This window comes from Halopenitus sp. POP-27, assembly GCF_029889855.1.
In the GTDB taxonomy this organism is placed as follows: domain Archaea; phylum Halobacteriota; class Halobacteria; order Halobacteriales; family Haloferacaceae; genus Halopenitus; species Halopenitus malekzadehii.
Genome location: NZ_JARANU010000001.1, coordinates 279492 through 332978 on the forward strand (window position 1 = coordinate 279492; position 53487 = coordinate 332978).

Annotated in this window: 47 protein-coding genes, 2 tRNA genes and 1 pseudogene (1 of these 50 cut by a window edge); 26 read left to right on the forward strand and 24 right to left on the reverse strand. The window is 60.8% G+C overall.

The features are described 5' to 3' along the window. A protein-coding gene (phoU, locus tag OQF70_RS01450; protein ID WP_280535439.1) for a phosphate signaling complex protein PhoU crosses the window boundary here: on the forward strand, positions 1–165 show its 3' end. The gene continues 510 nt to the left of window position 1, outside the view; the window shows 165 of its 675 coding nt (coding positions 511–675); its start codon lies beyond the left edge, outside the window; its stop codon occupies positions 163–165. Positions 166–170: 5 nt separating this feature from the next. Beyond that, entirely contained in the window at positions 171–1436 is a 1266-nt protein-coding gene (locus tag OQF70_RS01455; RefSeq protein ID WP_280535440.1) for an AbrB/MazE/SpoVT family DNA-binding domain-containing protein, read from the forward strand. Positions 1437–1450: 14 nt separating this feature from the next. On the opposite strand, the gene OQF70_RS13415 is transcribed toward OQF70_RS01455, so the two are convergent. Next, positions 1451–2647: a M24 family metallopeptidase gene (locus tag OQF70_RS13415; protein ID WP_280535441.1), complete on the reverse strand. Its 1197-nt coding sequence runs from the start codon at positions 2645–2647 to the stop codon at positions 1451–1453. 59 nt (positions 2648–2706) lie between these two features. Continuing rightward, complete coding sequence (locus OQF70_RS01465; protein ID WP_280535442.1) at positions 2707–4557, reverse strand: ATP-dependent helicase; 1851 nt, start codon at positions 4555–4557, stop codon at positions 2707–2709. Positions 4558–4762: 205 nt separating this feature from the next. On the opposite strand from OQF70_RS01465, the gene OQF70_RS01470 reads away from it, so the two are divergent. Beyond that, positions 4763–4835: transfer RNA gene (locus OQF70_RS01470), tRNA-Arg, on the forward strand. 323 nt (positions 4836–5158) lie between these two features. Here the strand turns inward: OQF70_RS01470 and OQF70_RS01475 are convergent. Together OQF70_RS01475 and OQF70_RS01480 are read right to left on the reverse strand one after the other, a co-directional pair. After that, positions 5159–5800: a hypothetical protein gene (locus OQF70_RS01475; RefSeq protein WP_280535443.1), complete on the reverse strand. Its 642-nt coding sequence runs from the start codon at positions 5798–5800 to the stop codon at positions 5159–5161. Between the two features lie 89 nt (positions 5801–5889). Then, positions 5890–6972: a sulfite exporter TauE/SafE family protein gene (locus tag OQF70_RS01480; RefSeq protein ID WP_280535444.1), complete on the reverse strand. Its 1083-nt coding sequence runs from the start codon at positions 6970–6972 to the stop codon at positions 5890–5892. Between the two features lie 343 nt (positions 6973–7315). Here OQF70_RS01480 and OQF70_RS01485 point away from each other — a divergent pair, with 343 nt between their 5' ends. Both OQF70_RS01485 and OQF70_RS01490 read left to right on the forward strand, forming a co-directional pair. Continuing rightward, positions 7316–7870: a hypothetical protein gene (locus OQF70_RS01485; protein WP_280535445.1), complete on the forward strand. Its 555-nt coding sequence runs from the start codon at positions 7316–7318 to the stop codon at positions 7868–7870. A 98-nt stretch (positions 7871–7968) separates the two neighbouring features. Next, a pseudogene (locus OQF70_RS01490) lies at positions 7969–8364 on the forward strand (DUF5790 family protein); the annotation flags it as partial. 197 nt (positions 8365–8561) lie between these two features. Here OQF70_RS01490 and OQF70_RS01495 read toward each other — a convergent pair. From OQF70_RS01495 to OQF70_RS01505, 3 genes are all read right to left on the reverse strand, one after another. Then, complete coding sequence (locus tag OQF70_RS01495) at positions 8562–9314, reverse strand: creatininase family protein (RefSeq protein WP_280535446.1); 753 nt, start codon at positions 9312–9314, stop codon at positions 8562–8564. A gap of 534 nt (positions 9315–9848) precedes the next feature. Further along, complete coding sequence (locus tag OQF70_RS01500) at positions 9849–11861, reverse strand: ABC transporter ATP-binding protein (RefSeq protein WP_280535447.1); 2013 nt, start codon at positions 11859–11861, stop codon at positions 9849–9851. A 93-nt stretch (positions 11862–11954) separates the two neighbouring features. Beyond that, positions 11955–12428 (reverse strand): DUF192 domain-containing protein, encoded by a 474-nt coding sequence (locus tag OQF70_RS01505; RefSeq protein WP_280535448.1) that lies wholly within the window; start codon positions 12426–12428, stop codon positions 11955–11957. A 61-nt stretch (positions 12429–12489) separates the two neighbouring features. Between OQF70_RS01505 and OQF70_RS01510 the strand changes: the two genes are divergently transcribed. From OQF70_RS01510 to OQF70_RS01525, 4 genes are all read left to right on the forward strand, one after another. Continuing rightward, positions 12490–12563: transfer RNA gene (locus OQF70_RS01510), tRNA-Val, on the forward strand. 206 nt (positions 12564–12769) lie between these two features. Beyond that, positions 12770–14236: a hypothetical protein gene (locus OQF70_RS01515; RefSeq protein ID WP_280535449.1), complete on the forward strand. Its 1467-nt coding sequence runs from the start codon at positions 12770–12772 to the stop codon at positions 14234–14236. A 123-nt stretch (positions 14237–14359) separates the two neighbouring features. Then, positions 14360–14980, forward strand: coding sequence for a type II toxin-antitoxin system antitoxin SocA domain-containing protein (locus tag OQF70_RS01520; protein ID WP_280535450.1), 621 nt, complete (start codon positions 14360–14362; stop codon positions 14978–14980). A gap of 62 nt (positions 14981–15042) precedes the next feature. Next, on the forward strand, positions 15043–15675 hold the full coding sequence (locus tag OQF70_RS01525; RefSeq protein WP_280535451.1) for an IS6 family transposase: 633 nt from the start codon (positions 15043–15045) through the stop codon (positions 15673–15675). Between the two features lies 1 nt (position 15676). Here OQF70_RS01525 and OQF70_RS01530 read toward each other — a convergent pair whose 3' ends face one another. Further along, positions 15677–16945 carry an AAA family ATPase gene (locus OQF70_RS01530; RefSeq protein ID WP_280535452.1) on the reverse strand — a complete coding sequence of 423 codons (1269 nt, stop codon included), beginning with the start codon at positions 16943–16945 and terminating at the stop codon, positions 15677–15679. Positions 16946–17290: 345 nt separating this feature from the next. Here OQF70_RS01530 and OQF70_RS01535 point away from each other — a divergent pair, with 345 nt between their 5' ends. The 3 genes from OQF70_RS01535 to OQF70_RS01545 all read left to right on the forward strand — a co-directional run bounded on the left by OQF70_RS01535 (position 17291) and on the right by OQF70_RS01545 (position 20537). Then, positions 17291–19825: a PAS domain S-box protein gene (locus tag OQF70_RS01535; RefSeq protein WP_280535453.1), complete on the forward strand. Its 2535-nt coding sequence runs from the start codon at positions 17291–17293 to the stop codon at positions 19823–19825. A 176-nt stretch (positions 19826–20001) separates the two neighbouring features. Continuing rightward, positions 20002–20277, forward strand: coding sequence for a type II toxin-antitoxin system HicB family antitoxin (locus OQF70_RS01540; protein ID WP_280535454.1), 276 nt, complete (start codon positions 20002–20004; stop codon positions 20275–20277). A 2-nt stretch (positions 20278–20279) separates the two neighbouring features. Beyond that, on the forward strand, positions 20280–20537 hold the full coding sequence (locus OQF70_RS01545) for a type II toxin-antitoxin system HicA family toxin (protein ID WP_280535455.1): 258 nt from the start codon (positions 20280–20282) through the stop codon (positions 20535–20537). Between the two features lie 200 nt (positions 20538–20737). On the opposite strand, the gene OQF70_RS01550 is transcribed toward OQF70_RS01545, so the two are convergent. The 3 genes from OQF70_RS01550 to OQF70_RS01560 form a co-directional block, all read right to left on the reverse strand. Further along, positions 20738–21184 carry a PIN domain-containing protein gene (locus OQF70_RS01550; RefSeq protein WP_280535456.1) on the reverse strand — a complete coding sequence of 149 codons (447 nt, stop codon included), beginning with the start codon at positions 21182–21184 and terminating at the stop codon, positions 20738–20740. Next, positions 21181–21456: a hypothetical protein gene (locus OQF70_RS01555; protein WP_280535457.1), complete on the reverse strand. Its 276-nt coding sequence runs from the start codon at positions 21454–21456 to the stop codon at positions 21181–21183. The genes OQF70_RS01550 and OQF70_RS01555 overlap by 4 nt, the downstream gene beginning before the upstream one ends. Positions 21457–22064: 608 nt before the next feature. Further along, a complete protein-coding gene (locus tag OQF70_RS01560; protein WP_280535458.1) occupies positions 22065–22268 on the reverse strand; it encodes a hypothetical protein in 204 nt (67 codons plus the stop codon). Positions 22269–22816: 548 nt separating this feature from the next. Here OQF70_RS01560 and OQF70_RS01565 point away from each other — a divergent pair. Together OQF70_RS01565 and OQF70_RS01570 are read left to right on the forward strand one after the other, a co-directional pair. Continuing rightward, entirely contained in the window at positions 22817–23905 is a 1089-nt protein-coding gene (locus OQF70_RS01565; RefSeq protein WP_280535459.1) for a site-specific integrase, read from the forward strand. A 167-nt stretch (positions 23906–24072) separates the two neighbouring features. Beyond that, positions 24073–25092 (forward strand): hypothetical protein, encoded by a 1020-nt coding sequence (locus tag OQF70_RS01570; RefSeq protein WP_280535460.1) that lies wholly within the window; start codon positions 24073–24075, stop codon positions 25090–25092. Between the two features lie 205 nt (positions 25093–25297). Here the strand turns inward: OQF70_RS01570 and OQF70_RS01575 are convergent, their stop codons facing one another. Continuing rightward, a complete protein-coding gene (locus OQF70_RS01575) occupies positions 25298–26389 on the reverse strand; it encodes a tyrosine-type recombinase/integrase (protein ID WP_280535461.1) in 1092 nt (363 codons plus the stop codon). Positions 26390–26925: 536 nt separating this feature from the next. Here OQF70_RS01575 and OQF70_RS01580 point away from each other — a divergent pair. Both OQF70_RS01580 and OQF70_RS01585 read left to right on the forward strand, forming a co-directional pair. After that, the gene (locus OQF70_RS01580; RefSeq protein ID WP_280535462.1) at positions 26926–27276 is read left to right on the forward strand and encodes a nuclear transport factor 2 family protein; all 351 of its coding nucleotides are present in this window, start codon (positions 26926–26928) and stop codon (positions 27274–27276) included. A gap of 265 nt (positions 27277–27541) precedes the next feature. Next, a complete protein-coding gene (locus tag OQF70_RS01585; RefSeq protein ID WP_280535463.1) occupies positions 27542–28039 on the forward strand; it encodes a hypothetical protein in 498 nt (165 codons plus the stop codon). Between the two features lie 82 nt (positions 28040–28121). On the opposite strand, the gene epsC is transcribed toward OQF70_RS01585, so the two are convergent. Continuing rightward, the gene (gene epsC / locus OQF70_RS01590) at positions 28122–28994 is read right to left on the reverse strand and encodes a serine O-acetyltransferase EpsC (RefSeq protein ID WP_280535464.1); all 873 of its coding nucleotides are present in this window, start codon (positions 28992–28994) and stop codon (positions 28122–28124) included. 823 nt (positions 28995–29817) lie between these two features. Continuing rightward, positions 29818–30585, reverse strand: coding sequence for an IclR family transcriptional regulator (locus OQF70_RS01595; RefSeq protein ID WP_280535465.1), 768 nt, complete (start codon positions 30583–30585; stop codon positions 29818–29820). 164 nt (positions 30586–30749) lie between these two features. Here OQF70_RS01595 and OQF70_RS01600 point away from each other — a divergent pair, with 164 nt between their 5' ends. From OQF70_RS01600 to OQF70_RS01625, 6 genes are all read left to right on the forward strand, one after another. Then, positions 30750–31469: a metallophosphoesterase family protein gene (locus tag OQF70_RS01600; RefSeq protein ID WP_280535466.1), complete on the forward strand. Its 720-nt coding sequence runs from the start codon at positions 30750–30752 to the stop codon at positions 31467–31469. A 101-nt stretch (positions 31470–31570) separates the two neighbouring features. Continuing rightward, positions 31571–32665, forward strand: a complete 1095-nt coding sequence (locus tag OQF70_RS01605) for an alcohol dehydrogenase catalytic domain-containing protein (RefSeq protein ID WP_280535467.1) — start codon at positions 31571–31573, stop codon at positions 32663–32665. A 99-nt stretch (positions 32666–32764) separates the two neighbouring features. Further along, complete coding sequence (locus OQF70_RS01610) at positions 32765–34192, forward strand: aldehyde dehydrogenase family protein (RefSeq protein ID WP_280535468.1); 1428 nt, start codon at positions 32765–32767, stop codon at positions 34190–34192. A gap of 174 nt (positions 34193–34366) precedes the next feature. Then, positions 34367–35908: a Rieske 2Fe-2S domain-containing protein gene (locus tag OQF70_RS01615; protein WP_280535469.1), complete on the forward strand. Its 1542-nt coding sequence runs from the start codon at positions 34367–34369 to the stop codon at positions 35906–35908. Position 35909: 1 nt separating this feature from the next. Then, positions 35910–36437: an aromatic-ring-hydroxylating dioxygenase subunit beta gene (locus OQF70_RS01620; RefSeq protein WP_280535470.1), complete on the forward strand. Its 528-nt coding sequence runs from the start codon at positions 35910–35912 to the stop codon at positions 36435–36437. After that, complete coding sequence (locus OQF70_RS01625) at positions 36434–36913, forward strand: hypothetical protein (protein ID WP_280535471.1); 480 nt, start codon at positions 36434–36436, stop codon at positions 36911–36913. Before OQF70_RS01620 ends, OQF70_RS01625 begins: the two co-directional genes overlap by 4 nt. Before the next feature lie 8 nt (positions 36914–36921). Here the strand turns inward: OQF70_RS01625 and OQF70_RS01630 are convergent, their stop codons facing one another. Next, complete coding sequence (locus OQF70_RS01630) at positions 36922–37353, reverse strand: NUDIX hydrolase (protein ID WP_280535472.1); 432 nt, start codon at positions 37351–37353, stop codon at positions 36922–36924. Between the two features lie 129 nt (positions 37354–37482). Here OQF70_RS01630 and OQF70_RS01635 point away from each other — a divergent pair, with 129 nt between their 5' ends. Continuing rightward, on the forward strand, positions 37483–39360 hold the full coding sequence (locus OQF70_RS01635; RefSeq protein WP_280535473.1) for a PEP-utilizing enzyme: 1878 nt from the start codon (positions 37483–37485) through the stop codon (positions 39358–39360). Positions 39361–39386: 26 nt separating this feature from the next. Further along, complete coding sequence (locus OQF70_RS01640) at positions 39387–40460, forward strand: PEP/pyruvate-binding domain-containing protein (protein WP_280535474.1); 1074 nt, start codon at positions 39387–39389, stop codon at positions 40458–40460. Between the two features lie 1054 nt (positions 40461–41514). Here OQF70_RS01640 and OQF70_RS01645 read toward each other — a convergent pair. Beyond that, a complete protein-coding gene (locus OQF70_RS01645) occupies positions 41515–42867 on the reverse strand; it encodes an APC family permease (protein WP_280535475.1) in 1353 nt (450 codons plus the stop codon). 247 nt (positions 42868–43114) lie between these two features. Here OQF70_RS01645 and OQF70_RS01650 point away from each other — a divergent pair, with 247 nt between their 5' ends. Then, a complete protein-coding gene (locus tag OQF70_RS01650) occupies positions 43115–44587 on the forward strand; it encodes an aldehyde dehydrogenase family protein (protein WP_280535476.1) in 1473 nt (490 codons plus the stop codon). A 40-nt stretch (positions 44588–44627) separates the two neighbouring features. Beyond that, positions 44628–45716 carry an alcohol dehydrogenase catalytic domain-containing protein gene (locus tag OQF70_RS01655; RefSeq protein WP_280535477.1) on the forward strand — a complete coding sequence of 363 codons (1089 nt, stop codon included), beginning with the start codon at positions 44628–44630 and terminating at the stop codon, positions 45714–45716. 25 nt (positions 45717–45741) lie between these two features. On the opposite strand, the gene OQF70_RS01660 is transcribed toward OQF70_RS01655, so the two are convergent. From OQF70_RS01660 to OQF70_RS01695, 8 genes are all read right to left on the reverse strand, one after another. Then, the gene (locus OQF70_RS01660; RefSeq protein ID WP_280535478.1) at positions 45742–46506 is read right to left on the reverse strand and encodes an IclR family transcriptional regulator; all 765 of its coding nucleotides are present in this window, start codon (positions 46504–46506) and stop codon (positions 45742–45744) included. 113 nt (positions 46507–46619) lie between these two features. Continuing rightward, the gene (locus tag OQF70_RS01665; protein ID WP_280535479.1) at positions 46620–47477 is read right to left on the reverse strand and encodes an MBL fold metallo-hydrolase; all 858 of its coding nucleotides are present in this window, start codon (positions 47475–47477) and stop codon (positions 46620–46622) included. A 107-nt stretch (positions 47478–47584) separates the two neighbouring features. Further along, on the reverse strand, positions 47585–48064 hold the full coding sequence (locus OQF70_RS01670) for a hypothetical protein (RefSeq protein WP_280535480.1): 480 nt from the start codon (positions 48062–48064) through the stop codon (positions 47585–47587). After that, on the reverse strand, positions 48061–48594 hold the full coding sequence (locus OQF70_RS01675; RefSeq protein WP_280535481.1) for an aromatic-ring-hydroxylating dioxygenase subunit beta: 534 nt from the start codon (positions 48592–48594) through the stop codon (positions 48061–48063). Before OQF70_RS01675 ends, OQF70_RS01670 begins: the two co-directional genes overlap by 4 nt. Next, positions 48591–49949 (reverse strand): Rieske 2Fe-2S domain-containing protein, encoded by a 1359-nt coding sequence (locus OQF70_RS01680; protein WP_280535482.1) that lies wholly within the window; start codon positions 49947–49949, stop codon positions 48591–48593. Before OQF70_RS01680 ends, OQF70_RS01675 begins: the two co-directional genes overlap by 4 nt. Positions 49950–50390: 441 nt before the next feature. Continuing rightward, complete coding sequence (locus OQF70_RS01685; protein WP_280535483.1) at positions 50391–51569, reverse strand: MFS transporter; 1179 nt, start codon at positions 51567–51569, stop codon at positions 50391–50393. Positions 51570–51620: 51 nt separating this feature from the next. Beyond that, positions 51621–52469, reverse strand: coding sequence for an MBL fold metallo-hydrolase (locus OQF70_RS01690; RefSeq protein WP_280535484.1), 849 nt, complete (start codon positions 52467–52469; stop codon positions 51621–51623). 715 nt (positions 52470–53184) lie between these two features. Further along, positions 53185–53487: SHOCT domain-containing protein (locus OQF70_RS01695; RefSeq protein ID WP_280535485.1), on the reverse strand; the 303-nt coding region annotated here is incomplete at its 5' end.

Consider the following 53487-nt stretch of genomic DNA (forward strand, 5'->3'; position numbering starts at 1 on the left):
GAACGACGCGTCGAGGGCGACCCGTGGGCGATCGAGCGGTTGCTCGATGACGTCTCGCGCGTCCTATTGACGATCCGCGATCTCGAACGGGCCGCCGATCACGCCGTGAACATCGCCGCACGAACGCTGTACATGGTCGACGGCGACCCCGAACTGATCTACTGAGAGACATGCACACCAACACGGTGGAAACGCGCAAGGTACAGACGGTCGGAAACGGAACGTACACGGTCTCCCTCCCGAAGGAGTGGGCCGAGGCGGAGGGCGTCGCGGCCGGCGATACGGTAACCCTCCATCGCCACACCGACGGCATCCTTGCGGTCCAGGCACGGAACCGAAACGGGGTCCACGGCCGGATCGGCGACCCCGACACGACCAACGCCGCCGACGCCGACGCGACCAAACCCGACGACACGAACGCCGACGACGCCGGCACGACCAAACCGAACGGCACGAACGCCGCTGGAACTGACACCCCCGACGTCGCCGGAACTAACACCCCCGACGCCGCCGGAACCGGCGGCCGGGTCGAGGCCGACACGCGAACCGGGGGAAACGCCCGAAACGGACCCAGCATTCGAACGCCGGCGCTCGATCCGCCGTCCCTCGAGGGCACGCTCCGGGCGGCCTATGCGGCCGGCATACGGACGGTGGAGGTGGACCACGAGGAGCCGCTCGACGCAGAGCAACGGCACGCCGTCGAGTCGGTGTGCAGGGGCCGGATCGGGACGTCGACGGCGACGACGGACGTCCCCGGGACCGCCGTGCGAATGCTGCTCGATCCCGGGGAGGTCTCGGTCACCCAGTCGGTCCGCCAGCTTGCGTTCGTCGTCGACGCGACACAGCAGGCGGCGATCGAGTCGGTCGCGACGGCAACCCAACGGGCGGCGGTCGCGGAGCGCGCGGAGCACGCCGAGCGGCTCTGGGCGATGATCGACCGAACGGTGGCACTCGGGATGGCCGACCTCGAGGCGGCCGACGCGATCGGCGTGTCGCGGGCGGCGCTGTTCGAGTCGTGGACGGCGATGCGCGAGCTGGAGCGCGTCCGCGAGGCCGCCGCCGACGTCGCCGAGGCCGGATCACGAATGGACGACCCGCCGGCCGAGTCGCGGATCGAGGAGCTCCGGGAGATCGCCGAGACGGTCCGCTCGGGCGTGTCCGACGGGGTCTCGGTCGTCGTCGGTGATACCGGCGCCGAGACGGCACGGCAAGCGCTCGAGGGGATGGATCAAGCCCGTGAGACCATCGACGCGTTCGATCATCGGCTGGCAACCGCCGAGGACCCACCGCCGGAGCTGCGGGCGGTGCTGTCTCGGCTCCGACGAACCGCCGAACGCGGCGGCGCCATCGCGGAGCTGGGTCTCCGACGCACGATCCGGCGGACGGACGAAGCGACGGGCTGTACGGCGGGGACGGCCGGATCTGCGTCGCGGTAACCCCGCCTTGCCCCTCAATACCGGTCCGGGGCAAGGGCCGTCGGGCACTCCAACAGGCGCTCGACGGCCGAGTCACGAACGACGACGAGGTCCCGCAGCCGGATCGCACCGTGGTCGGGATCGCGAACGCTCGCCTCGACCGCCAGCACGGTTCCTGGCCGAAGCGACGCGCTCGAGTCGGGGGCGGGCCGTTCCCGGCGGGCGAGCCCGACGCCGTAGCCCCCGGCGTGGGTCGTGCCGGTGGTCCGGTCCGTGAGGGTCGGATCGAACCCGTAGGCGCCGATCTCGGCGGCGACCTCCTCGCGCAGCAGCGACACCGGGTCGCCGGGATCGACGGTCTCGATCCCGGCCGCGATCGCGGACTCGACCGCGAGGTGGGCGCGTCGTTCCCAGCCGCCGTCCCCGTCGACGACGACCGTTCGCGTCAGGGTCCCGTGATAGCCTGCGGGGCCGCTCGGCGCGAGCGAAACGACGATCGGCTCGCCGGCTCGAAGGACGTCATCGTCGGCCGACGCGGCCGCGGCCGAACCGGCTGCGGTCGACGGCGACCGAACAGCCGTGTTCCCGGCAGGATCGACGCCGGCACGAGCCAGCGCCGCGTTCGCCTCCCGTCGGAGCCGGTCGGCCGACAGGGGATCACCCTGCCACCGAAGCGCTCGCGAGGCGTCGGCGACATCGCACGCGGCCAGGATGGCGAACACCGCACGCATCGCCGTCACGGCGGCGGACTGGGTCGCCTGCAGACGGTCGATCTCGGCGGGGGATTTGACCGTCCGCGCGTCCCGAACCGCGGCCGTCGATCGGACGTCGTGGCCGGCGCGCTCGAGGTAGACCGCCGCGTCGTGCGGAACGGCTCGGGGGACGACCACGTCCGCGTTCGAGCCGACGAGCGACGTAACCGCGGCGGCCGCGCGCTCGCCGACCGGGGCCCCGTCGTCGGCGTCGATCGGCCGCACGCCGCGATCGATGCCAGCGGCCTTCGAGGTCTCGTGAAATCGGGTTGTGGGCGCCGTGAACTGCTCCGGGCGGGGATCGGCCGGGGGACACACCACCGCCTCGGTCGCGGTCACGACGACCGCGGCCCGCGCCTCGAACGATCCGAGTCGGGCGAGATACTGCAGATCCGCGTCGAAGCGGTCGCCGACGACGACGAGCGCGTCCGCGTTCGCGGCCGCGAGCGCGTCGACGACACGGATAACGGACTGGCTCACGAGGTCCTCGCGGACCCCGGTGTCCGGTCGAGCCGTCGCGGCTGGATCCGACCCGCCGGTCACGGCTCCGGTTCGGGAGCGGCCAGTTCGGCCTGAACCTCCTCGACCAGCTCGGCGGGCGGCTCATCGCGTAGCTCGTTGAACAGCAGGACGCTCACGGGGAGCGTCGGCGCGCCGGTGATGAGGTTCTCGAGGATCACGAGCCGCTCGCGGGCCCGAGACATCCCGACGTAGAAGACGCGGCGCTCGTTGTCGGTGAGCACCGGCACCGGACTGGTGGATTTGGTGAACTCCTCGACGCCGTCGACGTCGGTCGGGTCCTCGACGGAGGCGGCGAGCTGTTCGACCACCTTCTCGGTGAGGTCGGTGGAGACGAAGACGTGGTCCGCCTCGCGGCCCTTCGCGGAGTGGATCGTGCCGATCCGGACGCGACTCGGGTCGACGTCCTGGTAGTCGCCGTCGAAGTAGGCCTCCACCGAGTTGCGCTGGAAGCTCGTCACCTTCCGGACCATATCGCTGGCGCTTGCCCGGTCGGGCATAAACGGCGCGTACTCGGCGATCGTGTCGGGATCGACCTCGATCTCGGTGATGTCGTCGGTCTCAGCCGACTCCTCGCGGTCGTCGAGATAGTCGTAGAAGTCGTCGCGCTCGTTCGTCCCGAACGTTGACTCCTGGAGCATATCCGCGAGCCGGCGGGCTTCGAGGCCGGTGACGGGCTCGCCGTCGTTGTACTTCTCGATCGCCCGGACGTAGTCGGTGAGCCGGTCGGTCCACATCCGGCCATCGGTGAGCAGCTTGAACGGGATGCCGTGGTCGATGAACTCGTCGATGAAGTCGAACATCTGGTAGCGCGCCCGGAACAGACACATCACGCTGCCGTCGTCGTCATCGATCGTGTACCGGACGTTGCGGACGAGCTCGAGCATCGAGGGGCTCTCGATGGCCTCGACGTCCCCGCCCTCCTTACGCGGCCGAAGGTCCTTCTCCTGGCGTTTGTCGATGTGGCGGATCTCCGCGTTGACGACGTTGAGGATCCGGGAGGGCAGCCGGTAGGAGTTGGGGAGCACGACGTCCTCGTCGACGTCGGTATCAAGCAGGAGGTCGGGATCGGCACCCTGCCAGGCGTAGACGACCTGGTCGTCGTCGCCGGCGATGAGCGCCTTCTGGACGTGGGGGAGCCACTCCTCGAAGACGTCGTACTGGAGGGTCGTGATGTCCTGGAACTCGTCGATCACGAGGTAGTCGACGTTCGGAACGAGAGAGCGTTGGGCGACGCGATCGAGCATATCCGCGAAGCCGACGAGCTCGTGCTCACCCTTGTAGGCCCGCCAGGCGCGGATCGTCTCGGGGACGTCGATCCGGTCGTCGTCCGCGGACCACGTCGGCGTGTACTTGTTCCCCTCCTGGGCGTTCGGATCGGTCTCGGGCGGCAGGCGAACCTCCTCGACGTCCCACTGGAAGGGCACGTCGTACCAGTCGGCGACGTCGCGTTTCGTCCGCTGGAGCCACTGGGAGGTCGCGATGATCTTGTTTCCGATCGTCGTCGATCGCGCGGTTCGGCGGTTGGCGCCGCCGTACTCGTCCTCGAACTCGATCCCGAACTCCTCACAGAAGTCGGATTTGTCGTCCTCGCCGACCACGTCGCCGCGCGAGAGGTTGAGCAGCTCGTAGGCCTTCGCGTGCATCGTGCAGACGTTCCCCTGCAGCGAGCGCGGGGAGATGTCGAGTCGCTCGGCGAGGCGATCGCGGACCTCCGCGGCGGCCGCACGGGTGTACGAGACCACGAGCACGTCGCGAACGTCGACGTCGTCGTCCTGGAGGAGGTCGTCGACGCGGTCGAGCAGCGCGGTCGTCTTCCCGCTGCCCGGACCGCCGAACAGGCGAGTCACGGTCGGGTCGGCTTCGGTCATTGTACCCCTACAGGCGTCCCGGCCGGATAAACGACGTGGGTTCGGTCTGGACGGCGGATCGCGGCGCTGGCGGCGCGGCCGGCGGTCGAGGCGGCGACGAGTCGACGCCGCTCGTGCCGCGACCCCGAGACGATCGTGTTCCCCGAACCCACACACGCCGACGGACCGTAACCATCTTAAGTATCTCCCGGTTACTGGAAGATGAGTCCTGGTAGGGTAGTGGACTATCCTCTTGGCTTGCGGAGCCAGGGACCGGAGTTCAAATCTCCGTCAGGACGTTCACTTCGTTCGTTTCACTCACTTCGTTCACGTCCTGACTAGCTCCACGCTCGCTTCGCTCGCGTGGAACTCCGTCAGGACGTTCACTTCTGACACGATGATCTTTGACCACGAGGTCACTGAAGAGGTGTGAAGTACCTCGGGGTCAAGTGGTTCGAGAGACGGAGTCTCTCGTCATCACGGAAAGCGAAGATTTCCGTCCGACCCCGAGGCACTCGCCTTGTTCATCTGTAGAATCAGCCATCACTTCTGGCGGATGGTCTGCGACCACGAGGCCACGGAGGAGTTGTGGAACCCCGGACGCTCACTTCTGACACGATGATCACGTGTCGCTGCGGACGGGCGTCGGTCCAGCAGTGTTCTCCGGATAGTACGGTTCCGTGATCGAGGCGATCTCCTCAACCGTGGGAACGGCGTCAGGATCGACTCGCTCCACTGCGAAGGGCTCGAGTTGATACACCTGTTCGCCGATGAGGCAGGCGTCGTCGTCGTAGGGCCAGAACATCGCCTGGCGGCAGGTTCGCTGATACATCGCGTCGGGATCGATTCCCGCGACATCGTTCCGATAATACGGCTTGTCGAGCCCATCGGCGATGAGATCGTCGCCGGACAGAAACTCGACGTACGTCGCCAAGTCGGCGATCCCCCACTCGTTGACGAACAGCTGGTGGCCGTCCTCGTCGGAGAGCAGGAAGACGTCCTCCTCGCCGGCCTCGTAGAACGCCTTCACCTCCTCCGTGCCGTCGAGCACGAGCGGTTCTTCGGTACCGAGACGCATCTCGTACTGCGGATCGTCGACGATCAGCTCGGGATCGAAGATGGCCTCCCAGTCGCCGCTCACTTCGAGGGCGGCGTGGTGGAGGTAGTTCCACAGCATCGCCCGTCGGTGCGGATCACGCTCCTCCTGTGCTGCCCGTTTGATATCGCTGATGTGGCCGAGGTGGCCGTCCGGGTAGTGCGTCATATGAGAACTATTGTCACTAAACGAAATAAATATGCTCGGGGGCTCCGGTGACGTCCGCACGGATTGTCGATCGAAGGACGCTCGCCGACCTAGAAGCCACCGGCCGCCATCACGAACAGCGCGACGGCGATGATCGCAAAGAGCACGCCGACGCCCTCCTTGATGAGACTCGTGTCCAGCGTCGCTGAAATGTACGGCGCGATCTGGCCGCCGGTGACCGTCGCCGGGACCGTCCAGACGACCATATTCCACGGAGTTGACGCGAGGCTCATACTGTGGCCGCCGGGGACGTACTGACCGCCGAAGACGTGGACCAGTGACGCCAGCACCGCGGTCAGCGCGACGACGATGTGGTTGGTGCCGATGGCGACTCTCACCGGTACCTCGGTCCGAAGCATCGAGATGATGCCCAGTTCGCCGATCCCGAAGCCAGCGAGTCCCTGAAACACGCCGCCGACGCTGTAGTTGCCGAAGCGTTCGAGATACCCCCCGTGGGAGTAGCTGTAGTCGTTGCCGTCGCGGTCAACCCGTGTGACGGTACCGTGCGTGTCCATCTCGACACCGGCCGGACCGAGTTTGTCAGCGTCGTTTGGCATCGAACCGCCGTCAGCCGAAAGCTCTGCTCCGGTGTCGGTCTCACCGGGCTCCTCATGGCCCAAATCAGCCTTAAACAGGAGATACGAGGCAGCTATCAGCGCCAGTCCGAGCATGAGGTGAAACACCGGCGCGGGGATGACAAAGGAGAGCAGCGCGCCGGCGACGACGAAGGGCACCCCACCCGCGACCAGTGTGAGCGCGAGACGTCGGTCAACCAATCCGTACTGAATGAACGCGAGCGCGGAACTGGAGAGGCCGAACGACTCGCTGATGAGCCCGACCTTCACGAGCGTCTCGGGCGTGAGTGTCTCACCGGCGATGAGCGGGAACAGGAAGATGAGGAACGGGACGAAGAGTGCGGATCCGCTGATACCGACCGTATTGACGATGGTAGCGCCGACGAGGAAGGCGAAGAAGAGCCACCAGTACTCCAGCCAGTAGCTCAGTCCCGACGCTTCCGTCGGAGCCACGAAATACACACTCACCACGAACAGCAGCGGGGCGAGGAACACAAACACGTGCTGATACTTGAGGAAGGTCTTCTGGACAGTATCTGACGGCGAGGACGTGCTCATTGCGAGTTAGCGCTACGGTCGGGAATTCTGACAGAAATACGTTTTCTTTCATAGTATGTGTCTCGATGATTCGTGTAAAATTCCAGGATACCGTGTGTCCCGGTGTAACAAACTCGGACCTGTATTCAGCATACACGTTGTGTCAATTTATAACACATTCAACGGAGCACACCATCGACTCGCGGCGACTGGAACGGCCGCTCAGCGAACTCGGGCACGGTGAGGGAGCCACGTTGGTCGAGTATCCGTCGTGCTGCGGTCCGGAGACGTCGTCGTGATTCGTCGGCGGAGAGCGTGCTCGGCGAGGACCGCATTTATAAGCAACCGAGCTAACCCGAGAGATATGCGGAGACGGACCTCACGCCGCGCCCTCCTCGGAGCCCTCGGCTCGATCGTGCTCGGCGGCTGTCTGTCCGGCGGCGACCGAGCGACGCCGACGCCCGCGCCGGATACGGACGGTGACGGCGTTCCGGATCACGGCGACGACTACCCGGCCGACAATCGACGAGCAGTCCGAACGTTCCGGTCCACGGGAGCGCCGACGCTGCAGCCGGGCGAGTTCACGGCGATCGCGATCACGAACGCGCCGACTGCACGCGGGGACGTTCTCCACTACGAGGTGACCGTCCAGGGGTCGACGCCGGTCGACTGTCTCGTCCTCGAGCGGGACGCCTACGACGCGTACGTCGACGGCGCCCGTGACGTGCCGATCGCGTCGGCGTACAGCCGGACCGGGGTCCGGGAAACCGAGGTGACCGTCGAGCTCGACCGCGGCGAGTATCTGTTCGTCCTCGATCACACCACGCTTGCGACCGACCCGGGATCGGATCCCGTCACCGTGGATCACGTCGTCGAGGTGGCCGAGCCAGCGCCCACGACGAAAGCGAAGCCGAAGTGATCGGCATCGATCGATGTGGCCGTACCCTCCGTCCCGTCGCGCGTTTCACTTCCGCTTTCGGGGTCGCCTTTAAAGGGTGACGGGGTGAATCGGTACGTATGAGCCAGTCGACGTTCGACGACGACGACCTGTTCGGCGAAGCAGCCGCCGAAACGCGCGCGGAGGTCGAGAGCCACCTGGAGGCGGCACGCGCCGAACTTCCCGACCTCGACTCGATCTGGGAGACGGAGGCTGAGAACGTGCTGGGCGTACTCAACGGCCTCAAATCGGCCCTTGACGCCGGCGAGGCAACCGACCATCTCCGGCAGGCGAAGAAGGCCTACGTGCTCGGCGAGCGCGCGGACGCCTTCGAGGACGCCGAGGATCTCGAGGCGGCGATCGACGACCTGGCCGACCTGATCACCGACCTCGAGGACGCCGCCGAGGACGTCGGCGACCTCACCGGCACGGTCCCCGCCATCCGCGACGCGCTCCAGGACGCGGCAGCGAACGAAGCCTCGGTGGCCGACGCGGACGCGGACACGGACGCGAACGCCGACGCCGAGGAGGCGGACGCGGACACGGACGCGAACGCCGACGCCGAGGAGGCGGACGCGGCCGAGGCCGAAGAAGCCGAGGAGTAGCGCTCCACGGTCGCTCGGACGGCACGTCGGACGAGCGTCGATCAGGAACGCCGGTCAGGCGATATCGATCAGTCGACGTCGAGGTCGCGGTCGACGACCGCCGCCGCGAGCTCCACGAGCGACTCGCTCGCGAGGTCGAGCAGGCGCTCGCCGCGCTCGCGGTCGCCCTCCCGCGGATCGCCGACGACGCCGTTGGCGGTGAACGCGTCGGAATCGTGCTCCAGGTTGACGCCGGCGACCCACTTGCCCCAGCGGTCGGCCGCGTCGGCCGCCGCGGCCGCGATCCGGTCCTCACGAACGAGGTCCGGGTGGGTCGCCCGGAGGAGCGCCGTCTCGAGGGGACCGCCGTGGCCCATATCGCCGGTGTGCTCACCGACCGCCTCGAACCAGGTGAACGCGACCGCGTAGCCGCCGTGGTCCGGATCGCGGGAGAACCGGCGGGCAACCTCCGCGAGGGCGTCGACGTTGCCACCGTGACCGTTCACGAACACGACGCGGTCGATCCCGTGATGGACCAGCGAGGCGGCCGTCTCGCGGACGTACGCGCGGAAGGTGTCCGGTGACACCCACAGCGTCCCGTCGAAGCCACGGTGCTCCTCGGCGATCCCGACCGGGATCGTCGGCGCCACGAGGAGGTCGCCGGAGCGAGACTCCGCCGTGGCGTATCGATCCGCCGTCTTGGTCGCGACGGCGGCGGCCGTGAGCGCATCGGTTCCAAGCGGCGCGTGCGGGCCGTGCTGTTCGGTGCTACCGACCGGAACGAGCGCCGCGTCGATCGTCGCGTCGCGGACGTCGGTCCAGGTCGAATCCGAGAGGTGCATATCGGGATCCAGGGGGGCCGGGGTCTTTATTCAACACATTTCCGAGAATACGAACACCAAACGGGGCGGTATAGAACAGTTAGTCCTTGGGAGCCGCTCAAGACAGCGTATGTGAGTACCAACCGAAGATACTTGGTCGACCTTGAGTTATCCCGAAAAGTGGAACAAAACCTGTTCACGTATCTGAAAGGGGTCGGGTTGGTTCTTGCTCTGTTTTTTGCCCTCTATCCAGCCATTCTTATCGTTCAATTACTAACGAACACAGTTACGGAATCCAGTGTCCAAATAACGGTTCTGTTAGTCCTGTCCGTTATCGCGTGGGTCTGGATAATTCGTCTCTATCGGGCGTATCGCTCCGTTGGATTGACGATGAAAGCCTCCGATTGACATCCTCCTCCGCCTGAAGGCAGAGGAATCCCGAACGGTGGGTGTGTCAGGTTTGCAACCACGGACGCCGCCACTTTGCGGGAATTCGCCGCAGGTGGTCTCCTCGAGTCTCTATAGCGAGGAGTCACAGACTGCATCCCGGAACCGTCAGTCGTCGTTGCCGGCCTCCGCATCGGTCTCGGTCGCGGACGTCCCGTCGGCCGCGGCCGCCTCGTCGGCGTCGATCGCCGCGGTTCGCTCGGTGGCGCGTTCGATGAACTCCTGCGGGAGGTCGTCGATCTCGCCGGCCTGGACGCCCCAGAGGTTCGCGTAGAGCCCGTCGGTCTCGAGCAGCTCCTCGTGGGTTCCGCGCTCGACGATCTCACCGCCCTCCAACACGAGGATCGTGTCGGCGTCCTTGATCGTCGAGAGCCGGTGGGCGATCGCGAAGGTGGTGCGGTCGGTCGTCAGCCGGTCCAGCGAGCGCTGGATCAGCATCTCCGTCTCGGTGTCGACGTCGGAGGTGGCCTCGTCGAGGACGAGGATCTCCGGGTCCGCGAGGACGGCGCGGGCGATCGTGAGCCGCTGGCGCTGGCCGCCCGAGAGCTTCACGCCGCGCTCGCCGACCATCGTGTCGTAGCCGTCCGGCAGGTTCTCGATGAATGAGTGCGCCTCGGCGGCCTTCGCGGCCTCGACGACCGCCTCGTCGCTGGCGTCGAAGGTGCCGTAGGTGATGTTCTCGCGAACCGTCCCGTAAAAGAGATACGAGGACTGGCCGACGTAGCCGATCGACCGCCGGAGCGACGGGAGCGTGACGTCCCGAACGTCCTGGCCGTCGATCCGGATGGCGCCCTCGTCGACGTCGTACATCCGGAGCAGGAGCTTGAGTACGGTCGACTTCCCGGCGCCGGTCGGGCCCACGAGCGCGAGCGTCTCGCCGCCCGCAACTGTGAAGTCGACGTCCGAGACGGTCGGCTCCGCGTCGTACCCGAAGGTGACGTCGTCGTACTCGACGCGGCCCTCCTCGACGACGAGCTCGTCGGCGTCGGGGTTCTCGCCGAGCCGGGAGGGCTCGTCCATCAGCCCGAAGACGCGGGCGGCGGAGGCGCGGGCGCGCTGGTACATGTTGATGATCTGTCCGAATTGCGCCATCGGCCAGATGAACCGCTGCGTATAGAGGATGAAGACGACGAACATCCCCGGCGAAAGGTCACCCGAGAAGGGCCCCGGCGGCCCCTGAAAGACCCACAGGCCGCCGACGATGAAGGTGATCACGAAGCCGATCCCGGCGATCAGTCGGAGCGCCGGGAAGAAGGTGATCCGCGTCTCGATGGCGTCCCAGTTGGCGTCGAAGTACTCGCCGGAGACGTCGTCGACGCGGTCGGACTCGTAGCCCTCGGTCGTCGCGGACTTGATCACCTGGATGCCGCCGAGGTTGTTCTCGAGCCGGGAGTTCAGCTTGCCGACCGTCGACCGCACGGCAGCGTATTTCGGCTGGATCGTCCGCACGAACAGATAGGTGAAGCCGGCGATGATCGGGACCGGCGCGAGCGCGACGACCGCCAGCTGCGGGTTGATCCACAGGAGGATCCCGCCGATCCCGAGCACCATCACCGCCAGCCGGAACAGCGAGTTCATTCCGTCGTTGAGGAAGCGCTCGAGGCGATTGACGTCGTTCGAGAGCACCGACAGCATCTCGCCGGTCTGCTTGTCGGCGAAGAAGGTCATGTTCAACCGCTGCATCCGATCGTAGGTGTCGGTCCGGACGTCGTGTTGCACGTGCTGGGCGAAGGCGTTGAACCCCCGATTGCGGAGCCAGTGGAACCCGGCTCCGAAGAGGAACGCGCCGGCCACGACCGCGACGATGAACCGGAACTGTGCGAACTGCACGGTCGGCAGCCACGCCTCAGGCAGGAGGACGAGCGGGATCTGCTCGGCGAAGGCCGGCACCTCGCCCGCCTCGCGCTGGGCGGGCGTGACGAAGATGACGTCGACGGCGATCCCGAGCATCAACGGGGGCAGGAGGTCCGCGAGCCGCGCGACCACGCTCGCGAGGATCCCCACGATCGCGTGCCGGCGATAAGTCCAGCCGTACTCGCGAAACAGCCGCTTCATCGGGTTCTCGACCGCCTCCCGCTGGTCCTCGAAGGGATCGTCGTCCTCCCACTCCGGGGCGCTCATTCGGATCACCCTACCGGCGTCCCGGCAAAGAGGCTTCGCTTCGGAGGGGTATACCGAGTCGCGCCGGGCGATCATAGCGGTCGGCGGAGGCGATCACAGCGAGTCGTCGATCACGACACGATCGCCGACCTCGATCCCGTGCTCCTCGAGGTAACCGTACCGGACCTCCAGGACGTACTGGCCGTGACCGTCGTACCCCGTGTAGGGTTCCGCCTCGGGCTCGGCCGAGTAGGCCGTCGTGATGGTCCCGTCGGCGTCGATGAAGACGATGTCGATGGCGAAGGACATGTTCCGCATCACGTAGGTCCGGTTGCCGGGGTCGTCGTAGGTGAACAGCATCCCCTCGTTCGGATCGAGCGACTCGGTCTCGGAGAGCCCGGTGTAGCGTTTGTCGAACGTGTCGGCGATCCGGGCGTCGACGGTCGCCAGGCGATCGCCGGTCTCCGCGTCCTCGATCTCGACCGTGGTTCGGTCGTAGTCGTCGTCGGGCTGCCAGAGATCGACGACGAGCAGTCCGAGAGCGGCGGCGACGAGGACCAGGACGATGGCGATGAGACGGCGGTTCACGGGCGGGGTTCGTGGCGCGGAAAGAAACCGTTTTCCGCTCCGGGAGCGATCGAAACAGTACGGGCTTGTGGTCTAGCTGGTTATGACGCGGCCTTTACAAGGCTGAGGTCGGCGGTTCGAACCCGCCCAAGCCCATGTCTGCGGCGAACTGAACGGTGAGCCGCAGGACTGGCGGGGCGGGTTCGAAGCAGGTAGCGGGAGCGGCTGAGGTTCGAATCTGGAAGTTCGGAGGACGTACTATGGGTATGTGATCAATCAGATTGGTATGGATCAACTCAGTAAGGTGCATAAGCCTACCGACGTCGTGGGTTTGAAATAGAATGTCTTCTGTGACATAAATAATGAATTCCCCACTCTCAAATCTTTTCGATGCCTACGATTTCTTCGGGAAAGCGATACCGGGATTTGTATTATTTGTTGGGATTATTGGATTGTTTCCAGCTAACAGCTCACTTGTGTTTTCTTCTGACGGTCTATCCGTCCGAAATTTCGCAGTGTTAGCAATTACTAGTCTCGCAGTAGGTGTGATTTTTGGAGAAGCAGTACACAGTTTAGCGATACAGATTGAACGATTTGTTGCTTTTTTCGAAGAATTCATAATCGGAACCAAAGATCGGTTTGTACAATTTATCGAAGATCTCAAAGGGATGTATAATTATGTCGCATCTCCGGAATCACATACATCAGAAAGACAAGAAAAAGACCAAGATGATTCAGTAATTACTGAGGGCCAAATTAATAGTGACAATATATCTAGCTCAGACAGCTACAATACTAGAAAAAAGCAGCTGATACAATCTACTAGCTATGTTTTAATATACTGGAGCCGATTAATGAATTACTTTGAGTTAGAATCTGGGGACCTTGATGTATCAAAGAATCTGAGTCCTTCAGGACTAACCTCTGGAATTTATTCTTGGATAATCCGGAGAATTAACGTAGTGGAACTTGGATTAGTTCCGCACCGAGATCTGTTTGCTAGAAAACTCCGAGGGAATATTAAACCAGAATATGAACCCTATGGAGATCCTAATTTTCACTATCGACGTTTTGCTGAAGCTGTTGAAGATAACTATGATATGAACGTTCGTAGTAAAGAGACTATTAACGACTACAAATCAATTTACACAGTAATTACAACTCGACTTCAGATAGACAACTCTACTCGAGCGAACAGTTTCCAAGCTCGTTATTCATTTTGTAGAAGTATGTGGGTAGTGTTGGGAATCCTCTCTGTTTTTTATGGAGCTGTATTCATATACAATAACAATAGGGAGATAACCAATGATACTACCCACTGGATAGCACAAATCCAGCAATCACCAGTAGCTCATACCGTGATCGCAGCACTTCTAATGTTATTATTTTCAGTAATTCTACAGAAGATCGGAGCTAAACTGACACAACAAAGCCTCTGGGATCGGATCCCTAGTGTTCGAATATACAACTTTCTATGGGTATTAATATATGTATGTATGATTTTTTCAGTTTCAGAGTCAGAAACACCATCAATGGTATGGAAAGAAATTGCTGAACTAGTTGAATTTACGATATTGAACGCAATTACTATTGTATACACTATAGTTGATATGTATCGACCAGGTTTCTACGTTAATTCTGGCTCAAAATTAACACAAACATCCAATTTAGAATTAGTTGCATTCCAACAACTTGGTGATGTCTCGGGAACAGCTGTTCTTTTATTAATAATTTCAACAGTGCTCTACTTTTTAGCTGCAAAGTCATATAAACAGAATTATATAGAGTATCTCATTGCCGAATTTAATGAGGTTGTCGACCGCGAATAATCCACTACGAATATTAATACGAGTTAACTATTAGGAGCCAGATTTATCACTAGAGCGGACTGAATTTCAAGTAGAGAGACGTTAGTATAACATAGAGTAATCGGCTAATCCCGGAACATCAATATGCCCATCGAATACAATCTGTCTGAGGAAGACGTTCATGAACTTAAGGAAGTTATCAGAGAATTCCTCAGCAAGTATAAGTATCTCTTCGAGATCCGCATTCAAAAGCTGGTCTACTATACTGAACTGTACTCAATAGAAAACTATGGGGTTCGAATTACCAAAGCAAATTTCAAACCCTACTTCTATGGGAGTTTTTCGGATACGGTTCGACGGATACTCGAAGAGATGAATTTGCCAGTTAAAACTGTCCGAAGACATGGGAACAAAACGAAGCGATATATGAATTATGGCGTTTCAAGTGACGATATATCTATCGAAAAGAGACAGATAATCGCAAAAGTTCATCAAATAACCAAAAATAGAGAAACAGATGATCTTGCTCAGTTAAGCAAAGACACCTGGCTCTTCAAAAAGCTGGATGAAGGTAATACAATGAGCTTTGCTGAGTACCGCAAATTTCTTGCCGAGAAGTTTGATATCCAAGAGGATCAGTCTTGGAGAAACCAGCTCGAAAATTCACCGAACGATTTGTCGCAACTAACTTTCTTCGATGAGAATGCACCTCTACCAGGAGACGAAAACAGATTAGTTACTGATGGCGGATTCTACAAGATATAGTTCCGCTTTGTTGAATCCGTCGTGTTAAGTTAAGGATGAGGCGGTCAGAGTTTCAGATTCCTATGGCCGAAACCGACCGCCTCAGCGAGTCTACCGAGTGGATCGACTTGGGTTTTGTGGAGCGAGAGCGGACACCCCGCGAGATCATTGAAACGGGTATTCGCCACCACCTTGCAGGACTCTCACTTTCGAATACAGTTATTCTTCTTGAGGATTTGGGTGTCGATCGGAGCCGAACGGCGGTTCATAACTGGGTTCACAAGGCTGATCTACAGCCAGCTGACGGTGAAAGTCCGGATCGCGTTGCTGTCGATCAGAAAGCGATCCGGATCAATTCCGAACAGTACTGGCTGTACGCTGCTGTCGATCCGGAAACCAACAGAATACTCCATTCTCGACTGTTTCCAACGTATACGATTCCGATCGGTCGAGAATTTCTGATCGAAGTAGCTGAGAAACACGACGTTGAAGATGCGCTGTTTCTCGTCGATGACGCCGACAATCTCAAAGGAGCGCTTCGACGTGAAAATCTCAGCTTCCGCGTCGAAATCCACGGCTTCAGAAACGCAGTTGAACGTGTCTTTCGTGAAATACAACGGAGAAATTCTTCGTTTTCAAACTATTTCAGCCACGTCGACCCACCGACCGCGGAAACGTGGTTACAAGCCCACGCGGTCTGGTGGAATTATGCTTAAGTTAACACCGCGACACCGCGCCCTGTTCCCGGAGAACCGTCGCCACGTCCCCGAGGCGTTCGGATTCCGTCGGGAGGTTTTCGAGTGCCGTCTCGAGATCGACGGCGAGCGAGTACCGGTTCTCGTCGCCACGACCTCTCCCCTGCCGCTTGGTGAGCACGTTCGTGTCGGCGAGATCGTTGAGTCGATCGCGGAATCGCCGATTCGAGAGGGCGTTCACGTCCTCGTACTCGCAGAACGTCTTGTACTGACTGTAGATCGACGTCGTCGCCACGGGCGTGTCGCCGTGTATCCCGTGATACGTGACCGCCATCAGCGCGAGCATTCGCTGGTTCGGGAGCGTCTGAATGCCGGATTCGATGGCCTTCGTCTCGAGGAAATCCCGCGCCGCGCGGACGTGCTCCTCGGTGACGGTCGTTTCCCCTCTGTCGTCGGCAAACCGGGTCGCCCGGAACAGCAGTCGGATCGCCTCGCGAGCATCGCCCGTGTCCTGTGCACCCAACGCCGCGGCAAGCGGGATCGTGTCGTCGCTAAGGACCCCGCTTTGGAGGTGCTGGTGGTCCTCGATCCCGTCCGCAAAGGACGTGTCGCGGAGGGCACCGACGGCACGCCGTGCGAGGATGTCGCGGAGCTGATTCGCGTCGTACGGTTCGAACCGAACCTCGTCCTCGCCGAGGCTTGACCGGACGTCGGCGTCGAGGTTCTCCCGGAACTGGAGGTCGTTCGTGATGCCGATCAGCGAGAGTCGAACCCCGTCCGGGTTCGACCGCGGAAGCTCGTAGAGGATGTAGTCGTCGTCGCCGATGGCGTCGATCTCGTCGAGGACGACGATCACCGTCCCGCCGATCTCCTCCAGGTTCTCGAGCACCATATTGAGAAGGGTCTTCCGCTGATGCCCGCTCGGGAGTTCCTCGCCGGGACCGAAGCGCTTCTCCCGAAGTCGTTTGACGAGGTGCGTCAGGACGTGGTAGGACCCATCCATCCCCTTGCAGCGAACGTGGACGACGGTGAGATCCATATCCGAGTCGTCGGCGTATTCCTGGAGCTGGTCGGTCTTGAGTCGGATACCCACGGTTTTCCCCTGACCGGATTGCCCGTACACGATCAGGTTGAGCGGGGTCGATCCCATCGTCGCCGGTCGAAGTGCAGAGTGGATCTGGTCGAGTTCGACCTCGCGCTCCGGCAGCGACTCCGGCTGGTACGTCTGCTCGTTGGGATTGAGGACGTCCATATCCTCGAATATGGTCTCCTCGTCGCCGAACGCCTTCATACGCTCCCGTTCACAGACCGTATTGATAAAACCCCCGCGTCCGAGATGTCTTTCTGTCTTGGTAACGGGGGATCGTCCAGAAAGAGTTTGGAGACTTGGACCCGGAGTGATCTCGAGAGTACGTTACCCGGGGAGGGGGGTGCGTCCAGCAAGACACTGCATAACGTAGCTTCCTCTACTCGGAGGAGTTCGCAGAAGTCCTCATACTCGAAAGTGACCGATTACGGACGTTTGAAATAACCGTGCAGGATGTAGGGCGCGTATCTTGCAGACTCGTTTTTATCGATATCTATTTGTATGTTATTACCTAACATACTTAACCGCTGTGAGCGTTAGAACCGAAGTATGGGGAAGACGTTGAGTCGGACAACTGATAGAATTCGCGTCCTTCATGTAGATGACGAGCCAGAGTTCGCAGGCTTGGCTGCGACATTCCTTGAACGGGAGGATAGTCAACTCACCGTCGAAACCGTAACGAGTGCCAGCGACGGGCTGGATCGATTTACCGAGACTGCGTTCGATTGTATCATCTCCGATCACGATATGCCAGGCCAGAACGGCATCGAATTCCTCAAAGCAATCCGCAACGAGTCTCCCGATCTCCCATTTATTCTCTTCACTGGGAAAGGTTCTGAGGAAATCGCCAGTGAGGCCATCTCCGCGGGGGTTACTGATTATCTTCAGAAAGGGAGTGGGACAGACCAGTACACCGTTCTGGCGAACCGTGTCAGAAATGCTGTCGAGCAATTCCGTTCCAAACAGGCCCTCACCGAGCGCAATCGAGAATTGCGGCGTTACAAGCAGATGATTAACTCGATGCATGAAGCCGCCTGTATCTACAATTCTGAGGGCCGATTCGAACTCGTTAATGAGTATCTGGCTGAGTGGTACAACGCCACTCCAGAGGATCTTGAGGGCAAGCAAAGTACACTCATCCCACAGATTCGTGAGCACGCAGATGGCGATCCATATCACGAACTACTGGTTGGTGAGAGACGTGAAATCCGGGGTGAACTCGACGGTGACTTCCCCGGTCACGGCTACGCAGTATTGGAATATCGATTGACGCCATTACGGGTGGACGGCACCATAGAGGGTGTCGTGAGTATCGCCCGTGACATCACCGACCGCAGGGAACGACAAGCCGAACTCGAACGCAAAGACCGAGCGATGGACGCTGCGCCCGTCGGCATCACCATCAGTGACCCCTCTCAAGACGACAACCCACTCAGCTACGTCAACGACCGCTTCACGGAGATAACGGGATACACTGAAGAAGACGCACTCGGCTCCAACTGTCGCTTCCTTCAGGGTGAACACACAAGCCCTGAGCCGGTTGTCCGGATGAGGGAGGCGATTGATAACGAAGAGCCCGTAACCGTCGAACTCCGGAACTATCGGCAAGATGGCACCGAGTTCTGGAATCGCGTTTCGATTGCACCAGTGTACGGTGACGATAGCGAGGTCACTCACTACGTCGGATTCCAGCAGGACGTGACCGTGGAGAAAGAGCGTGAACAGGAGTATGAACGGACGGTCGATCTTCTCAATCAGACCGAACAGATTGCTGATGTCGGTGGCTGGGAAATCGATCCCGAGACGGAAGCCGTGTTTTGGACCGACCACCTGTTCGAGATGCTTGGCGTGGAATACGGCGAGGAACCCCCGCTGGACGAGGCACTGGACGTGTACCTCGAAGCGGATCGACCACGTGTTGAGAACGCCGTAAATGAGGCCATTGCGGCTGGAGAGCCCTTTGATGTGGAAGCACGATTTCAGCGACCGGATGGTGAGATCCGCGAGTTCCGAATTCTCGGCGAACCAACCATCGAAAATGGCGATGTCGTGACACTCCGTGGCGCGGTTCACGATATTACCGCCTCCAAGGAGCGTGAAAAAGAGCTGACGCAAGCCCGAGAGGAGTATGAGGCCTTGTTCAACGGTATGAACGACGCGGCCTGGGTCATCAATACCGACACTGAGTTTCTCGCGGTTAATGACGTAGCTGTGAGGCGAACCGGCTATACGAGAGAGGAACTCTTGTCGATGCGACCTCACGATATTGATGGTGGTCTTGATAACGACGACATTACAGCCCTCATCGAGGGTATGCCGGAAGATGAAATTCAGGTGTTCGAGACGAAACGGGTGACAAAAGACGGCGAGCAGATCCCGGTCGAAATCAGTTCAAGTCTGGTTACCTACAAGGGAGAAACGGCAATTCTGAGTATCGGTCGGGATATTTCGGACCGCAAGCAACGCGAGAAACAATTGGAGCAATTTGCGTCGATAGTCAGCCACGATCTCCGAAATCCGTTGAATGTCGCCGAAGGACGACTGGAGTTAGCCCGCGAGGAGTGCGACAGCGAGCATCTTGACGATATTGCCCGTGCACACGAACGCATGGACGCCTTGATCGATGATCTCCTGACACTGGCACGGGAAGGTGAAACAGTCGGTGACACTGAACGGATCGATCTCGCACGCCTCACCGAGATCTGCTGGGCGAACGTTGCCACCGCTGAAGCGACACTTGTGATGGATATTGACCGGCGCATTCAGGCAGATCGGAGTCGTCTCCAGCAACTCCTTGAAAATCTTATGCGGAACGCAGTCGAACACGGCGGCGAGAACCTAACCGTCACCCTCGGAACAGTAGCCGATGGATTTTATGTGGAAGACAACGGTCCCGGGATTCCCGAAGACGAGCGTGACGACGTGTTCAAGGCGGGGTACTCTACCACAGAGGACGGGACTGGGTTCGGACTGAGTATCGTCAAACAGGTGGCGCAAGCTCACGGTTGGGATATTGGCGTGACTGACGGCCCCGACGGCGGCGCACGGTTCGAGATTACCGGTCTGAAGTGGACTGATACTTGAGATCTGCGTAGAATAGTCCGTGCACTCCTTCATTACGCCGTTTGTCGGACGCACCCCCCTCCCCCCGGGAGAGTCGTAGTCGACGTCAACTCTCCCATCGGAACCAGATTCGAATAGTCCGTTCGGGATGGTGAATCTCCCGAAGCGTTTTGCGTTTCGGTGAAGTACCAGCACATATGGCACGAGCTGACCCCGGCGATTCGGACCTCCCTGACCGAGAGATCCGTTTGTTGAAGAATCCGGACGGCCAGTGGACAGCTCGTGATCTCCGTGTCGGAGTGACTGCACAGGGCGAGAGCCGGGACGTAGCACTCGACAATCTTGACGCCGTCGTAGAGGCGGTGGAAGACAACGGTGGGCGGCCTCCAACCGACGACGAGATACGTGATCTCGGCGTCGATCCCGACGTCGCTCGGTCTCAGAGCGATGAACTCCCCGATGTCTTGCAGTAGCGATGGTAACGCGGGTTTTCTCCGGTGAAGACGTGTACAAGGTGCTCGTCAACGTTGGTGGCTTTCGGCACGTCCGCACCACGGGGGACCATCTGATTCTCCGATGGGACCCGCCGGAAAGCCACGAGAATACCGCACCTCGTACCGTGACTGTCCCGGCTCACGATTCGATCAGCATCGGAACGCTCCATGATATTGCCGACGACGCCGGTGCGGAGAACTTCGAGGCATTCTGCGAATGGATCGACGAAAACGCGTAGGTATGAAAAGAGTGTCAGAGAGCTCTTCTTACGGGGTTGTTTCAGGGAAAGACACGAATCACCGGCCTTCGAGACCTGCTTCTTGAGCATCCGCGAGCGAACGTTATGAGCGAGGATTCACCGACGGAGCCGTCGAAGACGACGGAGTCGGCTTTTTCCTCCAGATTTTTCGAGGAGCGGGTCCCGAAAGAGCAATGGTACTACTCGGATGTCCGGATCGACGCGGGAGCTACTCGATCGACGAGACCGTCGAAGTCGTCGTCAAAACTGAGTACGGCATCAATACCGTGGTGCTCGACAACGGCAACGGTCATCACATCCGTGAAGCTGAGACCGTGTTCGGCGTACTGCTCGAATAGCTCGACTGCTTCGCTGAAGATCGACTGTGATACATAAAGGAGGTCGATGCCAGCCGGATAGGGATCAACACCACGAATACGCCGACCGAGCTCGATCGCGTCATTCATTCGACCAGTACGGCGGTACGTGAGCGTCACGGATTCGTCGTAGATATAATCACTCGTCATAACGTGGCCGTACTCGGCGGATCGGAGGACTTCCGTGAGTGCGTTCGTAGCGACATCGTGCCGGCTCGCGTCGACGTCGTGGTGGGCATAGAACACACCCGTATCCACGAAGACACTCATCCGTAGAGGATCTCGTCGATGTCGTCTTCGTCAGTTTCGACACCCGAGGAGATCATCCCTGCATTGAACCGGTCGATTTCGTCCGCGGACAGCGCGTTCGTGCCGTCACGAAAGCTATCGATGAATTCCGCGCGCGACTGAATGGCCGAGTCGACGAGACGTTCCAGGATCTCCTGCTGGGTGACCTTCTCTCCCGTCTTGAGCTTGATCTCCGCCTGTAACTCCTCGATCTTGGACTTCGTTTCCTCGTCCATCTTGACTGCGGTTGCCATAGTTGTGAGTTGAGTATGCAACTGGGTTACTGTTTCGATTGGATGGGTACCGGTGCGGGAGCAGTCGGTACGGTCCACGCGACGGTCGTCTCCCCGAGTGGATTTGCTGATCTTCGCAGTCGGGCCGGTGACGAATAACGGCGTCTCGTGACGGACGGGGATCGAGGTCGAGTGGTATATTCGAAATACCCCTCTCCTTTCATCGTCCCAACAGTGACTTGCTCACCAGTAGCGCTCCATCTGCTGGCGCTTGGCAGTGGATTGGGGGATGGCGATCATCAAGCAGGGGATCGACGCCCACGGGTGGGACATCACCGTGACTGAGAGCGAGTCCGGCGGTGCTAAATTCGAGAGTGCTGGTGTCGTGGTCGCTGCTCCATAGAGTCTCCGTATGCAACGCTCGTTTTCGTTCCCTCCGTCATTGCTGCCTCTTGTCGGACGCACCCCCCTCCCCCCGGGGAAGAGTATCCGGTAGTGAGCCGGAGAACTCTCCAGATATCTCCGTTGTACGTGGGCTGTACCGACGATAGCTACGATGACGATAGCTACGATGACGATCCGATACCCAGATCAGTCGGGGGGTGACGCTGCTATCGAGATGGGGGGAGTTACGCCCTGTTGAGGTACTCGTCGGCGACGATCCCCTCTTCGGCCAAAAGCATCCGCGCATCCCGACGCACGGTTCGGTTCTGGGGGCGTTCCGCCTGGTCTCGAATGTGCTCTTTGATCGTCGCAGCGATTCGATCGACGAATTCGGGTCCCGAACAGTCGGCCACGCTTTCGAGGGTCTTGCGATAGCCGTCCTCCGCCATCGGGAGCCCTTGCCTCGTATCGAGTACCTCGTCGTTAACGGACCGTATTTCGTATAGATGACCCTTGATTCGCAACTCGAGATCCCGATCCATACCTGAGACCGCTGTCGAACGTCCAAATAACCCCTGATTGCTACCGTGGGCAATCCCGGGATTGCCAATTCGTGAATCGCGGGAGCGCCGATCGACCAGTCGTGGAAGTCGGCCAATCGTCGAAGTCCTGAGAGTAGTAACGATGGACGTCGGGGTAGCGATAACACCGCCATATTCGCGGGGTTCCATCAATGGCAATACGGGGGAGACCCCCCTCAACACTACCGCGACGGAGTTCCCGGAATGATGGAGGTTCGGTTCGGTGAAGTACGTTAATGTCTGAATCGCGAGCGCGCGAGAGACGTGGCTAGCGCGACATCGAGGGAATACGACGGGAAACGGAACCGAACACTCGTCTCATCACCAATTAGTGCGACTTCGAGCGACCAATCCAGCCGATCCCCAATCCCAATTAATTGGACCGTATTTATACTCGGGCCGAATCGGAACGCGTGATGGCCAGGAGAGAACTGAAACCCCTCACGCCGCAGGACGCCCTTGAGTGGTATCTCGAACACCGAGTTGACGACCTGCGAACCGCGACTCGACGGAAGCACGCATCGGCACTCGGAACGTTCGTCGACTGGACGGACGACGCCGATATCGACAATATGAACGACGTCAGCGGTCGAACCCTGATGAAGTTCAAGACGTGGCGGAAGACCAAGACCGGGCTCAATACGCTCAGTCTCAACGGGAACCTCGCCATCCTCCGGGTGTTCCTCCAATTCTGCGAGGACATCGACGCGGTCCAGGCCGACCTTTCGGAGCGTGTGCCGCTACCGAACGTCCCGCCGGACGAGGAAGTCAACGAGTTCGTTCCCGAGAACGATGCAGTAGCGGGGATCCGATCCTATTGGCGCCAGTTCGAGTACGCGTCGAGACAGCACGTCGAGTTCGAGCTGATCGCCGAGATCGGTCTTCGTATGGGTGCCGTACGTGCCATCGATCTGGACGATTTCGATCCGGACGATCGGACGATTCACCTTCGTCACCGTCCGGAAGGTCGTGAAGAGTACGGAACGCCGCTCAAGAACGGATCCGATGGGGAACGCATCATCAACATCTCGGAGAAACTACGGGGATCGCTTGAGGACTATATCGAGTACTCACGACACGAGGTCGTCGATAAATATGGTCGCCAGCCGCTCTTCACGACGTCGGCTGGACGACCGTCGACGACGACTATTCGCCGCGATTTCTACAAGATGACGAGACCGTGTAGCTACTCGAACGAATGCCCGCACGATCGAACACCGGCGGACTGTGAGGCGGCGCCAAACTCGAACGCGGCCGCGTGTCCCTCGAGTTTCAGTACGCACCCGATGCGGAAGTGGTCGATCATGAATCAGTTGGATGAGGGTGTACCGAAGGAGCTGTTGAGCGATCGTGTCGACGTGTCGGTGCCGGTTCTCGACAAGCACTACGACCAGCGAACGGAGGAGCGGAAATCCCGCCGTCGACGTGAGGCTCTCGAAGCCAACCTTACTCAATATGCGATGACGGATGGAGGGCAGCCTCTGGACGAGGATACGAGCGAATAACGTTTCTCGTCCTCTCAAATCCCAATTAATTCGATACTTTCGGCCCTGAATCAGCCGTAAGATGGATATGCGTATTGAACAGGCGACAATGTTATGATCACTCTCACTGGTTCCGGTTTACAAACCAAAGCAGAACCAACATATATGACGATTATTACTGTTGGCGTATGGTAAACCTCTACACATATGCACCATCAAACGAGAAAACAGGCTATTTTCTTCGTGGACACTCACAGAGTAGCAGCTATTTCAACCTCCAAACAATTCCGGCTGCGAATCAACTGTTTGATAAGCTTGATTATGAACCTGGTCGGCTTCCACACACAGAGGGAGACCGTATTCCCGGAGAGCTTTCATGGCGGATGTACCAAGCAGGATTACTTGAAACAGAGAATAACTCCTCCAAGCTTGAGAGCCTCTCAAACGACCAGCTAAAAGAGACTTTTAGCGACTCAAGCGTAGAATCAACTATATCTGAATCAGATATAGAAGCTCTTCGGTCATTTATTGATTCCTACTCCGGACAAGCAGAAGAACAGGTTGAGGAACTACTGAGCCTCTTGAAACTAAACGAACAAACGCTGTCTCTCGATAACTCCAATTCGGATGTTGAACTTTCAAATGAGTCAGTAGAACAACTCACAAAATGGGGATTCACACCCGGAGACGTTCTCAGTAGACGAACAGATGTCGTTGACACTCCAGATAGATATCCTGATGAAACTGGTGTATGTCTAGAGTCACTAATATCACGAGCAGGTCAGTGTCATCATACCCCCGAGGATATTACATTGACCCAATCCGGAATGCCAATAATTGAGTATAAATTAGATCTACAACAATCCCGGTCTATATTTATAGACCACATTTGGGTCTGGGCTGAAGACTACTGGGCGCAATCGTCTGGCCGGTACAGCAACGTAGACGCTTGTTTCGAATGCGAAGTCGCGCTTGAGTGGCAAGATCAGAGAGAACAGTACCATATTGATGCATTTGTGACGAACGGGTCGTTCATCCAGTTTACACCAACCCCTTCTATTGGTGATGTGCTTGGTAATGAAGCAAACACAGAAACAGTCTCAAAGGAGGGTTTGTATCCACGTACCATTAGGAACGCAAGAAATGCACTTAGTGAGCTACTAGACATATTCAGCATAGAAAATGCACAATCTCTATTTGACGAGTAGTCAGTGATCTGATTTTGTTGAAATCCTTAATGGCTAATAGATTCTGACGTGGCTCAATAAGTACAGAGGCTGTGTGTACTGAGCGATTTCTGAGGTAACAATCCAGATATAAAACCGTTCTATGACGCACAGTAATGGTAGAACGAAAAGATACTAGGGAACAGTTCTATGACACCCTCACCTTGGACAAGAAGGAGAGGCTCGACTAGATGTTATCGAGGTATCGCCTCCGTTGCTCCAGTTTCACGTCTTCGGAACGCCGGTCGTAGTGTTTATCGAGCACGTCACGGCTCACGTTCATACGGTCACCAACGACCTCGGCCGGAATGTCCTTCGTGAGGAAGTGGGTGATACTGCCTCGACGTATCGGGTGGGGACTGACCGCCTCGGGGCATTTCTTTCCAGGTGCATCCTTGCACCCGGGACAAGGCTCGTTTCGAAAGCACGGTGACGTAACCTTATACGCGACTCTCCGGATCTGATTCCGCGACATTCTCCCGTACGTCGACGTAAACAGCGGCTCTCGATCGTACTCGTCCGTGACGTCCTTCCGTTTGTTTTCGATGTACTCCTGTAAGGTCTCGGCGAGTCCCTCCGTAACCGCAACCGGTCGTTCACCGGCACCCCCGTTCTTTAATTCCGTCCCCGTATCCGGACGATGAACGAGTTCGAGCCGCTCGTTTGCGGCGTCGAAGTCGTCGACATCGAGAGAGCAGGCACCGCCCAGCCGCATACCGGTCTCCCACAGGAGCACAAACACGGCGTGTTCGATCGACGCGTAGTGATACCGCAGTAGATGCTCACGGATGGCCTCCGCAGTTTCAGCCTCCAGCATCTCGTCGGATCGCTCCTCCTCCGGGCTGACTCTCGGAATCATCACCTTCTCGTGGAGATCCGCCGGAACCGCTTCCATCGACCCGCACCACTTGATGAAGACGCGGATGGTGCTCATCTGTTGGTTCAGCGTGATCTTCTTCAAGTCGGCGTCATCCTGACGCCAGATCCGATACTCCTGGAGGGAACGGCCGGTTAACTCGTTCAGATTCTCGATGTCGTTCTCCTCACACCATCGAACGAACGCGTTCAGCCGGTATCTGTGCGACTGGACCGTCTTCTTGGACGCTTCCGTTTCCTTTTGCTTCAGGTACAGCTCTTGCGCGCGGTTCGGCTCAAGCGGCTCGAGTTCGTCGTGTTTCGTCTTCATTGGTCTCACAAAACCCCGTGAGAAGGCCGGAAACGCCCGGAATCGGCAGGGAAGGGGACGCGCGCGGATCGCGCTAGTCCCGCCCGAGCCCACTCGGAATCCGTACGGTTCCTACGGGTCCGATTTTCGCCGGGGTGAGGCATTCTCGTCCGATTTTTCGGGGTTTCGATGGCGGATGTCGGGATGTTTCAAGCGGTGATACCCCCCGGGTGCGTCCGGAACGTCCGAGTAACGGGGCGGTGTCCGGAAAGGTGCGTCCGGGACGTGGGCGTGAAGCGATCCGGAAGGTGCGTCACCCCGGGAGGGGGGTGCGTCCAGCAAGACGCGACGTCGGGACCCCCCGCCCGAAGGGGGTCGTGGTGGGCCCAGAACCTCGACGACGATCGAATACGGACGTGACGAGATCGGCGCGCAAGACCTCGGACGCGACGGACCACGAGCCTGTCGATCGTCGTGGGGTCGCCGAGGACGTAGTGTGGTGGACGTAGTGTGGTGGACGTAGTGTGGTGGACGTAGTGTGGTGGACGTAGTGTGGTGGACGTAGTGTGGTCGACGGGGTGTGGTGAATGGGCCGTGTGGATCGTCAACATTTATATCGATCGCGTGAGATACGGTACCGTAGACCACGTATGAGTGACACCGAAGCCGTCCTCGATCACCACTTGGAGGCGTTCGCCACCCAGGATCTGGAGGCGGTGATGGCCGACTACACGGCGGGATCGACCGTCGTCACGAACCTCGGCGTCTTCCGCGGGCTGGACGAGATCGAGGGCCTGTTCGCGGATCTGTTCGACGAGTTCGGGCAGGAGGGGTCGACGATCGACGTCGACGACACCATCGTCGAGGACGAGTTTGCCTACCTCCTCTGGCACGGTGAGACGCCGGACAACGTCTATGGGTTCTGCACGGACACCTTCCACATCCCCGCCGAGACGATCGAGTTCCAGACGTTTGCGGGCAACATCGAGCCGAAGCACTGACGGGTTGCTCGGTGGGGCCGGGGCGTCGATCGGCCACCCCCGGTCGAAACCGTCGTTGCTTCCCGTGAAACGGTGCGGCCCCCGTCCAGTCCCGGTTCTTGTCGGACACACCCCCTCCCTCCCCCGAAAGCGAGTCGAGATCGACGCCGACGAGCGCATCGGATCCTTCACCACTCGATCGTGGTGTGTGATCGGTAACCGAATTACCAACAGGTTCGCTGACAGTTATTTCGGTTGCCGTGGATGGGTACGTGAGGTAACCACAATGGCAACCGACACGACGACGGCGTCCGCGACCGCGGGCGTCGCCTCAAAACGATGGATAGCAGGCGCAGTCGGCGGGTTCATCGGGAGCATCCCGTTCGGACTGATGATGATGTACGTGATGCCGCCACCGATGCTCGAGGTCGTGGTCCCGGCGCTGTACGGGCTGGACGGGCTGGTTGCGGGCTGGGCGGTCCACCAGTTCCACGGCGTCGTCCTCGGCGTAGTGTACGTCGGACTGGTTCAGCTGCCGCCGCTCAAACGACCGGCCAGCGAACCGTCGAGCGCGTTCGTGCTCGCGATCGGATACGGGATCCTCACCACGATCGTGTTCGCCGTCCTCGTGATGCCGATCTGGCTCACCACGATCGGATTCCCGAACGCACCCCCGTTCCCGAACGTCGCGATCCCGGGAACGATCGTTTCGACGATCGGTCACATCGTGTACGCGATCCCGCTCGCGCTGCTGTACGCGATGACTGGCACGACCGAGGAGTGACGACGGAGAAGCAGGAAGCGGCCGGCACGAGCGAGGCGTCCGGTCGATGCCCGGAGGAGCCGTCTCGATCGTCGGTAACCGATCACCTGTTCGATTTTCGTTCCTGCTCGGGATGATCAGCGATGAACACGCTCGTGTCGTCCGGGACGTCGTCGGTCACCCACGAGTTCGCGCCGATGCTCACGTGGTCGCCGATATCTATCGCACCGAGCACGTTGCTTCCGGCGCCGATGACGACGTGATCGCCGATGTTTGGATGGCGCTTGTAGTCCTTCGCCAGCATTTGGTCCTCGCCTTCCTCCTCCTCGAAGTGGAGCGCGCCCAGCGTGACGTTCTGGTAGATGCGGACCCAGTCGCCGACCGTCGCGGTCTCGCCGATGACGACCCCGGTCCCGTGATCGACGAAAAAGTACTCGCCGATGTCCGCGCCGGGGTGGATGTCGATGCCGGTCTCGACTTTGGAGTACTCGGCGAGTTCGCGGGCGTACTCGACGCTGCCCTCCCCATAGAGGACGTGTGCCACTCGGTGGATCAGGATGGCGTGAAACCCGGGATACGACCGGATGATCTCACAGTAGCTCTTCGCCGCGGGATCACCCTTGTACGCGGCCTCGACGTCCTTCTTGAGCGCGCGTCGAATCGCCGGCAACCCGTCAAGCAACCCATCGACGATCCCGGTCGGATCGTCCACATCGCGATCCGAATACGCGGTGACCCCTTTGTGCAGACTGCTGCCGAGTTTGGTCAGCCGGTCACGAGTTTCCTCGGGATCGCCGATCAACTCCGTCGCGTTCCAGCATCTGGGAAACAGGAGCTGTTTGAGGAGCAGCGGTTCCTCACGCAGTGAATCGTGTCGCGGATAGACCCGTGTATCATCGGTCGGGAAGGGCGATTCATCCGCGTGATAGGACTCGACGAGCGCGTCGTGGGCGTCGCCGGTGTACTCGTATCTCATTTGCAGAGATGTTGGTGCCATCGAGTGAAAGTGGTTCGTTTTCGTGCCGTACGCAACGACTCCCGTCGTGCTCCCGCAGCAGACGGCGATAACGTTCGCGGATCTCCGTCAAAGCGACGAACGAGGGGACGAGACCGATCGACGCGACGTCGGCGTCGATCGCGACGTCGGCGGCGGTGGGGGCAGATGGAACCTGGTCCCACCGTACCACGGTGCATCCTGGACGACCCACCTCGATCGCCGCAAACCGATCGCCGCAAACCGATCGCCGGGTCCCGGGATGTCGAGACTGAAGAATCGGCGTGTCGAGCCATACTACCAGATATGTATATATTATAGAAAAGAAATATATAAAGGACTATGATGAGCGGCGTCAAGAATCAGAACGTACAGAAGCAGTCAAATAATCCGTATATCGCCCGTTGATGGCTATCTTGAGTAGATGACCTCGAAAGGAGACAGATACAGGAGAATTTATTAAATATATCCAAATATACCCGATTTATATTTGTATAAATGTGGTTTACTCGGGTTTAGACACAGTATATGTTTAAATAGGACAGTCTATCAAATATTCATCAAACAGCACTCACGCTTGCTAGAATATATTTATAAGAGTATATAAATTCCGTATAGCAACTAAATTATGATTTGTGCATAGCGAGATACCGTCCCGACCACCGACCGACGCTCCCGACACGGGTTGAGACGACGATCCCGGTCTCACAGGCCTGGATGCATCACTCGGGAGGATCGCCGCCGTTCGACAGGCCGTTACAAAACTACATCTGTTATTTCCAAACGCCGCCGACGGCTCGCCGACCTACGAGTAGCGGTGGTTGATCCGGATCTCGTTCACGACGCTCATCACTTGATTCGGCAGTTCGGTCTCGAAGCGGTCACCACGGAGTCGGTGGGCGGGGCCGCCGACGCTGATCGCCCCGAGAACCTCGTCGTCGACGACGATCGCGGCGCTGACCGCGCGCGTCTCCGCCAACTGCTCGCTGTGGTTTTGTGCGTAATTCCGGTCGCGGATCCGCTCCAGCTCCTCGAAGAGGGCCTCGCGTGAGGTGATCGTGTGTTCCGTTATTTCCGGAAGGCCGTGCATATCGATGATCTCCTCGACGCGCTCGTCGGGAAGCTGTGCGAGGATCGCCTTCCCACCCGCGTGACAATGGAGATAGGACCGACCGCCGATGGTGTGTTCGGTCTTGATGGCCTGATCGCCCTCCGCGTGTCCGAGATACACCGCTCGCCCACACTCCTCGACGAGGAACCAGACCGTTTCACCGGTCGCATCCGCCAATCGCTCCAGATACGGCGTGATCGTGTCCGAAAGCTGAACCGTCTCCGTGGCGCTCGTTCCAAGCCGGGTGAACGTCAACCCGAGCTGATACTCGCCATCGGTCTTGACGAGGTACTCGAGGTCACACAGGGTCGTGAGATAGTCGTGAACGGTGCTTCTGGCGAGTCCCATCTCGTCGGCGACGTCGGTGAGGGTCGCGGACTCCAGTTCCTCGATGGTTTCGATGATCCGGAAACCCTTCTCCAGGGTTCCGATCGTGGCTGAGCCGCCGGGTTCGTCCGTCATACACGGATATTCGTCCCGACTCATTTATAACCCCTTGCTTCGGTAATTCCGTAGGATTCGAGAAATCATCCGCCACCTCCGGAAAGCGACGGCAGTCGGACGGGACGACGGACCGGATCCGCGGGGGCTCGAAGGTTTATATAGCTCTGCGTGAAAGCCGGAGTATGCAACTCGGTCTGATAAGCGACGTACACGGGAACCAGCCGGCACTCGAGGCGGTCCTCGAGGACATGCCGGCCGTCGACCGGATCTACCACTGCGGGGACGCGGTGGGATACAATCCGTTTCCGGAGCAGGTGTTGAACACCCTCACCACAGAGGGGATCGACAGCATCCAGGGAAACCACGATCACAAGATCAGCACGGACATCGACGCGATGGGAACCGCAACCGATCCCGACATCGACGGCGACGCCGACCTCCGACCGGGAGAACTCGCGCGGCTGGCGGGCGTCTGGACGCACGAGCGGCTCGACGCCGACGAGATGGAGTATCTCGCCACCCTCCCGCAGGAGGCGACCATCGAGGACGGAGCCGTCAAGCTGGTTCACGGAAAGCCGGGCGATCAGGATGGTCGGCTCTACCCGGAGGAGTACGGGCCCCACCTGTTCGGCGACGAGTCGATCCTCGTACACGGGCATACACACGTGCAACACGCGGAACGGTTCGACGGCCGGCTGCTGGTGAACCCCGGCAGCGTCGGCCAGCCACGGGACGGGGACCCACGTGCCGCCTACGCCGTCGTCGACGTCGACGCGAGACGGGCCGACCTCCACCGCGTGGCGTACCCGATCGACGAGGTCGTCGACGAGATCCGACGGACGTCGCTCCCGGATCTGCTCACGCTGTGGCTGGAGAACGGCGAAATCGTGATGAACGCGTAAGCGGCACGGCATCCAGGAGACGATCGAGGATGGGCGCGACGACGGGCGCTCATCCCCATAGTTTAATCACCTAGGTGACCGAGGACATCGTTAGAGGACAGATGACACGGATCACTGCAGCAGTGCTCGAGGAGCCACGGGAACTATCGATCGAGTCGCTCGAGTTGGCCGACCCGAAGCCGGGGGAAGTCCGGGTCGACGTGCGGGCAACCGGCGTCTGTCACACCGACCACCACCGGTACGTCGGCGCCTCGGAGACGCCGTATCCCGTGGTCCTCGGGCACGAGGGAGCGGGCGTCGTCGACGCGGTCGGCGAGGACGTGACCTCGGTGTCGGTCGGCGACCGCGTGGTGCTTTGGGTCCTCCCGTTCTGTCGGGAGTGCGAGTTCTGTGAGCGAGGCGATCCGCACCTCTGTGCGCGCCGATCGGCGGTCAAAGGGGGCACGCTCATGGACGGGACCCGGCGACTCTCCCGCGACGGCGAGGCAGTGAACCACTTCTACGGGCAGTCGTCGTTCGCCAGCCACTGTGTCGTCGCCGAGCAGACCGCGGTCAGGATCCCCGACGGCATCCCGTTTCCCGAGGCCTCGCTGCTCGGCTGCGGCGCCACGACCGGGTTGGGCGCGGTGACGAACACCGCGGACGTCTCACCCGGGGATCCCGTCGTCGTGTTCGGCTGTGGCGGCGTCGGAGCGAGTGCAGTGCTGGGTGCCGAGCTGGCGGGGGCCGACCCGCTCATCGCGGTCGACGTCGTCGACGAGAAGCTCTCGTTCATCGAGACGCTCGGGGCGACACACACCGTCAACTCCGGCGAGACCGATCCCGTGGCGGCGATCCGGGAGATCACCGGCGGCGGGGTCGCGTACGCGTTCGAGTGCACGAGCCATCCGGCGGTCGTGAGACAGGCGGTCGAGGCCGTACGCCCCGGCGGAACGGTCGTCTCGACCGCGACGAGCTCCGCCGACGACTTCGAGATCCCACCGGGTGCCTTCACCAGCGGCAAGCGGATCGTCGGGAACGTCGGCGGCTCGCTCCACCCCTCGGTCGACGTTCCGCGGTTCGCGCGGCTCGCGAAGTCCGGCCGGCTCCCCCTCGAGAAACTCGTCAGCGAGACGTACTCGCTCGACCAGCTGGGGGCGGCCTTCGAGGCGATGGACGACGGGACGGGCATTCGGGGCGTCATCACGCAGGAGTGAGTCGTCACCCCGGCAAAGCGACGCGAGGCAACGAAGTCGCCGTAGGATCCTGCGTGGGAAGAAGTTTTATACAGGCAGCCATCGAACACCGATCGACCGATGAACGAGTACGCGTTACGTATCGGCGGGGAGACGCCGGCACCGTCGGAGACGATGACGGTCACCGATCCCTCGTCGAACGAACCGGTATCCAGCATCGCACTCGCGGACGAATCGGACGTAGAGGCGGCGGTAGCGGCGGCCGAGTCCGCCTTCCAGGAGTGGCGAACGGTCGACGCCGTCACCCGCGGCGACTACCTACGGGACATCGCCGCGGCGCTTCGGGACCGCAAGACGGAGATCGCGACCCGACACACCGAGGAGACCGGGCGATCGCTTGCGGACTCCGAGCGGAGCGTCGAGTACGCCGCGGAGTACTTCGAGTACTACGCGGGCTTGACCCACCGCATCACCGGCGAGACCATCCCGCTGTCGGGCGAGGAGTTCGACTACACGCGGCGGGAGCCGCTGGGCGTGACCGGGCACATCATTCCGTGGAACTCGCCGCTGCTGTTGGGCTCACGAAGCATCGCGCCGGCGCTGGCGTGCGGGAACACCGTCGTGGCGAAACCCGCGACGCTGGCGCCGACGTCGATCCTCGAGTTGGGACGCGCCGCCGCCGATGCGGGGCTGCCCGACGGCGTTCTGAACGTCGTTTCGGGGCGGGGGTCCACGGCCGGCGAGGCGCTGGTCACGAACGACGACGTACAGGAGCTGACGTTTACCGGGTCCAAGGCGGTCGGCCTCCACATTCGGGAGACGGTGTCCGACCGGTTGATCCCGCTGAACCTCGAGCTCGGGGGCAAGAGTCCGAACATCGTCTTCGCGGACGCGGACCAGGAGGCGGCCGCGGACGGAGCGGTGAAGCTGTTCAGCAACGCCGGGCAGAGCTGTTACGCCGGCACCCGGCTGTTCGTCGCGGACGAGATCTACGACGAGTTCATCGACCGCGTGGTCGCACGGATCGAGGCGATGACGGTGGATCCGGACCCGAACGAGACGGACGTGTCGGCGCTCATCTCGCCGTCGGCACAGTCGGAGGCCGATGCATACGTCGAATCGGCCCGGGAGGCGGGTGGAACCGTCCGCACGGGTGGCCGGGTCCCGTTCGAGGAGGGGAACTTCTACGAACCGACGCTCATCGAGGACGTGCCCGACGACGCGGCAGTCTCCTGTGAGGAGGTGTTCGGTCCCGTCCTGACCGCCTACCGTTTCGACTCCGAGCGGGAAGTCGTCGAACGAGCCAACGACACGGAGTACGGCCTGTACGCGGGCGTCTGGACGACCGACCTCGATCGGGCGAACCGGATCACACGACACATCGAGGCCGGGACGGTTACCGTGAACAACTACGCGTCGCCGACGCCACAGGTACCGTTCCCCGCGTACAAACAGAGCGGTATGGGGTCCGAATACGCGACCGCCGCGTTGCGCCACTACACCAGGGTCAAGAACGTCCGAATGACGGTCGACGGAACGCTCCGGTGAGGGAACGATCGGGGCGATTCCGTCGGTCGTCGACCCCCCTCCGGCGACCTCCTCCGGCGGCGTAGTTCGTTGGCGTGGTTCGCCGGCACCGCTCGTCGACCCTCCTCGTCGGCGCGGTTCGCGGCGTCGTGCGTCACCACAATAGTTAAGTGATAGACAACGGTATGGGAACGTATGCCACCGACCGAGAGCAAAGCTACTGCTCAGCAGCCGGACGAGCACGCCGATCTCCTCGCGGAGATCGAGGCGTCGCTCGGCGAGGGCAAGCTTCCGCTACAGACGTTCAACGACGAGACGGTCCACCAGCTGGAACTCGATCGACTGTTCGGTCGCGAGTGGATCTTCGTGGGCCACGAATCGGAGATCCCCGAGGAGGGGGACTACGCGAGACGGTACATCGCCGGCGACCCGTTCATCTTCGTCCGGGATATGAACGGCGACGTGCAGGTGCTCTTCGACAGTTGCCGGCACCGCGGCGCGAAGCTGTGTCGCGCCGAGCAGGGCAACACCTCCCACTTCCGGTGCCCCTACCACGGCTGGACCTACAAGAACACCGGCGACCTCGTGGGAGTGCCACAGAAGGAGATCGCGTTCAAGAACCTGGACCAGTCGGAACACGGCCTACACAGCGCCCCGCGGGTCGACAGCTACGCCGGGCTGGTCTTCGCCTCGCTGTCGGACTCCGGCGAGAGCCTCGAGGAGCACCTGGGGGAGTTCACGTGGTACCTCGACATCCAGTTCAAGCTCCCCGACGGGGGGATGGAGGTCATCGGCGAGCCCCACCGCTGGGTGGTAGAGACGAACTGGAAGACGGGCGCGGACAACTTCGCCGGCGACAGTTATCACACCGGCTTCGCCCATCACTCGATCAAACAGCTCGGGCTCGGCGGCGACGACACGGTCGGCATCGCCGGCGCGGGGGAGACGAAGGACCGGCACGTCCACTGTGACGGCCACACCACCAGCACGCGAATGGTCGAGGGCGAGGAGGTGTTCATGACGTATCCCGATGAGATCGTGGACCTGTTCAACCCGGACAACGTGACACCCGACCAGTACGAGGCCGCAAAGGAGGCGCTTTCGTTCACGGGGAGCGTGTTCCCGAACCTGGCGTTCCTGAACTTCGGGGACATCACCGACGACCCGAACAAGGACGTCACCGGCTTCCTCGGGGTGCGAAAGTGGCGGCCGCTCGGGCCGAACAAAACCGAGATCTGGAGCTGGGCGTTCGCGCCGAAGCGGGCCTCCGAGGAGACCAAAGAGCGCATCTACAAGGTGTACATGTCCAACTTCGGCCCCTCGGGGAACTTCGAACAGGACGACGTCTCCATCTGGAACGGCATCACCGACGTCGCCGACTCGACGTTCGCCAGACACCACGAGGTCGATCTGAACTACCAGATGGGGACCGAGGAGATGAGCGAGGTCGCCTACGACGAGGAGTGGCCCGGCCCGGGCACCGTCTACGCGATCAACCTGGAGGAGGTCGGGATGCAGAAGTTCCACGACCAGTGGTTCGACCACCTCTCGACGCCCCGTGACGGGGACACAATGTCCCGAGACTGCGGAGGCGGCTGCGGATCGGCGAAAGCGGACGGCTGCGGATCGACCCGGGCTGACGGCTGCGGGTCGACGCGGACTGACGATTGCGGGTCGGCACACGCGGACGACCACGACCCGGCGAACGGATCCGAGCCGGCGGGGGGCGGTGAGTAGGATGGCCGCGAACACGGATCGGGAGTCGGAGCTCGATCGATTCCTCCTGAAACAACGGGTCGAACGGTTCCTCTATGAGGAGGCGTCCCTGCTGGACCGGCGCGAACAGACGGAGTGGCTCGCACTGCTTGATGAGGACATCGAGTACAAGGCGCCGCTCCGGGTCACGCGTGAGCACGTGAACGACAGCTTCAGTCGCTCGGCGTACTACTTCGACGAGGACTACGGCTCCCTGGAGGCCCGGATCCAACGGTTCGAGTCGGAGTACGCATGGTCCGAGCGGCCGCCCTCCCGGACGCGTCGTTTCGTCACGAACGTGCGCGCCACCGAGCGAGACGACGGCGCCGTCGACGCCGAGAGTTACCTCCTGCTGTACTACGGACAGGGGGACGACTCGTCGTACACGTTCCTCGCGGGGCGCCGGGAGGACGTGCTTCGCCCGAACGGCGAGACGTTCACCATCGCGAAGCGCCACGTGTTCCTCGACCACGCCGTTCCGGAGATCGACAAGATCTCCGTCTTCCTATGACCCGACGAACCACCGTCACGGCCGAGTTCGACATCGGCGACGGCGACGACGGCGACGACGACGCCGCAACCGTTCGGAAGCTGTTGACGCCCCGGGGACAGCTCGTCGAGATCGAATCGGCCGATCGGACCGATGCGGACGGATCGAACACGATCCGGGTCGACGCACTCGGTCTCGAGAGCCTCTCGTGGCAGACCGAATCGGAATTGGCCGACCGGCTCGGTCGGCAGCCGCCGGCCGACTGGAACGCCGCCGACGCCACCGAGGTCGAGGGACCGTTCGCCGTCAGCAACGAGTACGCCGACGTCGAGATCGCGAAGGCGACGACGACGGACGGCGACGCGCTCGTGGTTCGCGCGCCGGTAAAACGGACCGAGATCCGGTTGCCCCCCGCGATGGTGGGCGCCCTCGCAGCACGTGACACCAGCCTCTTCTCGGAGTTTCTGGAGACACCACACGGGCCGCACGATCACTGAACGGCGTGTCACTCGACGAATGACCGAACGATCTCCATCGGGACGGTTCGCTCGTCGGCGTCGTGGATCGCACGCGAGACGTACGGCGATCGGAGCTCCAGTTCGTCCAGCCGCTCCCGATCGACCCATCGGACGTCGGCGACGCTGTCGGTCGCGACCACCCGTGGGTCCGCGGAGACGGAGCCCAGATACGTTATCGAGAGGAACGGCCCGTCGACGAAGGCGTCGTGTCCGAGATAGACGCCGACGAGGCCGGTCAGGTCCACGTCCACGCCGACCTCCTCCGAGAACTCCCGAACGGCCGTTTCGGCCGGTTCTTCGTCGGCTTCCACGCGTCCGCCGGGCAGGTTCCACGTCCCGCTGACCGGGGCTTTCCCCTCCTCAACCAGGAGGACGTCGTCATCGGTCCGCACGACGGTTGCGGCAACGAGCGTGTGCATACCGATGGTTGCCGACCGGATGCCAAAAGACCGGCGCCGATCGATGGCTCGCCGCCAGTGGCCCGCCACTATCCAAAAGATATAATAATCAATAGGGACTGTTCGTAGTAGAGAGTGCCAGTGGAACCCATGACAGATGAAGCCAATCAAGAGCCGGACGACCGGTTCCCGTGGCCGGATGAGGTCGAGATCCCCGACGACTGTGCAGGTTGGGAAGAGATGTATCCGCGGTACTTCCGGTTCGGCCAGGGGGCCGAGCGATCGGAACTGGAGCGGGACCGGTTCTGGTTCTGGGACCAAAAGGACAGCCCGAAACCGCTCCGTCCGTGGGACATCACCCTCTGTGTCGAGTCGATCACGATGCAGTTGTCACAAGCACAGAGCCGCGTGTTCGCGGTCCCGCCGGCGATGGGCATCGATCTGCGGATCATCGCGGGGTACTCGTACGCCTCACCGGTTCCCTGTACGGATCCGGAGCTGCTCGAGGAGCGCAAAGCCGTCTTCAGCGAGCGCAGCGAGTACGTCTACGAGAACTTCGAGGAGCTCTACGAGGACGAGTGGCTGCCCGCGGTCAAGGACATCGGCCAGGAGATCCGCGATCTCGACGTCCCGGAGCAACTTCCCGAATACGCCCCGGAGGACGTGGTCTACGACGCACAGGGGCTGTATCCCGGAGCGGTCGACATCCAGAGCGAGTACAACCGGTTACAGGAGCTGACGCTTCGAGGATGGCAACGTCACTTCGAGTACCTCAACCTGGTGTACCTGGCGTATCTCTCGTTCAAAGAGACGTGTGATGACCTGTTCCCCGACATCAGCGACGACGCCATCGGAAAGATGGTTACGGGACTGGAGACGGACCTGTTCCTCGCGGACGCGGTCCTCAACGATCTCGCACGGCAGGCGATGGAGTTGGGTGGGGACGTGCCGGAGATCCTCACGTCGGCGGGGACGCCCGACGAAAAGATGGCCCGGCTCGAGGAAACCGAGGCCGGCCGCGAGTTCCTCAAGGCCTTCGAGGACGTGAAGGACCCGTGGTTCCATATCACCGTCAGCAGGGGATACCACAGCGCGGACGGGTCGTGGCTCGATACGCTCGAGCAGCCGTTCGACCACCTCGAGGAGAAAGTGACCGCGCTCCAGGAGGGAACTGACATCGGGCGAGACATCGAGGCGCTGCAGGACGAACGCGAGGAGATCGTCGCCGAATACCGGAGCTATCTGAACGAGAGCGAGCGGGCCCGGTTCGATCAGGCCCACGAACTCGTGTTGACGGTCTACAACCACGCCGAGGACCACCAGTTCTGGATAGAGAACTGGCTCCACACGATCATCTTCCAGAAGCTCGATGAGTTCGGCCAACTGCTCGTGAACCACGGCTTCCTCGAGGAGCCCAGGGACATCACGTTGTTCGGTCGTACCGAAGTTCCGGAGTTGCTCGCGGACCTCGCCCGCGTCTGGTCGCAGGGGCACGGCGCACAGACCCCGGCCTACTGGAAGGAGGATGCCGCCGATCGAAAGCGCATCCTCGAGGCGGCCGAGGAGTGGTCGCCGCCCCCGGCGATCGGCGAACCGCCCGAGGAGGTCACCGATCCGATGGTGATCATGCTCTGGGGCATTACGACCGAAACCGTCCAGAACTGGCTCGGCACCGCGGGGGACGAGGACGGCTCGGAGATGAACGGCTTCGCGTCCTCCTCCGGGACGGTCGAAGGACCGGCGCGGGTCATCACCTCGGGAAGCGAACTGACGGCGGTCGAGCGCGACGAGATCCTCGTCGCACCGCTCACGAACCCCGATTGGACGCCGGTGCTGTCGAAGATCGCGGGGGCCGTCACGGACAACGGCGGCGCGACGAGCCACACCGCGATCGTCTGTCGCGAGTACGGCGTCCCGGCCGTCACCGGGGTTGGAACGGCGACGACACAGCTCGAGACCGGCGATCGGATCCGCGTCAACGGGACCGAGGGAACGGTCGAGGTCCTCGAAAAGGCGGAGCAACATTGATAGCGAACGAACCGAATGAGTACACAATGACCGACCCACAATACATCGTGGACTTCGCGTCCGAACGCTGCACCAAAGAGCACATCGACCTCGTCGGCGGGAAGAACGCCTCACTCGGCGAACTGATGGAGGCGGGCGAGAACGTGCAAGTACCGCCGGGGTTCGCGGTGACGACGGCGTTCTACGACGCGTTCCTCGAGGCACGATCGCTGGACGAGTACATCGCCGATCGGATCGCCGAGGTGGACATCGACGACGACGAGGCGGTGGCAGCCGCGAGCCGCGAGATCCGCGATCGGATCACGAACGCGTCGCTGCCCTCGTTCCTCGCCGAGGAACTGCAGTCGTCGTGGGAGCGACTGCAGGAGCGAACGCGGACGGCGGAGCTACAGGTGGCCGTCCGGTCGTCGGCGACGGCCGAGGACCTTCCCGACGCGAGTTTCGCGGGCCAGCAGGACACCTACCTCAACGTGACCGATCTCGAGACGGTCACGCAGCGAACCAAGGAGTGCATGGCGAGCCTGTTCACCGAACGGGCGATCACCTACCGGGAGAAGCACGGGTTCGACCGCGACGAGGTGCGCATCAGCGTCGGGATACAGAAGATGGTCGAGGCCCGGTCGTCGGGGGTGATGTTCACCGTCAACCCCGCGAACGGGGACCGGTCGAAGGTCCGGATCGAATCCAACTGGGGGCTGGGGGAAGCCGTCGTGAGCGGGATCGTCACGCCGGACAGCTTCCTCGTGGACAAGCCGGTGTACAAGATCGTCGACCGAAACGTCCCGGAAAAGGACGTGATGACCGTCCCGACAGATGCCGGTACCGAGGAGGTCGACATCGACGACGACAAGCGCGACGTACCGTCGGTGACGGCCGACGAGCTGATCGGCTTGACCGATTTGGCAACGACGATCGAGGACCACTACGACGAACCACAGGACATCGAGTGGGCCATCGAGGGAGAGGGCGAGGACAAACGGTACTTCATCCTGCAAAGCCGCCCGGAGACGGCCTGGGAGGAGGCGGGTGACGACGGCGAGGCAACCGACGACGGAAGCGAGCCGGACAGCGCGGCCGACCAGATCCTCGACCATTTATAAACAGTCGGGGAAGCCGCTTCGAAACGACGAAACGTGGGGTGTGAGACGGGACGGGGCCCCCGTCGGAGGGTGGAGCTAACGAGGGCATACGGGAACCGGTAGTCGATGCTGAAGCGGGTAAGTGAACGATCGACGATCGACGATCGGCGTCCCATCGACGTCGATCCACCGCGCTCGGCCGTCGGTAACTGTACCGCCAAGAGAAATACTCGCTGGCTGGACGGTATCGAGACATATTACAATAAATAGGTACGGGAATATGTTCGGAGAGGCGGTAGATGGTGCGGTGGATCAACGAGATCAACGCCTCAGATTGCGACATTACAGGAGGAAAATCCGGGTGAATTCGATGTTCACGGGGTTTTCCGGTGAAATATCACATCGATGGGTGAGAGATGCTCCGATGAAGTATCGTATATATAAACAGTCAGTTAACTGGACAGGATCTGGATGGGACATCGGAGACAATCGATCCGTTCGACGCGTTTTCGATCCGGTATCGCACAGGTGTGGGTCGGGGCGGACGAGCTACCAGCACGGATACGAGGTTCCTGCCGCTCTCCAGGAATACCGACGACGTGGTCATCGACCGGATTCCGAGTTCCGAGATACCAGGAAAACGGTTCTAAACCGAAGGAAAGATCACGATTATAACTGAATGATCGAGATAGAATTACATACATATGATAGTCATATTAAGGACTGTACTCCCGCGATATTTCCGAGATAAGTGGAATTCAGTGAGGGACGGAAGTGATCACTGAGGAAGGAACTACGGCAGGAGGATCGAGGTCGGTCTCCACGTACCGATCGGCACAAAACCACATCGACGCCTGCCACCGGTGGCAACGAACCGGTTGCAGCGCATCACCACCGTACAGCCGCGTGGTGCACTATCGAGGCAAGTCGAATCACGATCCCTTCGCCACGTTTTCCGAGGGGAAGCCGATCGGATCCCGAAACGGCGGGACATCGCGTATGGTATGAAAGCAACGAGAGAATACCGCGCGCGAGACGGTCTCGTATGCCGAACTCGTCTGAAATCGATGAGCGATCAGTCGGCACTCAGGTCGACGACGCGATTCGGAAGAACGTCGGCCTGATATCGCCGTGCCGCATAGATCGCGACGCCCGTGGCGACGAGTCCGAGGTAGATGAAGAACGCCGTCGGCGTCGCAAGCGATACGTACACGAACGACAGAGCGTTGATCGCGACCGCAGCGATGGACGCCCGCCGGACGAGGGTCGGCGTGAGAAGCCGCGTCGACCGGAGCTCCTCACGCTCGAACACTTCGGGGAACTGTGAGGAAAGCCGGACGCCGATCAGCGGGCCGATGCTAAACGTCGAGAGGAGCGCAAGCGTCAGGGCGGTCGCAAGGACGCTGAGCGGAAGGCTCAGGAACGTCGTCGACGCCGCCACGAGGAACAACAGGGCCAGGAAATACTTCGGTTCGCCGTACCGGTTCGTTTCCGCGAGTATATCCGGGAGGAGTCCATCGGCGGAGGTCGCCTCGACGTACCGGTTCAACACCATAATGAGCATGATGCCGGAGGTGATACCAGCCAGAGCCGCACCGAATCCGACGATCATGATGAGCTCGGTCGGCAGGTACTGTAGGGAAACGAACGCGAGCGTTTGGTCAGCGAGGTCGGTGTACGAGATGATCCCAACGCTGACGAAGCCGACGAGCGTTGCCGCGGAGATGTTCGTGACCGAGGCGATCGCTATCGACTTCGTGACCTTGTCCTTCGCGTCCTTCACCCCGCCGGAGAAGTCGATCGTATAGAACGACGCCGCCGCGACGCTGTACAGCAACGCGAAGGCGGCAGCCATCCCGCCGATCGACGGAGTCGTCTCGGGAGCCAAGTTGGCCGGGTCGATGCTCTGGAGACCGGGACCGACGATGACCACGATGGATAGCAAAAGCAGCGTCGACAACACGATCTCGACGGCGCCGGCGATCCGAAGCCCGAACCAGACGACGATGAACGAGAACGCCATCATCGACAGGATCAACTGCTGTGTACTCAACGGCGTGAACGAGCTGGTGATCTGCGCGCCGGGGATGTACATATACTGAATGATCGAGACGGCGCTCAAGCTCGTCATCAACCAGACGGACAACCAGCCGGCGAGTTGGCTGAGCGATTTGCTCTCCGGAAACAACAGTCGCGAGGGGTAGAAGTAGTGGCCGCCGGACCGCGGCCACGCCTTGATCAGCGTGAAGTACGCCGGGAACGCGAGGAATATCGGCACGGCAACCAGAAGCCCCAGGGCCAATACCGCCGGTCCGGCCATCGAACCGGCGACGACGGGCGTCACCCAGAGTCCGCCTCCGACGCTGATGCCGACCGCGGCAGCGATGCTTGCGACGAATCCGATCTTGGTTTCTTCGATTTGGCTCATTGTTGGATGCTGATCCCGATTCGGTCGACCGGGATCCGGTTATGATGCCATGTATCCGCTTGGCACGGCATTGTAACTGTATACCAACGAACAGAGATTTATATATCTTTTGGTCCTCTCGCCGGATACGGAGCGGCGGATCAGTTCGCCACAGCCGTGCCAGCCGATCGAACGGCGTGTAAATGTCCCGTCCGAGGGAACCCGCAGGATGGCAATCTATTTTAGAGAGGGTTCTGTTCGAACGGATATGGCCGTCGAGTTGCCACAGCTGACCAGCGAGTGTACGGGGTTATTCATCGACGGAGAGTGGACTCCGTCGGATTCGACCGATCGGATATCGGTATCGACGCCGATCGACGGATCCGAATTGACGAGCGTGCCGGCGGGTTGCAACGCCGACGTCGACGCCGCCTACGAGGCGGCTGCAGCGGCCCAGTCGGAGTGGGCGTCGATCACGCCAGACGAACGGGCTGCAGTGCTTGCGCGGTTCGCCGAGCGGGTCGACGAACACGAGGATGCGCTCGTCTCCACGCTGGCGGCGGAGTCCGGAAGCGTGACGCTGAAGGGATCGGCAGAGCTCGATATCGCTCGCGGATTCATCGACTTCGCGGCGGCGCTCCCGCACGAACTCCACGGAACCACCGGTCCGGCGTCTGTTCCGAACAAGGAGAATCGTATCGAGCGCGAGCCCGCGGGCGTCGTCGGCGTGATCTCGCCGTGGAACTTTCCGTTCTCGTTGACGATCCGTGCGGTCGCCCCGGCGATCGCGCTCGGCAACACGGTCGTGATCAAGCCGTCCTCCGAGACTCCGATCACGAGCGGGCTCTGCATCGCCAAACTCTTCGAGTTGGCGGGGGCCCCGGCCGGCGTCGTCAACGTCGTCACCGGTCGTGGGTCGGACATCGGCGACCGAATGGCCTCACACCCGACCGCGGACGTGATCGCCTTCACCGGATCGACCGGCGTCGGACGACGTGTCTCGAAACTCGCCGCCGAACAGTTGACGCCGCAGGCGATGGAGCTCGGCGGAAACAACCCGCACGTGGTCCTTGAGGACGCCGACGTCGATATGGCGGTCGACGCCGGAGTGTTCGGGACGTACCTGCATCAGGGGCAGGTCTGTATCTCGCTGAACCGCCACCTCGTTCACGAATCGATCTACGACGAGTACGTTCGAAAGCTCACGGAACGAACCGAGACGCTGCCGATCGGCGATCCACGCGATGCGGAGACCGTCATCGGTCCGATCATCAACGAGACGGAACGGGACGAACTGCTCGAGTACGTCTCACGAACCGAAGACGCCGGCGCCCGTGTGGAGACCGGCGGCGACGCCGAGGGGCTGTACCTCGAACCGACGGTCCTCTCGGGAGTCCACAACGATATGGCCGCAGCCTGTAACGAGCATTTCGGACCGATCGCGCCGGTGATCCCCTTCGGTTCGGACGAGGAAGCGATCGAGATCGCAAACGACACCGAATACGGGTTGGCAGCCTCGGTCCATAGCGGCGACCGCCGCCGCGCCGAATCGGTGAGTCGGCGGATCGAGGCGGGTATGGTCCATATCAACGATCAGCCGATCAACAGTAATCCGCGGATCCCGTTCGGCGGCAGGAAGGACTCCGGGATCGGACAGTTCAACGGCGAGGCGATCGTCAAGAAATTCACCGACCCGAAGTGGATCTCCATCCAGACCGAGCCCCGATCGTATCCGTTCTGATCGGGTCAACATACTTGTAGCTACGACGAGACCATCATCCATGCACGAAATCACAGCAGCCGTGATGCGCGAGCCGGAACAGTTCAGCCACGAAACGGTCACCCTCGAGGACCCGAACGCGACCGAAGTCCTCGTCGACGTCCGGGCGACGGGCGTCTGTCACACCGATTATCACGCGTACACGAATCAGGACATCAACCGTCCGGTCGTGCTCGGCCACGAAGGTGCAGGTGTCGTCGAGGCGGTCGGCGAGCAGGTGACCGGCGTCGAGCCCGGCGATCACGTCGTTCTCTGGGTCATTCCGTCGTGTGGGCAGTGTGAATACTGCTCGTCCGGTCGTCCGTATCTCTGCTCACAATACACCGAGACTCGTGGGACGATGCCGGACGGCACGAAACGACTCGCCGATGAGGAGGGGTCGATCGACCATTTCTTCTCCCAATCGTCGTTCGCCACGAAGGCGGTCGTTCCCGAACGGTCAGCGATCCCGATCCGGGAGGACGTCCCCTTCGAGATCGCCGCGCTTCTGGGCTGTGGGATCCCGACGGGCGCCGGTGCAGTGCTGAATACCGCCACGGTCAGGGCCGGCGAGGACGTCGCCGTCTTCGGCTGTGGCGGGGTCGGTGCGAGCGCGATCCTGGCCGCGGACCTCGTCGGTGCACGAAACGTCATCGCCGTGGACATCGACGCGGACAAACTCGATCGGATGCGCGAGATCGGTGCAACCCACGTCGTCGACGCGTCCGAAACGGATCCAGTCTCGGAGATCGACCGACTGGTCGGCGGCGTCGACTACAGCTTCGAGTGTATCGGTCGATCACGGACGATCGAACAGGCGTTCAACGCGCTTGATCGTGGCGGCACCGCGGTCGCAACGACGACGAAAGATACCGGGTCGCTGGAGATCGACGGCAGCGCCTTCCTGATGGGCACCAGTATCGTCGGCAACATCGTCGGTTCGATCCGTCCGCGGGCCGATCTGCCGAAGCTGGCGGATCTGTACGCGGAGGACAAACTCGACCTTGATGCGCTGTTGACCGATACGTACCAGCTCTCCGAACTCGACGCGGCGTTCGAGGCGTTACACGAGGGGGATGGGATCCGAAACGTGGTTGAAATAGACGGATAAACCGGCCGGTGGTATCGGCTGCGTGTCAGGAGTACCGGAATTTCAGGTCCAACTCGTTGGTCGCGCTGAGAAGCACGTCCGGCAGTTGCTCCCGGAAGTACTCCCCCGAAAGACGATTCGCTGGACCCGGGATGGCGATGGCGGCGACCACCTCGTCACGGTCGAAGACCGGAGCAGCGACTGCGCGCAGGTTGGTGACGGATTCCTCGTCGTTGAAGGCGATGCCGCGGTCCCGTACCCGCTCCAGCTCATCGAACAGATCGTCGCGGTCGGTGATCGTGTTTTCCGTTCGTTCGGGCAATCCGTAGCAGTCGATGATCTCCCGAACACGGGCGTCCGGATAGTGTGCGATGAGTGCCTTCCCGGCCGCGGTACAGTGGACGTCGACGCGTTCACCCAGCGACGTCGCGGTCGGGACTGCGTGTTTTCCTTCCGCCTTCGCGACGTAGACGGCCTTGCCGTGCTCCTCGATGATGAACCACGCGACCTCGCCGGTTTCCGCCGCGATCGCCTCGAGAACCGGTTCGATGGTCTCGAGAATGCCGAGATCTCGCCGCGTATACGTCCCCAGCTCGTAGAACTTCATTCCCAACCGATACTCCCCGGCATCGTTGACGAGATAGTGGAGTTGGGTCATCGTCGTGAGGTAGTTGTATGCCGTACTGGTAGACATATCGAGGGTCTCGGCGACTTCCGTCAGCGTCGCTCCGTTCTCCCGCTTCAGCGTCTCGATGATCTCGAATGCCCGTGACACCGTGGAGAGTTCCGCCGTGTTCGAGGGGCCTGACATACCCTATACGGCGGTCTCGAGTCCGAAGAGGTTTCCGGTGCGGTATCCGGAGACGCTGCTCAACAATGGACCGACCGCGACCACACTCTCCGTCGTGAGACACCGAACGCGTGTTACGCCGAAACCGTGAGTCCATCCTCGGCGATCCGGACGGTTCCCGAGAAGACGTCGGTGGCCGTCGATCGCATCGCCGCCGTATCACGGAACGGCAGGAAGTGGGTCAGGACCAGCGTCCCGACGTTCGCGGCGTCGGCGATCTCTGCAGCCTCCCGCGCGGACGTGTGCACGTCGACGATCGGCGTGTCCTCCGGTTTCGGGTTCGTGGCCTGGAACTGTTTCCAACTCTCGGTATCCGCCGTCGTATTCGCGTCCGTTGGCTCGCGTTCCGGACCGACTGCCGCATCGTGGATCAGAACGTCGGCGTCCGCGGCGAAGTCACTCAACGAACCGATCTTGCTGGTGTCAGGGGCGTACACGACGGTCGATCCGTCGGCGTTCTCGATCCGGTAGGCGTAGGTCTCGATCGAGTGATCGACGGAGTGGGTGGAGACGGTCCAGTCGTCAGTCGACACGCGTGAGTCCGCAGATATCGTCGAGAACCCGATTTCGGAGATCCCCTCGACGGGTCGTCCGAACTTCTCCCGATAGCCGATGTCGGCTTCGTAAATATCACCGAGTGCGTCGATCAGTGCATCGGTTCCATCCGGGCCGTAGACCGTAAGATCGCGGCGACCGTACATCCAGCTGAGGATGGCGAAATGGAAAAACGACGCGTTGTGGTCCATATGGTGGTGGGTGAGAAACAGGTTCGTCACGTTTCGGAGCTTGAACTCGTTATCGAGCAATCGCTCGACGGACATCGGACCACAGTCGAAAAGCAGCGGCTCGTCATCGACCGTCACGACGATGCTCTGGCCGCCGCGGGACGTCTGTGCGAGTGGCGAGCCACTGCCGAGGATGGTTACCTCCATATATGACGTTATTCAAAGACCCAGTATATATATTTAGTCCCTCAGGAGTGGAGACGGAGCAACGGACAACGCGAGGGGAGACACGGCGAACTGACGGCAGGGACGAGTCAGTGATGGTCTTCGGGCCCGTGCGGCTGTTCAAGATACTCGGAAAAGACAGTGTGATCCCGTCGAGCCAACCCCTCGAGTCCGGCCGGTGTGATCTGGATCCGTTCACGCTTTTTCGGCGCGTGGATCTCGAGCGTCGTCCGAACCGGGGACTGCAGCCGCCGGACGCGAACGTATGCATACTCGTTCATCAGTTCGAACTCGACGTCACAATCGACCTCGTCGGCGTCTTCCTCGAGCGGCTCCGCATCGTTCTCGTCGACGGGCTCGACCGTGAAGACGTCCGGACTCTGCCAGGTCAACGACTCCAAGCCGAGTGCGTCGACCGATAACGTCCGTGCCTCGGCCGACGACTCGAACTCGACGCGCTCACCCTTCGGAGTCTCGATCTTTCGGACCGTTACCGTCCGCTCGGTCGACGACACGTCGAACTCCTCGACCGTGCTCACGTACGGCCGTCGGTGGTTGCGATCGGTCATAGGAACGTGGAGATCTTGCTGATCCCCAGGGTGGTGTGATCCGGAAGGATCGTCCGCTGTGCGATCGTGAAGCCGTCCTCCGTTCGACCGAGCGTGTCCTCCCGTCGGATCGAAAGCAACGAGTAGTCGGTCGTATCACCCTGACTGTAATAAAGGAGGACGTTGCTCGTTGCGGAGACCGTCTCCTCGGTCCACTCCTGGAGCGTCACGTTGGTGACGTATCTTCGAACCCGAGCGGGTGGACGTTCCGCCCACGCGTAACTCGAGTCGAACCGCTCGACGCGAGCCTTGAGCGAACCGTAATCCTCGTCGAAGAAGTGTGCCTCGTCGTCGAATTCGGCGGGCTCGTACTCCTTCATCAATCGACGGGGCATCCGGTATTGGATGCCCTCCTCGATCAGATCGAACCACTCATCGAGATCGCGGTTATCGAGGAGATCCGCTTCGCGTGTGTAGAAGTTCCGGAGGTCACGCTCGAGGACGAGCTCGCGCAGTTCGTCCGCGTCGACGCCGTCGATCGCGTCGCTCATTGTGGCCGGTCCTCCTCGTCGATCACCGTCTCGTACCACTGTTCGTGGAACTGTCGCATCCCGCCTTCCTGAAGGTTTTCGGTGTAGGCCGTTCCCGGACCGGCCCACTCCTCGTCGATGTCGACGTCGGTCATCCACTCCATCCCCATCTGGTAGTTGAGGTCGTAGTTCTGCTTCCGTGCGACCTGGGCCCGAGCCGAGTCCGTGATACCTTCCCACAGACTGATGTCGTCCTGCTCGAAGTTCCCGGTTGGGCCGAAGTTGCCGGAGTACATCTTGTACATCCGCTCTTTGAACTCCTGGGACGCGTTCTTGGGAACCAGCGCCCAGCTCCAGATCTCCATCGTGTCCGGACCGACCGGTCGCCACTTGCGGATCGTGAAGAACGGACAGACGTCCTTCGCGCTGTCGTCGGTCGTGTTGCCGAAGTGGATGAACCCGAAGTTCGGGAAGATCGCGCCGACGAACTGGAGCGCCCGTCGTCCGATGTCGAACTGCTCCTCGGAGAGCCCATCAGCCGTGAGGAGCGACTGCACCTCCTCGGGGTAGGTGAGATACACCGACTCGTCCAACATCCGCGTGCTCAGCGTGTGGCCGTCGACGTAGACGTGCCGATCGATGCTCTCGCCGGTACCGGCGCCGCCGACCGTCTCCTCGCCGCCGAGTTCGAGATCGAGGATCGAACCATGGGCCCACGCAGTGTGGTAGCTGTCGCCGTTGAGGTTCTCGGACAGAACCTTCCAGTTCGCGTCGATCTCCCACCGGTGGGGTTCGCCCATCACCTCCATCCCGCCATCGGCGAGGTCGAGCTGGATGTCGAGATACCATTTGAAGTCGCCGAGGTGTTCCTCGAGTGACGGTCCGTCCTCGGCGAGTGAGCCGAACACGAGCCCCTTGTAGCTCTCGAGACGCGGGGCGTGAAACAGTCCGTTTTCGTCCCGGTCGAGGTTCTTGAATCCGGCACTCTTCTGTGGGACCCCGATGAGGTCACCGTCGTTCTTGTAGGTCCACCCGTGGTACGGACACCGAAAGTGAGAGGTGTTGCCCTGCTCGGCCCGGCACAGCTGGGCGCCGTGGTGTCGGCAGGCGTCGAACAGAAGGTTGATCTCGCCCTCCTCATCCCGAACGAAGATGAACGGATCGTTGCCGATGTACCGTCTCGCGTAGTCGCCGGGCTCGGGGATCTCCGACTCGTGGCCGACGAAGATCCACTCGTTGCCGAAGATCCGGTCCATCTCGAGGTCGTGAACGTCCGGATCGTTGTAGAACTGAAGCGGGAACTTCCCCTCTTCAAGGCTCTCAGCGACGCTATGGACGACCTCGTCCTCGATCGAGGAGTCCTGTGACTTTGCCATACACACGCATATGTACACTAATGATTGATAAGGGTAGTGGTTGTGAACGACACGCGGACTCGGGATCTCGAGCGGACGTCCTCCGCGACACCACCGGTCGCGTAGCCCACCGGGTCGATCCCGTCGGGGTGAAGGATAACTTCCATATATTTCGGAAACCGATCTACGCGGATCCGCGTGCGAACGGGTTCCCAATAACAGTCTATCGCGGCCCATACTCCGAGATCCCATCCATGAGTGAATGTTGGAACCATTATAATTACAAAGCTATGCCTGTGAGATTCTTGAATACATTTGTTCCGAATATATGAGAACACAGTGGAATCGGATCGAGACGTCGAGACGGCATCTCGAAACGGGAACGTCCACACACGGCCCATTCGTTCCGCCACCGAACACACGTGTCGGAACGGCCAGCCGGGCAGGATGGCCGACCACGAGTCAATACCCGAGCGCGAACAGCTCGTTACTGGCGACCAGACAACCCATACCCAACAGGATACTCGCGAGGAACCCGAACGAGAGCTCCCACGTGAATACGTCCGCTAGCGCACCGACGACGATCGCACCGGTACCGCCGAAAACGCCGTAGATAGTTCTCGGCAATCCGAACTCGGTTCCGACGGTCTCCGTAGCGGACCCATTGACGAGCCGCGAATCGATGACGGCGACGCTGCTCGACCCGACCGCGATCAGCACGGTTCCAACGACGAGTGAAAGCGCCTCCGGCCGGAGGATCAAAAGCAGAATACCGCCCCACCCGGCGAAGAAACAACTCGCGAGCGTCGCGTCCTCCCCGTACGCGTCGGCGACGCGTCCAACCACGACCTGCAGCGGGATCAAGACGACGAAAAACGCCGTGAAGACGGCGCCGGCGATCGTCGGCGAGTACCCACCATATTGGACGAGGAACGTGGGAATGAACGTGAACAGTCCGGTCGCGGCGAACATCGCAACGATGCCGATACAGATGGTGAAACCGATCGACGGTCCCCACAGGACCCCGGCGAGCTGGTCGTGATCGAACGCCTCTCGAAGGCGTCCCTCGGGGCGAGGAGGATCCCTCACCCGAACCGTCCACGCGAACAGCACGAAGACCGGAACGGCCGTGAGGATCACGAGCACTGCGGCAGGTCGCCACCCGTACTGGATGCCGACCCACGAGGCGACGGCGGGCGCTATCAACCCACCGGCGGGCATACCGATGTTGTGTACGCCGATCGCCATCCCCGTATTGTCGTACAGTCGTGACAGGAGCGCGGTCGCGGCGCTGTAATGTAATCCGCCGACTGCTCCAAGCAGTATCGTCCCGAGGAGAAAGACGACGTACACCGGGGCGAAGGCGACGATGAGGCTCGTGACTGCCGTTCCGGTGAGCGCCGCTAGAATAACCGTCCGCTCCCCATATCGATCGGCGAGGAAGCCGCTCGGGAACTGCGTGAAAGAGTAGGCAGCCCACATCCCTGACAGGGCGATCCCGATCTCCGTGTTCGAAATGCCGAAATCGGCGGTTATCAGCGGAACGAGCGGACTGAGGGCGAGTCGGCCGAACGCGGTCACGAAGAACGCAAGCGTACACAGCAACAGGACGATCGATCTGTAGGTGTAATCGAGTTTCATAGATCGGATCCCGCGATGGCACGGCACGACCGCTGGGAACGTCTCGTTCCGTTAGACATCGAGTTCGAGGCCGTCCTCGGCGATGACGACGGATCCGTCGAAGGATTCGGTCGCCCGTCGACGCATCTCGTCCGTGTCTCGATACGGAAGGAAGTGGGTCAACACGAGCGTCTCCACGCCGGCCGAACTCGCGATGTCGGCTGCATCAGCCGCGGAGCAGTGGTTCTCCTCGACGGCGTTGCTGCGGTACGGCGAATCGGCTCGGTACTGATCCCAGACGAAGCCGTCGTCGGGGACCGCGTCCTCGGAGTAGGGACCGATACAGGCGTCCTGGACGAGGACGTCGGCGTCCCGTGCGAAGTCGACCAACGCCGGCAGTTTGCGCGTGTCCGACGAGAAGACGAACGTCTCGCCGGTCTCGTCGTCGGTGACTTTGAGCGCGTACGTCTCGATGGAGTGGTCGACGCTGAGCGCCGTGATCGTGTGTCCGTCGATCGTCGTCGAGAACCCGTCGTCGATCCGCACGGTATCGATGTCGGTGATCCCCGCCGACGGATAGATGTCCGTTCGGTAGTCGAGGTCCTCCGCGTAGATGTCGTACATCGACTCGACGAGCGTGTCCGTGTTGTCCGGCCCGTAGACGGTGAGCGATTCGCGGCCACCCTGGGCCCAGCTCGTGAAGACGAAGTTGTAGAAGGCCGCGTTGTGATCGAGGTGGTGATGCGTGATGAAGAGGTCCTCGATCCGCCCGTAGTCGATCTCGTTCTCCATCAACCGATGGACCGTGTTCGGACCACAATCTATCAGGAACATCTCGGTATCGGTCTCGACGACCAGACTCGTTCCCGCACGCTCGAGTGTCGGGATGGGACTGCCCGTCCCTATGAGGGTGACTTGCACATCGTCGGCTTATGAGTAATGAAATAAATAATTTGAGGATCCATATGTCGCCTTTATTATCTTTTGGTAGCACGGGCGGATGAAAAGTCGTGACACGTTTTAACAAAATATAAACAGAATGAAATATTTATAATCATAAGATTAGACTATTTTAACATATCTCATATATTTATAACACAGTGCAATTTCCGTGTCGTTCATATCCGCAATCGACGCCGCGTCGGTGGTGACTATAGATCCGATCAGCGTCGACGAGAAACAGTATCCCACCGATGTCAATTTTTACGACGTTACTGGGACTCCTCATTCGTACAAATAGCCGTTTTAAACCTTTTAAGCCGAGATTCAGTCGTTTCTGAAGCCGGATCGATACAGCATACTGCTGATCGGTGAACCGGATCATACTCTCGGCGACTGCGGTCCGACCCGAACCGGGATCGAATCACGTCGTAGATCAGCGTTCCGTACCGGATCAGAGACTGACTTCCAACGTCACCACTTGCTAAATATATCAGATTTAAATATAATATGTAAAAAGAGAATTTTAGGCACAGGTCCGAAAACCGATCCGGTACGTCGATCGAGATCGCCAGTTGCTGGGTCACGAGATCCGTCTCGATCGACTCGCATTGACCCGACGGAACTCACGGAGTCGACGGGACGCGGCGAAGGACGGGGCGAGACGGAACGAGACCGATCGACCCTCCGGCGGCGATCACCCGTCTCGCGACTCCGAATCGCGGTCGAGCGCGGCGCGTCGCTGCTCGTATTCGTCGTCGGTCAGATCGCCGCGGGCGTACGCGAGCCGGAGTTCCTCGATCGCCCGGTCCGAGTCGTCGTCGCGTCCCGCGATCGTCCTGTAGACGAGGTACCCGCCGCCAACGAGGACGGCGAGGAACAGGAGCTGCATCGCGACGCCGACGAGGACCGTCCACCCCGCCGACGTTCCGTCACCCCACATCCCGCAGGCCCGCATATGTCTCTTATGCGCGACAGCGGCTGCCCACGGAGCGCGATG

Bases quoted from the DNA above. Each gene is read 5' to 3' on its own strand.
- OQF70_RS01475 (WP_280535443.1), bottom strand. From the start codon at position 5,800: ATGACGCACTACCCGGACGGCCACCTCGGCCACATCAGCGATATCAAA.
- OQF70_RS01560 (WP_280535458.1), bottom strand. From the start codon at position 22,268: ATGGCGGAGGACGGCTATCGCAAGACCCTCGAAAGCGTGGCCGACTGT.
- OQF70_RS01485 (WP_280535445.1), top strand. From the start codon at position 7,316: ATGCGGAGACGGACCTCACGCCGCGCCCTCCTCGGAGCCCTCGGCTCG.
- OQF70_RS01660 (WP_280535478.1), bottom strand. From the start codon at position 46,506: ATGTCAGGCCCCTCGAACACGGCGGAACTCTCCACGGTGTCACGGGCA.
- OQF70_RS01605 (WP_280535467.1), top strand. From the start codon at position 31,571: ATGACACGGATCACTGCAGCAGTGCTCGAGGAGCCACGGGAACTATCG.
- OQF70_RS01650 (WP_280535476.1), top strand. From the start codon at position 43,115: ATGGCCGTCGAGTTGCCACAGCTGACCAGCGAGTGTACGGGGTTATTC.
- OQF70_RS01525 (WP_280535451.1), top strand. From the start codon at position 15,043: ATGGCCGAAACCGACCGCCTCAGCGAGTCTACCGAGTGGATCGACTTG.
- OQF70_RS01675 (WP_280535481.1), bottom strand. From the start codon at position 48,594: ATGAGCGACGCGATCGACGGCGTCGACGCGGACGAACTGCGCGAGCTC.
- OQF70_RS01655 (WP_280535477.1), top strand. From the start codon at position 44,628: ATGCACGAAATCACAGCAGCCGTGATGCGCGAGCCGGAACAGTTCAGC.
- OQF70_RS01595 (WP_280535465.1), bottom strand. From the start codon at position 30,585: ATGACGGACGAACCCGGCGGCTCAGCCACGATCGGAACCCTGGAGAAG.
- OQF70_RS01455 (WP_280535440.1), top strand. From the start codon at position 171: ATGCACACCAACACGGTGGAAACGCGCAAGGTACAGACGGTCGGAAAC.
- OQF70_RS01670 (WP_280535480.1), bottom strand. From the start codon at position 48,064: ATGACCGATCGCAACCACCGACGGCCGTACGTGAGCACGGTCGAGGAG.
- OQF70_RS01625 (WP_280535471.1), top strand. From the start codon at position 36,434: ATGACCCGACGAACCACCGTCACGGCCGAGTTCGACATCGGCGACGGC.
- OQF70_RS01615 (WP_280535469.1), top strand. From the start codon at position 34,367: ATGCCACCGACCGAGAGCAAAGCTACTGCTCAGCAGCCGGACGAGCAC.
- OQF70_RS01565 (WP_280535459.1), top strand. From the start codon at position 22,817: ATGGCCAGGAGAGAACTGAAACCCCTCACGCCGCAGGACGCCCTTGAG.
- OQF70_RS01495 (WP_280535446.1), bottom strand. From the start codon at position 9,314: ATGCACCTCTCGGATTCGACCTGGACCGACGTCCGCGACGCGACGATC.
- OQF70_RS01640 (WP_280535474.1), top strand. From the start codon at position 39,387: ATGACCGACCCACAATACATCGTGGACTTCGCGTCCGAACGCTGCACC.
- OQF70_RS01665 (WP_280535479.1), bottom strand. From the start codon at position 47,477: ATGGAGGTAACCATCCTCGGCAGTGGCTCGCCACTCGCACAGACGTCC.
- OQF70_RS01585 (WP_280535463.1), top strand. From the start codon at position 27,542: ATGGCAACCGACACGACGACGGCGTCCGCGACCGCGGGCGTCGCCTCA.
- epsC (WP_280535464.1), bottom strand. From the start codon at position 28,994: ATGAGATACGAGTACACCGGCGACGCCCACGACGCGCTCGTCGAGTCC.
- OQF70_RS01610 (WP_280535468.1), top strand. From the start codon at position 32,765: ATGAACGAGTACGCGTTACGTATCGGCGGGGAGACGCCGGCACCGTCG.
- OQF70_RS01540 (WP_280535454.1), top strand. From the start codon at position 20,002: ATGGCACGAGCTGACCCCGGCGATTCGGACCTCCCTGACCGAGAGATC.
- OQF70_RS01620 (WP_280535470.1), top strand. From the start codon at position 35,910: ATGGCCGCGAACACGGATCGGGAGTCGGAGCTCGATCGATTCCTCCTG.
- OQF70_RS01635 (WP_280535473.1), top strand. From the start codon at position 37,483: ATGACAGATGAAGCCAATCAAGAGCCGGACGACCGGTTCCCGTGGCCG.
- OQF70_RS01465 (WP_280535442.1), bottom strand. From the start codon at position 4,557: ATGACCGAAGCCGACCCGACCGTGACTCGCCTGTTCGGCGGTCCGGGC.
- OQF70_RS01515 (WP_280535449.1), top strand. From the start codon at position 12,770: ATGAATTCCCCACTCTCAAATCTTTTCGATGCCTACGATTTCTTCGGG.
- OQF70_RS01555 (WP_280535457.1), bottom strand. From the start codon at position 21,456: ATGGCAACCGCAGTCAAGATGGACGAGGAAACGAAGTCCAAGATCGAG.
- OQF70_RS01645 (WP_280535475.1), bottom strand. From the start codon at position 42,867: ATGAGCCAAATCGAAGAAACCAAGATCGGATTCGTCGCAAGCATCGCT.
- OQF70_RS01520 (WP_280535450.1), top strand. From the start codon at position 14,360: ATGCCCATCGAATACAATCTGTCTGAGGAAGACGTTCATGAACTTAAG.
- OQF70_RS01630 (WP_280535472.1), bottom strand. From the start codon at position 37,353: ATGCACACGCTCGTTGCCGCAACCGTCGTGCGGACCGATGACGACGTC.
- OQF70_RS01500 (WP_280535447.1), bottom strand. From the start codon at position 11,861: ATGAGCGCCCCGGAGTGGGAGGACGACGATCCCTTCGAGGACCAGCGG.
- OQF70_RS01570 (WP_280535460.1), top strand. From the start codon at position 24,073: ATGGTAAACCTCTACACATATGCACCATCAAACGAGAAAACAGGCTAT.
- OQF70_RS01685 (WP_280535483.1), bottom strand. From the start codon at position 51,569: ATGAAACTCGATTACACCTACAGATCGATCGTCCTGTTGCTGTGTACG.
- OQF70_RS01680 (WP_280535482.1), bottom strand. From the start codon at position 49,949: ATGGCAAAGTCACAGGACTCCTCGATCGAGGACGAGGTCGTCCATAGC.
- OQF70_RS01480 (WP_280535444.1), bottom strand. From the start codon at position 6,972: ATGAGCACGTCCTCGCCGTCAGATACTGTCCAGAAGACCTTCCTCAAG.
- OQF70_RS01535 (WP_280535453.1), top strand. From the start codon at position 17,291: ATGGGGAAGACGTTGAGTCGGACAACTGATAGAATTCGCGTCCTTCAT.
- OQF70_RS01530 (WP_280535452.1), bottom strand. From the start codon at position 16,945: ATGAAGGCGTTCGGCGACGAGGAGACCATATTCGAGGATATGGACGTC.
- OQF70_RS01580 (WP_280535462.1), top strand. From the start codon at position 26,926: ATGAGTGACACCGAAGCCGTCCTCGATCACCACTTGGAGGCGTTCGCC.
- OQF70_RS01545 (WP_280535455.1), top strand. From the start codon at position 20,280: ATGGTAACGCGGGTTTTCTCCGGTGAAGACGTGTACAAGGTGCTCGTC.
- OQF70_RS01600 (WP_280535466.1), top strand. From the start codon at position 30,750: ATGCAACTCGGTCTGATAAGCGACGTACACGGGAACCAGCCGGCACTC.
- OQF70_RS01550 (WP_280535456.1), bottom strand. From the start codon at position 21,184: ATGAGTGTCTTCGTGGATACGGGTGTGTTCTATGCCCACCACGACGTC.